The sequence below is a fragment of the Actinomadura madurae genome (assembly GCF_047130825.1).
Taxonomy (GTDB): Bacteria; Actinomycetota; Actinomycetes; order Streptosporangiales; family Streptosporangiaceae; genus Spirillospora; species Spirillospora madurae.
Genome location: NZ_CP083237.1, coordinates 566,026 through 622,423, shown reverse-complemented (window position 1 = coordinate 622,423; position 56,398 = coordinate 566,026). Strand labels below are relative to the sequence as shown.

The window sequence follows — 56,398 nt, the reverse complement described above, 5'->3', positions numbered from 1 at the left end:
CCGCCCTGCGGGTCGCGGGCGATCACGAGGATCGAGTCGTCGCCGGCGACGGTGCCGAGGATCGCCGGCCACTCGGCGTGGTCGATCGCCGAGGCGAGGTACTGGGCGGCGCCGGGCGGGGTCCGCACCATGACCAGATTGGCCGACGCCTCGGCCGAGACGAGCAGTTCGGCGGCGAGCCGGGAGAGCCGTCCGGTGAAGGTCTCGGCGGCGCCGGTGCGGGCCCGCCGGATCCGCTCGCCGCCCTCGCCGGGGACGGCGTAGATCAGGCTGCCGTCGTCGGCGCGCAGCTTGACCGCGCCGATCTCGACCAGGTCGCGGGACAGCGTGGCCTGGGTGACCTCGACGCCCGCGTCGCCGAGCAGCTTCGCCAGCTCGCCCTGGGAGTGGACGGGGTGCCGGGTCAGCAGCTCGATCACCCGGGCGTGCCGGGCGGCCTTGGTCATGGGGGTCGTCACCGGGCGCGCTCCAGCAGCCAGACGAGCAGCGCCTTCTGGGCGTGCAGCCGGTTCTCCGCCTCGTCCCACACCCTGCTCTGGGGGCCGTCCAGGACGGACGCGGCGATCTCCTTGCCGCGGTAGGCGGGCAGGCAGTGCAGCACGACCGCCTCCGGGGCGGCCAGTGCGAGCAGGACGTCGTCGACGGCGTACGGCTCGTACAGCGAGGTGTCCTTGCCCTGCTGGCCCATCGACACCCACGTGTCGGTGGCGAGGACGTCGGCGCCGGCGGCGGCGGCGCGGGCGTCGTCGGTGACGGTCACGGACCCGCCGGTGGCGCCGGCGATCTCGGTGGCGCGGGCCAGGACGGCGGGGTCGGGGGGCAGCGGCGCGGGGGCGGCGACGCGGACGTGCATCCCCGCGGTGGCGCAGCCGAGCAGGTAGGAGTGCGCCATGTTGTTGGCGCCGTCGCCGAAGTAGGCGAGGGTGACGCCGCGCAGGTCGCCCTTGGCCTCCCGGACGGTCTGCAGGTCGGCGAGGACCTGGCAGGGGTGGAACTCGTCGGTGAGGGCGTTGACCACCGGGACGGTGGTGCCGGCGGCCATCTCCTCGATGCGCTCCTGCCCGGCCGTCCGCCACACGATCGCGCTGACCTGCCGTTCGAGGACGCGCGCGGTGTCGGCGATGGTCTCGCCGCGGCCGAGCTGGCTCGTCCCGGCGTCCATCACGAGCGGGTTGCCGCCGAGTTCGGCGATGCCGACGGTGAACGAGATCCGCGTCCGGGTGGAGGGCTTGTCGAACAGCACGGCCACCGACCGGGGGCCCTCCAGCGGCCGATGCCCGAACCGGTCCTTCTTCACCTGCGCGGCGAGGTCGAGGACGTCGGCCTGCTCGGCGGGAGTCAGGTCGTCGTCGCGGAGGAAGTGCCTGGTCACGGTCAGTTCTCCTGCTCAGGGGAGGCAGCGTCGAGGATAGCGGGGAACGCGCCGGCGAACGACCGCGCCTGCTCGGCGGTGAGGATCAGCGGCGGGGCGAGGCGGACGGCGTCCGGCTGGAGCGCGTTGACCAGGAAGCCGGCGTCGCGCGCGGCGGCCTCGACGGCGGGCGCGTGCGGGCCGGTGAGGACCGCCGCCCGCCACAGCCCGCGGCCCCGCACGCCCGCGAGGAGCGGGTGGCCGATGGCGTCGAGCTCCGCAGCGAGGGTCTCCCCCACGGCGGCGGCGTGGGCGAGCAGGCCGTCCTTCTCGATGGTGGTGAGGACGGCGAGGGCCGCCGCCGCTGCCACCGGGTTGCCGCCGAAGGTGCTGCCGTGGTCGCCCTTGGCGAACAGGTCGCCGTTCGGCCCGAACGCGACGCACGCCCCGATCGGGAGCCCTCCGCCCAGGCCCTTGGCGAGGGTGAGGACGTCGGGCCTGGCGTTCTCGTGCTCGAACGCGAACCAGGTCCCCGTCCGGCCGATCGCGGACTGGATCTCGTCGGCGACGAACAGCGCGCCCGCCTCGTCGCAGACGCGGCGGGCGGCGGCGAAGTAGCCGTCCGGCGGCGGGACGACACCGGCCTCGCCCTGCGTGGGCTCCAGGAAGACCGCCGCGCAGTCCTCGTCCACCGCGTCCTCCAGGGCCGCGGCGTCGCCGTAGGGCACGAACCTGACGTCGATGCCGAACGGCCCGAACGGCTCCCGGATCGACGCCTTGCCCGTCAGGGACAGCGCGCCGAGGGAGCGGCCGTGGAACCCGTTCTCCGCCGCGACGAAGTACGACCGCCCGTTCGCCTTCCCGTACTTGATGGCGAGCTTCAGCGCGCACTCGTTGGCCTCGGTGCCGCTGTTGGCGAGGAACACCCGGCCGCCGCCGAGCAGGTCCCGCAGCCGCTCGGCGAGCAGCACCTCCGGCTCGTGCAGGAACAGGTTGGACGTGTGCGCCAGCGTCGCGACCTGCGACGACACCGCCGCCACGAGGGCAGGGTGGGCGTGCCCGAGCGAGTTGACCGCGATCCCGGCGATGAGGTCGAGATACTCGCGGCCCTCGGTGTCCCACACCCGGCAGCCCTCACCGCGCGCCAGCGCCACCGGCGGGACGCCGTAGTTCGGCATGAACGCCGCCTCGAACCGCTCCCTGAGATCGCTCATGCCTGTCTCCTGCGGGGGGACGACCCCCCGCACCCCCCGGTTCGCTCCGCTCATGCCGTCTCTGCCTCTGTTCCATGCTTCGCCGCAGCGGCACCCGGGAGGCTGGGCAGCACCATCGTTCCGATCCCTTCGTCGGTGAAGATCTCCAGAAGCAGCGAGTGCAGGACGCGGCCGTCCAGCACGTGGGCCTGCGGGACGCCGCCGCGCACGGCCGTCAGGCAGGCCTCCATCTTCGGCACCATCCCGGCCGACAGGCCCGGCAGCAGGACGGCCAGCTCGTCGGTGGTGAGCCGGTCGATCACGTCGTCGCTGTCGGGCCAGTCCGCGTAGAGGCCCTCGACGTCGGTGAGGACGACGAGCTTCTCCGCGTCCAGCGCGACGGCGAGCGCGGCGGCGGCCGTGTCGGCGTTGACGTTGTAGACCTCGCCGTCGTCGCCGCGCGCGATGCTGGAGATCACCGGGACGCGGCCGTCGTCCAGCAGCGAACGGACGGCGCCGACCTGCACCTCGACGATCTCGCCGACCTGGCCGATGTCGACGGCCTCGCCGTCCACGACCGCGTGCTTGCGCTCGGCGGTGAACAGGTTCGCGTCCTCGCCGGACATGCCGAGGGCGAACGGCCCGTGCCGGTTGATCAGCCCGACGACGTCCCGCTGCACCTGGCCGGTCAGCACCATCCGGACGACCTCCATGGCCTCCGGCGTGGTGACCCGCAGCCCGGCGGTGAACGTCGAGTCGATGCCGTTGCGGGCGAGCGCCTCGTTGATCTGCGGTCCGCCGCCGTGCACGATCACCGGCTTCAGCCCCGCGTAGCGCAGGAACACGACGTCCTCGGCGAACGAGTGCCGCAGCTCCTCGTCGGTCATCGCGTGCCCGCCGTACTTGATCACGACGGTCCTGCCGTGGAACCGCTCCAGCCACGGCAGCGCCTTGATCAGCGTCTCCGCCTTCGACATGACGCCGAGCCGGTTCTTGCGCATCTCGGCGCCGGGAGTGACCGCGCTCATGTGGAGTACGCCGAGTTCTCGTGGACGTAGTCGGCCGTGAGGTCGGTCGTCCAGACGGTCGCGCTGTGCGGGCCGGCGGACAGGTCGACGGTGATCGTCACGTCGCGGGGGCGCAGGTCGACCTTGTCGCGGTCGTCGCCGAACGAGCCGTCGCGGCACACCCACACGCCGTTGATCGCGACGTTCACCTGGTCGGGCTCGAAGACCGCGTCGGTGGTGCCGACCGCCGACAGCACCCGGCCCCAGTTCGGGTCCTCGCCGTGGATGGCGCACTTGAGCAGGTTGTTGCGGGCGATGGAGCGCCCGACGGTGACGGCGTCGTCCTCGGACGCGGCGCCGACGACCTCGATCGCGATGGCCTTGGACGCGCCCTCGGCGTCCACGAGCAGCTGCCGGGTGAGGTCGCCGCACACCTCGGTGAGCAGGGCGGTGAACTCCTCCTCGTCCGGGACGACCCCGGCGGCGCCCGAGGCGAGCAGCAGGACGGTGTCGTTGGTGGACATGCACCCGTCGGAGTCGAGCCGGTCGAGGGTGACGCCGGTGGCGGCGCGCAGCGCCCGGTCCAGCGCCGCCGCGGGCAGGTCGGCGTCGGTGGTGACGACGCACAGCATGGTCGCCAGGGACGGCGCGAGCATGCCCGCGCCCTTGGCCATCGCCCCGATCATGTAGCCGCCGGCGCCCTGCCGGAAGGCGATCTTCGCGACGGTGTCGGTGGTGCGGATCGCGTCGGCGGCGGCGAGCCCGCCGTCCCCGCGCGACAGCTCCGCGGCGGCCTTCTCGACGCCGGGCAGCAGCAGGTCCATGGGGAGCCGCTCGCCGATCAGCCCGGTGGAGCAGACCGCGATCTCGCCCGCCGAGTCCTCGATGACGCCGGCCGCCTTCTCGGCGGTGGCGTGGGTGTCCTGGAAGCCCGCGGAGCCGGTGCACGCGTTGGCGCCGCCCGCGTTCAGCACGACCGCGCGGACGCGGCCGCCCTTGAGCACCTGCTCCGACCACAGGACGGGCGCGGCCTTCACGCGGTTGCGGGTGAAGACGCCGGCGGCGGCGCGGGACGGCCCGTCGTTGACGACGAGGGCCAGGTCGCGGCTGCCGCTGTCCTTCAGCCCGGCGACGACGCCGGCGGCGCGGAAACCCCGGGGGGCGGTGACGCTCAAGGGGACACTCCGATCGTGGTCAGCCCGAGTTCTTCCGGGAGGCCGAGGGCGAGGTTGGCGCTCTGCACCGCGCCGCCCGCGGTGCCCTTGGTGAGGTTGTCGACGGCGGCGACCACGACGAGGCGGCCGGCCGCCTCGTCCAGGGCGGCCTGGACGAGGACGGTGTTCGCGCCGAGCGTCATGGACGTCGCGGGCCACCGCCCCTCCGGCAGGAGCCCGAGGAACGGCTCGTCCGCGTACGCCTCCTCGTACGCGGCGCGCAGCGCCGCGGCGGTGACGCCGGGCCGGGCCCTGGCGGTGCAGGTGGCGAGGATGCCGCGGCTCATCGGGGCGAGCGTCGGGGTGAAGGAGACCGTGACCGGCTCCCCCGCGACCGCGCCGAGGTTCTGGATCATCTCGGGCGTATGCCTATGCGTCCCGCCGGCGGCGTAGGCGGACACCGAGCCCATCACCTCGCTGCCCAGCAGGTGCGGTTTGAGGGCCCGTCCGGCGCCCGAGGTGCCGGACGCGGCGACCACGACGACGTCGGGTTCGGCGAGGCCGGCGGCGAACGCAGGGAAGAGCGCGAGCGACACCGCGGTCGGGTAGCAGCCGGGGACGGCGACGCGCCTGGTGGCGCGCAGCGCGTCCCGGTGGCCGGGCAGTTCGGGGAGGCCGTAGGGCCAGGTGCCGGCGTGGGGCGTCCCGTAGAACCGCTCCCAGGCGGCGGCGTCGGAGAGCCGGTGGTCGGCACCGCAGTCGACGACCAGCACGTCCGCGCCGAGCCGTTCGGCGATCGGACCGGACTGCCCGTGCGGCAGCGCCAGGAACACCACGTCGTGGCCGGAGAGCGCCTCCGGGGTGGTCTCCTCCAGGACGCGTCCGGCGAGGGATCGCAGGTGCGGCTGGTGCGCGCCCAGTTCGGTGCCCGCGTTGGAGCCCGCCGTCAGCGCGCCGATCTCGAACTCTGGATGTCCCGCCAGGATGCGCAGCAGCTCGCCGCCCGCGTAACCGCTGGCGCCGGCGACCGCCGTCCGGATTCCCATGTCCCCGCCCTTCATGCGTATCAAGCAAGAGTATGCATGAGGCTGGATGTCTATTCAACGACGGGGTCGCCTTTCCCGCCCGCTGAGACGAGCGCCACAGGGCCGATGCGAGGTAGTTAGAGGTCTAAAGATTTGCCCTCTAATCATCAGCCCTCTAACATCATCGGTCATGGAGAAATCCAGCATCGAGGACCTGAAGCTCTTCGGGCCCGTGGAGGAGTGGCCGATCGGACGGCTGTTCGGGGCCGCGGCCCGGATGTCCGGCCCCATCGTGTGGCGGATCATCGAGAGGCACGGCATCAGCCCCGCGGGGTTCTTCCTGCTGCGGCTGCTCGTCGTCGAGGACGGGCTGCGTCCCGGCGAGGTCGCCAAGCGCCTGCTCGTCACCCCGGCCACGGTCACCTCGGTGGTCGACACCCTGGAACGCAACGGGCACGTGCGCCGCGAACGCTCCTACCGCGACCGGCGCGGCGTGATGCTGCGCATCACCGACTCCGGCCGGCGGCTGCTGGCGGAGAAGTCCGCGCCCATCGGCCGGGATCTCGCCCGCCTCTACGACGTCGTCGACGAGGAGGACGAGGCGGCCGTCCGCAGGTTCCTGCTCAAGCTGATCGACAAGTTCGAGAACTACTCCCCCGACGAGGAAGAGAAGGAAGAGGGCGCGTGACAGAACCCCCGGAGGCCGCCGTCCGCACGGTCGGCCTCAAGAAGACCTACCCCGCGTCCGGTCCGCGCCCGGCGGTGCCCGCCGTGCAGGGCATCGACCTGGACGTCCCGCGCGGCGAGTTCTTCGGGCTGCTCGGCCCGAACGGCGCGGGCAAGTCGACCACCATCGGCATGCTCACCACGCTGGTCGTCCCGACCGGCGGCAGCGCGCACGTGACCGGCCTGGACGTGGTGAAGGACGCCGTCGAGATCAAGCGGCGCATCGGCGTGGTGTCGCAGAACAACACCCTCGACAGCGACCTGACCGTCGCCGAGAACCTGGAGTTCCGGGGCCGGTACTTCGGGCTGGGCGCGCGCGACGCCCGCGCGCGGGCCGCCGAGCTGCTGGAGCTGTTCGGGCTCACCGAGCAGCGCGGCGGCAACCCCTTCGAGATCTCCGGCGGGCAGGCCAAGCGCGTCATGATCTGCCGGGCCCTCATGCACGGGCCGGAGGTGCTGTTCCTGGACGAACCGACCGCCGGCCTCGACCCGCAGACCCGCACGAACCTGTGGGAGGTGCTGCGGGGCCTGCAGGCGGCCGGGCAGACCATCGTCCTCACCACCCACTACATGGAGGAGGCCGAGGCGCTCTGCGACCGGGTCGCGGTCGTCGACCACGGCAAGATCCTCGCCAGCGGCACCGTGGACCAGCTCAAGTCCAGCGCGGGCGCCGACACCGTCATCACCGTGACCTACGACTCCGCCGCCCCGGAGGAGATCAGGAAGCTCGGCGACCGGGAGGGCATCGGCCGGGTCGAGGTCACCGGCGGCCAGGTGCGCGTGTTCGCCGCCGAACCCGACGGCATCCTCGGCGAGCTCGTCACCATCGGGTCGGCCGCCGGCGTCGGCGTCACCGACGCCACGCAGCTGCGGCCCAGCCTGGAGACCGTCTTCCTCACCCTCACCGGAAGGGACTACCGAGAATGACCGCGACCGCCGCGCCCGCCGTCCTGGCCCCGCCGCCGCCGGCGCGGGCGACCCTGCCCCGCACCTTCGCCGCGATGATGGCGCGCGAGGCGCGGGTCATGCGCAAGAACTTCCTGTCGACGTTCGTCCGGGTGCTGGTGCAGCCGGTGATGTTCGTGTTCGTGTTCGCCTACGTGCTGCCCAAGCTCGGCGGCGGCGCCATGGCGGGCGGGCCGGGCGGGCCGACGTTCTCCACCATCCTGCTGCCCGGCCTCGTCGGCTCCTCGATCATCATGCAGGCGATGATGGCGGTGATCTTCCCGCTGATGATGGAGCTGAACTGGCAGAAGTCCATCACCGACCGGGCGCTCGCCCCGGTGCCCATCCCGCTGCTGGCCACCCAGAAGATCATCGCGGCGGCCGTGCAGGGGCTGATCGGCGGGCTGCTGGTGTTCCCCGCCGTGCTGTTCATCCACGCCGAGGGGCAGTCGCCCGAGGTGCACGTGAGCAACTGGCCGGTGCTGATCCTGGTGATGGTGGCCGGGTCGCTGCTGTCGGCGTCGGGCGGCCTGCTGCTCGGGACGCTGATGAACCCGCAGAAGGTCCAGGTGCTGTTCGCGATGGTGCTGCTGCCGATGACGATGCTCGGCTGCGTGTACTACCCGTGGTCGGCGCTGGAGAACATCCGCTGGCTGCAGATCGCCAGCCTGTTCAACCCGCTGGTGTACGTCAGCGAGGGGCTGCGCAGCGCGCTCACGCCGGACATCCCGCACATGCCGGTCTGGGCGTTCCTCGTGGCCATCGTCGGCGGGACGGTCCTGCTGACGTGGGCCGCGACCCGCACGTTCACCAAGCGCGTGCTGACCTGACGCCGGGCGCGGAGCGGGGCCCGGGGGTTTTGCCGCCCCCCGGGCCCCTGTGGTTACCGCCCATTTGGCACGCCGGCACATGGATGGACGCGGATCAGCCTGAAGCCCTCGCGCGTTGCCGTTACGCCATCGCCCCACGAGCGGAGCGAGCCGGACTCGAACCGGCATCTCAAGGGTGATCGTCCACGTCCGCGCGATCCGGCGATCGGCGGTGAATGCTGAGTCTGGAGCGAGAGTCTGAGTTTGAGCGGGCGGACTGCCTCTACCGGTTGGGCTACCCCGGCCTGGATGCCGGGGGCGGGATTCGAACCCGCACTGTCGCCGGCCCTGATCAGCTTCGGCTTCAGCTTCAGCTTGCGCTCCTCGCGCACCCTCCGCTCTATGGCGGAGGGATCCTGGTGACCTGTCCCCTGTCGACTTGTTCCTATTGAGTTGTCCCGTATCCACCGCGCCGGCGGATCAGGCGAAGAGGTATCCGAAGACCGCCTCGCCGACGCGCTGGTCCGTCACCTCGATGCCGTTGGCCTCCTCGCGCGCGAACTTGACCGCGTCCTGCAGCCGCTCGACGCGGCCGAGCAGCTCGTTGACGCGCCGCGCCGGGAGGGCGCCGGAGAACTTCACCGTCGTCCAGTGCCCGACGGCGACGTCCTCGTAGTACACCTCGACCTGGGCCGGGTGCTTCTCCGTCGCCTCCGCCTTGACGTGGTTGCGCGGGACCTTCCTGGTCTTCACGGTGCGGACGGCCTCCGTCCGCCACACGTCGGTGGAGGGGTCGAACGTCCACGTCTCCGCGGCGTCCAGCACCGGCAGCTTCTTGACGAAGGTGTGCAGGTCCTTCAGCTGCTTCTCCAGGAACAGCAGGTAGGAGACGGGCACGTCGCGCAGGAGGGTCGTGCCGTCCACCGTCACGTCGGCGCGGGCGGTGCAGTTCGCCCAGTCCTTCGTGGCGGTCACGTCGAACAGCCGCGTCAGCGAGGCCGTGACCTCGCGCAGGACGTCGTCCACCTTGGTCTGCACCCGGGTGGACTCCGGCGGCAGCTGCTCGCCGTCCTCGTCCTTCGGCTGGTAGGCCCGCGAGATGCCGGACAGCAGCGGAGCCTTCTGGACGGCGTGGTGCGCGGCGGTCAGGTCCTGGAAGGACTTGCTCTTGACGCCCTTCTCCACCGCGATGATCTGGTTCAGCTTGGTCGGCACCCCGTCACTCCCCTCGTGTCGACCATGACCGTAACAGCGGCGGATACGGAGATCACCGCATTTTTCCGCACTCGGACGCTCTGCGGCTCACTCCATCGGCTCGATCTCGGTCAGGCCGGTCGCGCGGTCCATCCGGAGCCAGCGGGTGAGGCCGAGCGTGCGCAGGAACGGCACATCGTGGCTGACCACGATCAGCGCGCCCTCGTAGGCGGCGAGGGCCTGGCCGAGCTGCGCGGCGCTGGCCATGTCGAGGTTGTTCGTCGGCTCGTCCAGCAGGAGGAGCCGCGGGGCGGGCTCGGCGAGCAGCAGCGACGCCAGCACGGCGCGGAAACGCTCGCCGCCCGACAGCGTCCCGGCGAGCTGGTCGGCCCGCGCGCCGCGGAACAGGAACCGCGCGAGCCCCGCCCTGACCTCGGGCGGCGACGCCGAGGGCGCCTGCGCGCGGACGTTGCCGGCGACGCTGAGCCCCTCGTCCAGGACGTCGAGCCGCTGCGGCAGGTACCGGACGCCGTCCACGCCGATCTTGACGGCCACCCCCTCCGGGACGCGGTCGCCGGTGAGCGCCCGCAGGAGTGTGGTCTTGCCGGACCCGTTCGGGCCGACCAGCGCGATCCGCTCCGGACCCCGGACGATCAGCTCGGTCAGCGTGCCGGGCTCCGGCTCGGGCGCGGCGAGCCCGGTCACGGTCATGACCGTCCGCCCGGCCGGGACGCGGGTGGCGGGCAGCTCGACGCGGATCTCGGCGTCCTCGCGGACCGCCCCTTCCGCCTCGGTGAGCCTCGTCCGGGCGTCGGCGAGCCGCTCCTCGTGCATGATGCGGTGCTTGCCGGCCGACTCCTGCGCGGCCCGCTTGCGCGCCCCCATGACGATCTTCGGCTCGCGCTTGCTCTCCTGCATCTTCTTGCCGTACCGCCGGCGGCGGGCCAGCTTGACGTGCGCCTCCTCCAGCTCGCGCTTCTGGCGGCGCAGGTCGGTCTCGGCCGCCCTGACCGTGCGTTCCGCGGCCTCCTTCTCGACGGCGAGCAGGTCCTCATAGGCGGACAGGTTGCCGCCGAACGTCCGGATCTCACCGTCCCGCAGGTCGGCGATCTCGTCGACGCGGTCGAGCAGCTCGCGGTCGTGGCTGACGACCACGAGCACGCCCGTCCAGGACGCGACCGCGTCGTAGAGGCGATGCCGCGCGTCCAGATCGAGGTTGTTGGTCGGCTCGTCGAGCAGGAGGACGTCGGGACGGGCGAGGAACCGGGCCGCGAGCCCGACCATCACCGCCTCGCCGCCCGACAGCGTCGGGACGGTCCGGTCCAGGTCGAGGTGGACGAGGCCGAGCCGGTCGAGCTCGGCGCGGGCGCGCTCCTCGACGTCCCAGTCGTCCCCCACGGCGGCGAAGTTCTCCTCGGTGGCCTCACCGCGTTCGATGGCGTGCAGCGCGGCGCGCGTCGCGGTGATGCCGAGCAGGTCCGAGACCGTGGCCGTGCCGTCGAGGACGAGGTTCTGCGGCAGGTAGCCGATCTCCCCCTCCACGGCGACACCGCCCGACCCGGGACGCAGCTCCCCAGCGATGATCTTCAGCAGGGTGGACTTGCCGGACCCGTTCACGCCGATCAGTCCCGTCCGGCCGGTGCCGAAGGCGGCGTCCAGGCCGTCCAGGACGACGGTGCCGTCCTCCCAGGCGAACGACAGGTCCGAGCACACGATCGCGAAAGACATAGGGGTGGCCTCCATGGTGGAAGAGAAGGTGCGGGACGCATGGAGACACCGCGGATCGCGCGACGCGCCGGCGGGGCATGAGAAAGCCCGGCGGGTTCGGAGTCCGTACTGAGGTCACGTGCGCGGGGCCGTCAGCGGCCACTGCGCGGTGTCGGACCTCAGATCCTCAACGGACTCCCCAGCCGGGCGGCAATGTGACCTGTCGAAGACTACCCCACGATTTATCGCAACACAAGTAGCGTTAAGAATCGCCATGCTGTGCGGATGAGAAACGTCAGCCCCGTCTTCGCCGGACGGGCCGCGGAGCTGCGCGAGTTACGCGCGGCGCACGCGCGGGCGTGCGCCGGCGAGCCCGCCGCCGTGCTCATCGGCGGTGAGGCCGGCGGCGGGAAGACGCGCCTGGTCACCGAGTTCACCCGCGACCTGCGCACGCTGACCGGCGGGTGCCTCGACCTCGGCGCCGCGAGCCTGCCGTACGCCCCGTTCAGCGCGATCCTGCGGCACCTCGGCCGGGACGCGATCACCTCGCTGATGCCCGCGGCCGCCCTGCCGGACCTGGCCCGCCTGATGCCCGCGCTGACCGCCGCCGCGCTTCCGCCGGACGACGGCACCGGCCAGATGCGCCTGTTCGAGCACGTCCTCACGCTGATCGAGCGGGCGGGCGCGGCCGAACCGGCCGTCCTGGTGGTGGAGGACGCGCACTGGGCCGACCGCTCCACCCGCGACCTGCTGACGTTCCTGTTCCGCAACCCGCCGCGCGCCCGGGTGCTGCCGGTGGTCACCTTCCGCCCCGAGGAGCCGGACGCGCGGCCGTGGTTCGCCGAGCTGGCCCGGCTCCCCCACGTCACCCGGCTGGACCTGCCGCCTCTCACGGCGGCCGAGGTGGGCGACCAGGTGCGCGGCATCCTCGGAGACGCCGACCCGGTCCTGGTGCGGCACGCCCACGCGCGCGCCGGCGGCAATCCCCTGTTCGTCGAGGCGCTCGCCGGTAACCCCGGCGACACGGTGCCGGGGTCCCTGCGCGACCTGCTGCTCGACCGCGTCCGGCGGCTGCCCGTCAGCGCCCGGACGGCGCTGAGCGCGGTGAGCGCCGCCGGTGACCGGGTCGGGCACGCGCTGCTGGCGGCGGTCACCGGCCAGGCCGACCCCGCCCTGAGCGAGGCGCTGCGGCAGGCCGTGGATCACGGTCTGCTCGTCCCGGACCGTGACGGGTACGCGTTCCGGCACGCGCTCATCCGCGAGGCCGTCCACGGGAACCTTCTCCCGGGCGAACGCTCCGCCCTCCACCGCCGGTATGCCGAGGTCATCGAGCGCTCCCCCGACCTCAGCGAGACGCCGGAGAGCGCACTGGCGGTCCACTGGCAGGGCTGCGGCGACCATGCGAAGGCCCTGGCCGCGGCGTGGCGGGCCGCCGGGGAGCGGCACGCGGCCACGGCCTACGCCGAAGTGCTGAGCATGCTGGAACGCGTCCTGGACCTGTGGGACCGCGTGCCGGAAGCGGCGTCCCTCACCGGCTGCACCCGCCACGAGGTCATGATGAACGCAGCCCAGGCCGCGGGAGCGGCGGGCGATCCGCACCGCGGCCTCCCGCTCGTCGAGCGGATGCTCCGCGAGTCCGGCCAGAGCGCCCCGGAGCTGCTCGCCCTCCGGGCGATGATGCGCGGGTTCCAGGAGAGCGGCGACGACGAGATGGCCGACCTCCGCGAAGCCGAGCGCCTCGCCACCGAGCCCGGGCCCGTCCGCGTCCGGGTCCTCGCCCAGCTGAGCGCCCGGCTGCTGGTGCGCGGGGAGGCCGTCGAGGCCGCGCGGCTCGGCCGGGAGGGGCTGGAACTGGCCCGCCGCCTAGGCCCGCCGGTGGAAGGCTCAGGTCTGGAGGTCACCGTCGCCGCCGCGGCGGCGCGGGACGGCGACGGCGACCTGACCGGGCTGGAGCGGCTCCGGCATCGGGACCTCGACCCGCCGGAGCGCATCCGGGCGCTCAACACGCTGATGCACTGCGCCATGAACGCGGGCCGCTCCGCCGACGCGCTGGCGCTCGCGGCCGAGGGCCTCGCCGCCGCGGAGCAGGCGGGGCTCACGCACAGCAGGGGCCTGCCGCTGGCCGCCAACCTGGTCGAGACGCTGTACCGGCTGGGCCGCTGGGACGAGGCCGCCGACACGCTCCAGCGGCACCTCGACCGCCATCACGCCCCGTCGTTCCGGCTCCAGATGATGATCTGGCGCATCGCGCTGCTCGCCGCACGGGGCGGCGGCCCGGAACCCGATCCGGAGGCCCTGGCCGTCCCGCCCGACGCCGGGTTCCCGCAGGCCGCGCTGCCCCTCGCACAGATGATCATCGAGTGGAGGCTGTCGGCGGACGACCGGGCGGCGGCACGTGCCACCGCCGAGGCCGCCCTGCGCCATCCGCGGCTGACCGTCCAGCCCTGCTACGCCTGGCCGCTGCTGGAGGCCGCCGCCCGCGCCGGAGGCCCGTCGCTCTCCCGGATCGCGGAGGTCGCCGGACGGCTGTCCGCCGTGACCCCGGTGGCCGAGGCGCACCGGGCGGCCGTGACCGCCCTGACCGGCGGCCCCGCCGCCTGGGACACGGTGATCGGCATCTGGGAGCGGCTGGAGCGGCCGTATCCGCTCGCCTCCGCCCTGTTCGACGCCGCCTGCGCCGACCTGGCGGACCGGGACCGGTCGAGCGCGAGGTCCCGGCTGGGCCGCGCCGCCGGGATCGCCGCCGCCCTCGGCGCCGCGCCGCTGGCCCGGCGGATCTCCGAACGCGCCCGCCGCGCCGGCCTCGCAGGACCGTCCGGCGGCCCGCTCACCGCCCGCGAGGCGGAGGTCGTCCGGCTGCTGGCGCGCGGACGGTCCAACCGGGAGATCGCCGAAGAGCTGGTCATCTCCCCCAAGACCGCCAGCGTCCACGTCTCCAACATCCTCGCCAAGCTCGGCGTCGCCTCCCGGGGCGAGGCCGCAGCCGCCGCCCGCGACCGCGGCCTGGTGTGAGATAAGGCGCCGCCTTATGGCTCCGCGCCCCTCCTTACGGTGACGGTCGAGGCACGGAAGCCGCCGTGCACACCTCCCGCCTGCGCCGCACCTACGAGCGCGGCCGCCGGGACCCCGTCGTCGCCCTGGGCGACCTGACCCTGACCGTCGGGCAGAACGAGACCCACGGCCTGCTCGGCCCGAACGGCGCGGGCAGGACCACCCTCATCAAGATCCTCTCCACCGTGCTGCTGCCGTCGGGCGGGTCCGCGCGGATCCTCGGCCACGACGTGGTCGCCGACACGGGCTCTGGGTCGCCGCGCTCGACCACGCCGGGCGCATCGTCCCCGAGGACCGCTGGGCCGGGCGGTTCTCCCCGATGATCGCGGCGCCCGTCCCACTGGGCCCGGTGGTGGCCGGACGGGTCGCGACGGTGGTGCTGGTGGGTGCCGCGGCGTTCGCGGAGTCGTGGACCGTGGCGGCGCTCGGATTCGGCAGGGTGGTGACGGTCGCCGACCCCGCGCTGCTCGCGCTCGCGGTCGCGGTCACCTGCCTGGCGACGGTGGGGACGGCGACGCCGCTGTCGGCGGCGCTCGTGGTGTCGCGCGCGGGAGGTTCTGCAGAACTCGCTTGGCTACCCGTTCTACACCCTCGGCGGGATCCTCGTCCCGGTCACAGCGCTGCCCGGCTGGCTGCATCCGCTCAACCATGCCGCGTTCCTGTCCTGGAGCGCGGACCTGCTGCGCGACGCCGTGCGCGGTGAGGCGCACGGCTGGGCCAGGCCGTTCACGGCGATCCCCGGGCTCGGCGCGGCGGCGATGGCGGCGGGGCTGTCGCTGACGCGCCGCTACGTGGACCGGGCCCGCCGGGAAGGGACGGTGGGCTTCGCATGAGGGACGTGCTCCGGATCGTCCGGGGATCGCTGGTACTGGGGTTTGCACCGGCTCGTGTCCGTCGGCCGCCGCGACGGGAGCCTGGACTACGCGGGCTGACAGGCGGCCGTGCCCCGGACCTGCGGGCAGGTCCGGGGCACGATCACATCGTCAGGCGCCGCGGAGGACGGCTCCGGTACGGCCGGACGCCGCGGCCACCGCGGCGTCGCGGGCCGCGGAGGCCTCCTCGGCGGTCAGCGTCCGGTCGGGGGCGCGGAACCGCAGCGAGTAGGCCAGGGACTTGCGGCCCTCGCCCACCTGCTCGCCGGTGTACACGTCGAACAGCCGGATCGCCTCCAGGAGGTCGCCGGCGCCGTCGCGGAGCGACGACTCGACCTCGGCGGCCGGGACCGCGGAGTCGACGACCAGCGCGACGTCCTGCACGGCGACCGGGTAGGACGACACGTGCGGCGCCACGACCTGCGCCGGCTCGCCCAGGCGGCGCAGCTCCAGCTCCATCGCGCACGTCCGGGCGGGCAGCCCGTAGGCCTTCGTGACGCGCGGGTGCAGCTCGCCGGCGTGCCCGACGAGCGTGTCGCCGGCGTAGAGCGCGGCGCAGCGGCCCGGGTGCCAGGGCGCGTGCTGGTCGGCCTTCACCGTCAGCTCGACGCCGACCTCGCGCGCCACCGTGCGGGCCGCCTCGATCGCGTCCGCCCACAGGGCCGGCCGGCCCTCGCCCCACCAGCCCGACGGCTCCCGGTCCCCGGACAGCACGACCGCGACCCGGTGCGGCTGGTCCGGGAGCGCCGCCTCCACGGTCGCGATCTCCTCGGCGGTGGGACCGCGGTCCACCGCGAGGATCGCCGCCCGCTCCGGCGCGTCCGGGCGCGGCCGGAACACCACGCCGAGCTCGAACAGGGCGGTGTCGGCGAAGCCGCGTCCCACGTTGAGCGCCAGCACCTTCAGCAGGCCCGGCAGCAGCGTGGTGCGCAGCAGCGGCTCCTCCTCCGACATCGGGTTCGCGAGCCGCAGCGTCCGCCTGCGCGCGTCGTCCGCCGGGAGCTGGAGGCCGTCGAGGTCCTTCTCGCCGACGAACGGGAAGGCCAGCGCCTCCACGTACCCGGCGCCGGCGAGCGCCCGGCCGACGCGGCGGCGCAGCCGCTGCTGGACGGTCAGGCCCTTGCCCGCCGCCGGGCGCGGTGCGCGGACCGGGATGTCCTCGTAGCCCTCCAGCCGGATGACCTCCTCGGCGAGGTCGTTGGGCGCGGTCAGGTCGGGACGCCAGGACGGCGGCGTCACCGTCAGCACGTCGCCGCCGGTCACCGCGCAGCCGACCTGCTCGAGGCGGCGGACGACCGCGTCCCGCCCGTAGGCCACGCCCGCGACCCGGTCGGGGTGCCCGGCGGGCATCGTCACCGTGACCGGCTCGACCGGCGCCTCGGCGTGCGTGACGCCGGGCACGATCTCCGCGCCGCCGAGCTCGGCGAGCATCCGCACGGCCCGGTAGGACGCGTACAGCGGCAGCTCGCGGTCGACGCCGCGCTCGAACCGGTGGGACGCCTCGCTGTGCAGCCGGTGGCGGCGGCTCATCCGGGCGGTGCCCATGGCGTCGAAGTGCGCGGCCTCGATGACCATGTCGGACGACCGCTCGTCGATCTCGGTGGCCAGCCCGCCCATCGTGCCGGCCATCGAGATCGGCCCCGACTCGTCGGTGATGAGGATGTCGTCGGGGTCGAGGGTCCGCTCGACGTGGTCGAGCGTCTCCAGCTTCTCCCCCGGAGCGGCCCGCCGGACCACGATCGGGCCGGTGAGCTTGCCCCGGTCGAACGCGTGCAGCGGCTGGCCCAGCTCCAGCATCAGGTAGTTGGTGACGTCGACCGCGAGCGACACCGGCCGCATCCCGGCGCGGTGCAGGCGGACCCGCATCCACATGGGGGTCTGCGCGTCCGGGTCGAAACCGCGCACCTCGCGCAGCACGAACCGGTCGCACGCGGACGGGTCGCCGATGCTCGCCGGATACGCCTCCCCACCGTCCTCCGGCCCCCGCGGCAGGTCCACGTCCGCCGGGTCCTTGAACGGCACGCCGTAGGCGGTGGCGGCCTCCCGGGCGATGCCGCGGATCGACAGGGCGTAGCCGCGGTCGGGGGTGACGGCGATGTCCAGGACGTCGTCGCGCAGCCCGAGCAGCTCGATCGCGTCCGTGCCGACCGGGGTGCTCGGCGGCAGCACCAGGATGCCGCTGTGGTCGTCGCCGATGCCGAGCTCGGTCACCGAGCAGATCATGCCCTCGGACACGTGGCCGTAGGTCTTGCGGGCGCCGATCTCGAAGCCGCCCGGCAGCACACCGCCCGGCAGGACGACCACCACGCGGTCGCCGACGGCGAAGTTGGTCGCGCCGCACACGATGTTCTGCGGCTCGCCGGTGCCGTTGGCCTCGCCGACGTCCACCCGGCAGTAGCGGATCGGCTTCTTGAAGCCCGTCAGCTCCTCGATCGCCAGGACCTCGCCGACCACGAGCGGGCCGGCGATGTCGGCGCCGGCCTGCTCGACGGTCTCGACTTCCAGGCCCGCCGCGATCAGCTCGGCGGCCAGCGCGCGGCCCGTGACGCCGGCCGGCAGCTCGGCGTACTCGCGCAGCCAGGAAAGCGGGGCGCGCATCAGATCTCCATCCCGAACGGGAGGGTGAACCGGACGTCGCCCTCCACCATGTCGTACATGTCCTCCACGCCGTGGCGGAACATCAGCGTCCGCTCGACGCCCAGGCCGAACGCCCAGCCGCTGTAGCGGTCCGGGTCGACGCCGCAGGCCACCAGCACCCGCGGGTTCACCATTCCGCAGCCGCCGAGCTCGATCCAGCCCTCCGAGCTGCAGGTGCGGCACGGCTCGGCGCCCGGCTCCGCCGACGCGCCCCGGCACACGAAGCACTGCATGTCGACCTCGGCCGACGGCTCGGTGAACGGGAAGAACGACGGCCGGAACCGCGTCTTCAGGCCCTCGCCGAACATCCCGGCGACGAAGGCGCCGATGCCGCCGCGCAGGTCGGCCATCGTCAGGCCCTCGTCGACCGCCAGCCCCTCCAGCTGGTGGAAGACGGGGGCGTGCGTGGCGTCCAGCTCGTCGGTGCGGAAGGTGCGCCCGGGCGCCACCACGTACACCGGCAGCGGCCTCGACAGCAGCGACCTGATCTGCATCGGCGAGGTGTGCGTGCGCATCACCAGGCCGGAGCCCTCCGACTCGACGAAGAACGTGTCCTGCATCGTGCGGGCCGGGTGGTCGGGCAGGAAGTTGAGCGCGTCGAAGTTGTACCACTCCGCCTCGACCTCGGGACCCTCGGAGACCTCGAAGCCCATCGCGACGAAGACGTCGGCCATCCGCTCCTGCATCGTGGTCAGCGGATGCCGGGCGCCGCGCGGGGCGCGGTCCCACGGCAGGGTGACGTCTACGGTCTCCTCGACGAGGACGCGGCGGTCGCGCTCCTCCTCCAGCTCGGCCTGGCGCTCCTTGAGCGCCGCGGACACCGCCCCGCGGGCGGCGCCGATGCGCTTGCCCGCGTCGGCGCGGGCCGCGGGCGGCAGCGCGCCGATCTCGCGGTTGGCGAGGGCCAGCGGGGAACGGTCGCCGGCGTGCGCCAGGCGGACCTGCTTCAGCGCGTCGAGGTCGGGCGCCGCGGCGATGGCCGCGAGCGCCTCGTCACGGGCCCGCTCCAGCTCTTCGGGCTGCAGCGCGGACACCTCGACGGGGTCATAGGACTTGTTGGGTGCAGACATGGTGGTGTGATCGACTCCGGTCGGCGTGGGACGCCCGCAGTCTAGTCCGCGGGCGATGAAGATCCGGAAAGCGTGCGCGTGACGCGCTGGCCCGGTCGGGGATCCGCCGGCCGGTGTGCTCCGGCGCGTGCGCCGGGCTCAGCCGGCGTAGTCGGGGGCCCCCGCGGGCACGGTAAATCGGAACTCGGCGCCGCCGCCGGGCGCCCGCCGCACCGAGATCACGCCGCCGTGCGCCTCGACGAGGCCCTTGACGATGTAGAGCCCGAGGCCGGTGCCGCCGCGGCGGTTGCCGCCGGGGCCTCGCCAGAACTGCCGGAAGACGCGCTGGGCGGCCTCGGGCGGGATGCCCTCGCCCTCGTCGCGCACCGACACGGCGGCTCCCTCCTTGTGCGCGTCCGGCTCCACCACAATGGTGACAGTACCCGCTCCGTGCCGCACGGCGTTTTCCACGAGGTTGCCGATGATCTGGTCCATCTTGTCCGGGTCGAGCCACATCTCGGGCAGCTCGCCGCGCGACTCGAACCGGAAGCGGTCCTCCGGCTCGCCGGCCGCGACCCGGCCCGCGATCACCTTGCGGACCTCCTCGGGCAGGTCGACGACCTGGCGGTGCATCTCCAGCCGGCCCGCCTCGATGCGGGACACGTCCAGCAGCTCGGTGATCAGCCGGGTGACCCGGTCGGCGTCGGCGTTGACGGTCTCCAGCATCACCCGCTTCTGGTCGTCGTTGAAGCGGTGCCATTTGGCCAGCAGCGTCGCGGTGAACCCCTTGACGCTCGTCAGCGGGGAGCGCAGCTCGTGGGCGACGGTGGAGACGAGGTCGGCGCGGTCGCGTTCCTGGCGGGCGCGGTGCAGGGCGTCGCGCAGGCACACCGTGAACCGTTCCACACGGCCGTCCCGGTCGCGCCGGTACGCGGCCGTGACCAGCACCTCCGCGCCGCCGGCCAGGAACAGCGAGCGCTCGGGGTGGCGCGTCCGGGTGCACAGGCCGTCGTAGGGGGCCAGGTACTTCCACCAGTCGCGGCCCTCGGCGTCGTGCAGCGGCAGGACGTCGCGGAAGTCGCGGCCCAGGGCGGACGCCGCCGGGACGCCGGTGATGCGCACCGCGGCGGCGTTGAACACCGTCACGCGGGCGTCCCGGCCGGCGACCATCAGCCCATCGGGCAGGTCGTCCGCCGCACCCCACTCGGGCCCCGGCCCGGACCCCTGCTCGGGTACGCGCGCGGCCACGAGAGGGGGTTCCTCTCCGCCCACAGCGGCCTCCACAACACCGATGAGAACGCGGCCTGTCGAAAAGAGACTCTAGCCGGAGTCGGTCACCTTGCGGGACCCGGAAACCGCCCCGCGGCAAGGGTTCTGTGGCCCTCGGGCGGGGTGCCGCCCACTCCGGAGGGCGGTCTCACCTGGGCGTCCGCGGCCTACCGCGAGGTGGTCGGGGAATCCTCGGCGGCGAGCGCCGTCTCGATGTCGCGGTGGATCGCGAACAGCCGGTGCAGCCCGGTGATGCGCAGCAGCCGCAGCTGCGCGGGCCGGACCCCGGCGAGGACGATCTCACCGCCGCCCGCCGCGATCTGGTTGTGCGCGGCGACCAGCGCGCCGAGCCCGGCCGCGTCGCAGAAGGGGACGGCGGCGAAGTCGGCCACCAGCCGGCGCCGGCCCGTCCCCCGCATGTCGCCGTGCACCTGGACGAGCCCGTCGCGCAGCGGACCGGCCGTGCGCAGGTCGATCTCTCCCGCGACCGCGACGACGACCGTGTCGCCGCGAACCTGGGCGATCTCGATCCGCAGCCCGCCGGTCGGGGCGGGCGCGCCCGGGACGGCGGGCGCCCGGACCGCGCCGAGCCGGCATCGCACCTCCGGTGCCCGCCGGCCCGCCCTCCGGGCCCGCCCGGTCTCCTCGATCATCACGCCCCCAACTCCGTGCGGCATCGTCGCCGCGCTGGTCAACCCACTGATCAACACGGTAGGCACGGGACAGGGACGGCGTGATCCCTCGCCGGTCCCGGATTCCCCTCCTACCCGCGGACGAGTCCCCCGCGGCGGCGGGCCCCCACCCTCCGTCCGCGTGCAGCCCCATCCTCCCAGCTCACCGGCCGGGAAACGGCGCCCTTGGCGACCGCTTGCGGCCATTCGATCACGGAATGCATCGAACCTCCGCGACCGTTCGCCCGTGCGGCGCCCGCGTCTCCTGCGCGCCGCGCCCGCCTTCCCTACGCGCTGCGCTGGGCGCGGGCCGACGCGTAGAGGCATACGGCCGCGGCCGTCGCCAGGTTCAGGCTCTCGGCGCGCCCGTGGATCGGCACGCGGACGGCCTCGTCCACGTGCCGCAGGATCTCGTCCGGGAGCCCCCACGCCTCGTTGCCGAACACCCAGGCGGTGGGGCGGGCGAGCAGGCCGTCGTCGATCGCCTCGTCCAGGGTGCGGCCGCCCGCCCCGTCGGCGGCGAGGACGGTGAGGCCCGCGCTCCTCAGCTCGGGGATCAGCGCGTCGAACCGCGGGCCGACGACGACCGGCAGGTGGAACAGGCTGCCCGCCGAGGCGCGGACGCACTTGCCGTTGTAGGGGTCGACGGACGCGTCGGTGAACACGACCGTCTCCGAGCCCGCCGCGTCGGCGGTGCGCAGCACCGTCCCGGCGTTGCCCGGGTCGCGGACGTGCGCGAGCACGGTCACCAGCCGGGGCGCGGCCTCCAGCGCCTTCTCCAGCGGGACGTCCACGAACTCGCAGACCGCCAGCAGCCCCTGCGGGGTGACCGTCTGGGCCAGCTCCGCCATGACCTCGCCGCTGACGCGCAGCACCGGCGCGCCGGCCCGCTCGGCGGCGAGCACCAGCTCGGGGTGGCGGGCCTCCGCCTCGGCCGTGGTGAACAGCTCGGCGAGCCCGCCGGGGATCTCCAGCGCCTCCCGCACCGCCTGCGGCCCCTCGGCGAGGAACCGGTTCTCGCGGCGCCGGAAGGCGCGCTTGGCGAGCCGGCGAGCGGCCTTCACCCGCGGTGATCGGAGGGAGGTCAGCTCGCGGCCCGCCATGTCGCTCTGTTCGCCCGATGTCCGGCCACCCGGATCAGGCGGCCTCCGAGCCCTCGGCCGGAAGCGCGTCCTTGGCGACCTTGACCAGGGCGGCGAACGCCGGGGCGTCGTTGACGGCCAGCTCGGCGAGCATGCGCCGGTCGACCTCGACCTCGGCGGCCTTCAGGCCCTGGATGAACCGGTTGTAGGTGATGCCGTTGGCGCGGGCCGCGGCGTTGATCCGCTGGATCCACAGCCGGCGGAACTGGCCCTTGCGGTCCTTGCGGTCCCGGAACGCGTAGGTCATCGAGTGGAGCTGCTGCTCCTTGGCCTTGCGGTACAGGCGCGAACGCTGACCGCGGTAGCCGCTCGACCGCTCCAGGACGACCCGACGCTTCTTGGCGGCGTTGACCGCCCGCTTCACGCGTGCCACGTGCTGAACTCCTTCGTGGGGGCCGGGGCCGCACGGGCCTCGGCCGGTCGCTGATGTGCCTGGTCGAGTGCTACTTGCGCAGCAGCTTCTTGATGTTCTTGGCGTCGGCGTCGGCCACCACGGCCGGTCCGTCGAGGCGCCGGGTCCGCTTCGAGGGCTTGTGCTCGAGCAGGTGGTTGCGGTTGGCGCGGCGGCGCATCACCTTGCCGGAGCCGGTCAGCTTGAAGCGCTTCTTGGCACCGCTGTGGGTCTTGGTCTTCGGCATGGTCGCCGTCGTCTCCCTCTTTCCCGGCCTCCGTGCGGACCAGCACGGAGGCATACCTGATCGGCACATCACACGTGGTACGCGGACGCGCCGGGTCAGGCTTCAATGTACGTGCGCCGCGACCCCGCCGATCCGCGAGGTCGCGGTGTCGGGGCCGCCGCGGGGGCGGATCCCCGGACGGAACGTCAGGCGGTCTCGGTCTCCTGCCCGCGTGCCGTCTTCTTCTTGTGCGGACCGATCACCATGATCATATTCCGGCCGTCCTGCTTGGGCCGCGACTCGACGAAGCCGAGTTCCTCGACGTCGTCGGCGAGCCGCTGCAGCAGCCGGTACCCGAGTTCGGGACGGGACTGCTCACGACCACGGAACATGATCGTGACCTTCACCTTGTCCCCGGCCTTGAGGAACCGCACCACGTGACCCTTCTTGGTCTCGTAGTCGTGCGGGTCGATCTTCGGGCGGAGCTTGATCTCCTTGATGACCGTGTGCGCCTGGTTCTTCCGCGCCTCACGCGCCTTCATCGCGGACTCGTACTTGAACTTGCCGTAGTCCATGAGCCTCGCGACGGGCGGACGCGCGGTGGGCGCCACCTCGACGAGGTCGAGATCCGACTCACGCGCGATTTCAAGGGCCTTGGCGATGGGCACGATGCCCACCTGTTCGCCGTTCGGGCCGACGAGCCGGACCTCGGGCACGCGAATGCGGTCGTTGATACGCGGTTCGGCGCTGATGGGACCTCCTTGGGGCCGTTCTCAAGTTCGTTGGACCGGTCGTACCCCAAGGCTTCCACGAGAAAAGCCCCGCACGACTCGCGCACGGGGCCACCTTCGGTCTCCCAGGACGGCCGGACCATCCGGGGACGACGGCGGGGCGGGCACCGAGCGCCCGCTCGCCGGACCGAGAACCCACCGGCTTCGAGCCGGTCAGGTGGGAGGCGGCCTCCGCTTGCGCGCCCGGCACGCGCCACCATCTGATCGCGCGCACAGGGCCGGTCGGCCACCAAGACTACCACCTGGCGGGACCTGATGCGCCATAGCGAATCACCCGTGCGGGGGCGGTGCGCCGCACAGGGAGCATGCGTGGGATACGCCGCTTCTCGTAACGGCCCGGAACGCCCGGTGATTCCCGAACCCGGCGGCGGGGCGCGCCGGGTGACGGTGTTCTGGCGCGGCCGGCCTCTCGGCGTCCCGGGCGCCGGCTTGTTACGGTGGAGCGGAGACGGCCCGGTGGGGCCGGCACCAGGGAGGTAGTCCCCGCGATGCCCTCGGTCGAGGCCGGCGCCGCCGGCCCCCTCACCGCCTTGTCACCGATCGCGCTGCAGTTCGCCCAGAAGGCCTTCATCGTGTCCGGCCGGCGGCTGCTGATGGTCCGCAAGTCGGCGGCCGACCCGTTCCATCCCGGCCGCTGGGAGGTGCCCGGCGGGCGGCTGGAGGCCGAGGCCGACCTCGACCTCGACGACCACGTCCGCCGCGAGGTGTGGGAGGAGGTCGGCCTCAAGATCGATCCGGGGCCGCCGTTCCACCTGTGGCAGTGGTTCATGCCGGGCACCGGTCCGGGCGGCGGGCAGATCCGGGTGGTGGCCGTCGCGCGGCGCTGCCGGCCGGTCACGCTGGACGCCACGCTGGAGAACCAGGACGGCGGAGACCACCTGGACGGGTGCGCCTGGGTGCCGCTGGACGAGGTCGGCGGCTACGACCTCATCCCGAGCCTGCGCCCGGTCATGCGGGCCTTCCTGAGCCCGGCGGGCTGACCCGGCCCATGCTCCCGTCCCGGTCGCCCGCCGAGTGGCCGGGTCTCGGCGGGGCCGCGGAACGGCGCTTCCGTCTCTTCGTGATCGGCGACGCCGGGATCGAGGTACGCGCGTCACTCCCGGACGTCCGGTTCGCCGATTTGCGCGCCGACCGGCTCTGCTACGCCCCGGCCCGGGCCATGGTCGCCGGGACGGCGGTGAACCTGGCCCGGTGCGCGACGGAGTACTTCCGCGAGGTGGGGGTGCTGGCGAAGGTCGGCGACGACGGCTACACGGCGGTGATCCGCGAGGAGCTGCGCCGGCTCGGCGCGGACGACCACCTGCGCGTCGAGCGCGGCGTCCCGAACGGGGTGTCGGTGATGCTGCGGGACCGCCCCCGCGGCGGCGGGGCCGGTGTGCGGCTGCTGGTCGTCCAGGACGAGCCGCCGGGGCGGCGCCTCGCTCCCGCCGACGTGCGCGCGGCCGCGGCCGGGATCGAGGGCGCCGACGTGCTGGCGCTGGACGGGTACGCGCTGCTGTCCCCGGTCTCCCGGGAGGCGCTGCACGAGGCGGTGCGCGTGGCCCGCGCGGCGGGCACGCGGGTCGTGTTCGATCTCGTGCCGCACGACGTCGACGGGCGGCTCCCCGCGTCCGTCGTGCAGCCGATGCTGGAGTCGGCGGACCTCGTCATCTCGGAGGCGCACACGCTCGCGCGGCTGCTGGGGTGTCCGGCGCCGTCCGGCGGACGAGAACTCAGGGCGCTGCTGCCGGTGGTCGACGAGGCCGTGCGGGGCCGTCCGCTGTGGCTGCTGCGGTTCGGCCCGTCGTCCTTGGAACGCGTGCTCGCCCACCGGCGGGGACAGTCGCCGATGGAGTACCCGACCGGCTACACCAGCGGTGTGGAGCGCGCGGGGTTCGGTGACCGGATGGCGGCGTGCGAGCTCTACTGGTGGCTTTCGGGCGGCTGACCCCCGTCCGGCAGGGCGGCCGTCGCGCCGCGCATCGCCGCGAGAGTCCGCAGGAAACGGCGCCTGCTGTCGGGCAGACCGAACGTCTCCTGCCAGCGCCACGCCGTCCGCTCGCCGGGAGCCGTCACGGCCCAGCGCAGGAACTGGCTTCGCACACCGTCGCCCGGATGGACGGTCGCGATCTCGTTCTCCTCGACCAGCAGGTAGGACCGGCCGGTGCGGAAGCAGGCCCGCAGGGTCGCGTGATCGACCGGCGTTCCGGGACGCCCCTCCCGCTCCACCACCGCCCGCACGCCCGGTGTCCCGGGCATGAGGTGCCAGTGCGCGTGGTCGATGCAGGCGCCGCCGCCCTGCGAGGTCGCCGGGCCGTGCTCGAACAGGAGCAGCTCGCCGCTGCCGTACGCCTCGCGGTAAAGGCGGGCGACGCGGTCCCGCCACCGCAGTGCGCGTCCCCACATCTCGGGGCCGAAGTCGCCCGCGCACTGGTGGTGGTCCCGGGTCACCAGGAGCACGTGCCCGTCTGCCAGCGGCGCCACGTCCGGGATCAGGAGGAAGTCGCGGTCGGCCGCGATGACGCCCGTCTCGCCGGGCAGCCCGGCCATCGCGTTGAACCGGAACCGCAGCGGCGGGCACAGGACGCACTCGTGACCGGCCTCCTCCCCCACCGCCGGCTCGGCCACGCCTCCTCCAGCTCACGGACCCGCTGACCTCGTCCTCCAGCGTTCCCGGCGCCCCGCGGCGAAGAACCCGCGGGGTACAAAGCGTGGCCCCGCGGGAACACCTTCAACGAAGGCACCATCGTGAACCAGACACCTCCGCTCCCCGCACCGGCGCGCGGCGCCGACGCCCCCGTCATCGACATGGCCGTGCTCGCGACCAGGCTGAACGAGTCGCTCGACGTCCTGCGCGACACCTACGCGCCCGCGCTCGGCACCGGCGGGGGCTGGTACCACGAGCTGGCCCGGCCGGAACCCGGCACCACCGCGACCGCGCTCGGCCTGCTGGCGTTCGTGGAGACGGGGCGCACGTTCGAGTACTTCGACGAGGGGCTGGCGTTCCTCGCCGACCGGCAGACCACCTCCGCCGATCCGCTGCGGGACGGCGGCTGGGCCACCAAGACGAGCCTCGGCATCCCGGTGGTCGAGGCGACCGGCTGGATCGCGCGGTTCCTGGCCCGCGCCCGCTGCGACCTGCGCGACGACGCCCCCGACCTCAAGCGCGCCTACCACTGGCTGCGGCACAACCAGAACCCGGACGGCGGATGGGGCTCGCTGCGCGGCTGCCCGTCCCGCGTGTGGCTGACCTGCCTGGCGCTGCGCGCGCTCAGCCAGCTCAACCCCTACGACCCCGCGGTGGACCGGGGCGTGGAGTGGCTGACGGCCGACCGGACCGCGCACCGCCCCGCGTGGGGGCCGACGCAGGCGTCCCGTCCCACCGTCACGCACACGGCGTTCGCGCTGGTGACGCTCGCCGAGGCGCGCCCCGGGCTGCGCACCGAGCGGCTGCTGGACGCCTACGACTGGCTGCTCGGCCACCTCGATCCGGACGACGACCACACGTGGATCGAGACCTACGACGTCTCGCCGCACGGGACCGGGTCCGAGCCTGTGTGGCGGCTCGCCCTGTGGCACTACGGGCTGCCGATCGCGCTCACCGCGCTGCTGCGCGACGCGCGGGGCCCGCACGGCCCGGTCGTCGCCCGCGCCTTCCGGACGCTCGTGCGCGGAGAGATCGCCGACCCGCGCTGGAACGGCTACCCCGGCAGCGGGCGGACGTCGCTGTGGACGCTGTGGTGGCGCCTGGAGACCCTGATCGCGCTGTCCCGGCTCCCGCTCGCCGGGAACGCCGACGTCCTGCACTGGCTGCCGGACGCGACGGTCGTGCAGCGCTCCCACGCGAGGGAGCGCGCGCTGGCCGACCTCCTGCCGCGGCGGCGGCTCATCGACCCGGTCGGGCTCGTCCGGCGGCACTGGGCGGCGTGCCTGCTGAGCCTGGTGTGCGCGGGCAGCCTGCTGGGCGTCGGCGCGGGCCTTTGGGGATGGAAGGACTTCTGGCTGAGCGTGATCCTGCCCATCATCCTCACCAGCATCGACGAGTCGGTGAAGCGGCGCCGCACCCAGCGGGCCCCGCCCCCGCCCTGACCGGCGCCCCGCCTCGGGCCTGAGCTCCGGCCCGGCCGGAGCTCAGGACCGGCGGGCCAGCTCGGCCTCGCCCGCGGCGCGCATCGCGGCGACCGGCACGTCGTCGCGGCCGGTCATCAGCTCCACCTGCCGGACGGCCTGGTGCAGCAGCATCGCGAAACCGCCGACCACGGTCCCGCCGGCCCGCTCCACCGCCGCCGCGAGCGCCGTGGGCCACGGCGCGTACACCACGTCGAACAGGGCGGCGGCGGACGCGGCCACCGGCTCGGCGAACGCGTCGGCGGCGCGTCCGGGAAGCGTCGACACCACCAGCTCCGCCGGGAGGTGCGCGGGCACCCGGTCGAGCGGCACGACCCGGACCGCCAGCCCGGACCGCTCCCCCGCCTCGGCGGCGCCGGCGGCGCGCTCCGGCGTCCGCGCCGCGAGCACCGCCTCGCGCGTCCCGAGCCCGGCGAGCGCCGCGAGCGCGGACGCCGCGGTGGCGCCGCCGCCCAGCACCAGCGCCGACGAGGGCGCCTTCACGCCCGCCTCGGCCAGCGCCGCCTCGATCCCGTACACGTCGGTGTTGTCGCCGTGCCGGCGCCCGTCCCGCAGGACGATGGTGTTCGCGCCGCCGACGTTCACCGCCAGGTCCGTCACCGTGTCCACCAGGCTCAGCGCGACGCGTTTGAGCGGCATCGTCAGCGACAGGCCGGCCCATTCCGGGCCGAGCCCGTCCAGCAGCGCGGCCAGACCGTCCTCGCCGCATTCGAAGGCGTCGTAGGACCACGCGTCCAGCCCCATCGCCGCGTACGCCGCCCGGTGCAGCACCGGCGACAGCGAATGCGCGATCGGTGATCCGAGGACCGCCGCGCGGCGGCGGGCCGTCTCCTCCGTCACTGGCCCGGGTGCGCTCTCTGCCAGGCCCGGAACTCCTTCTCGATCGCCTGCCGCTCCGGCTCCGTCGTGGCGAACTTGGTGATCTTGTTCGTCGGGTCGGTGGCGATGAAGTACAGCCACGTCCCGTCCTTCGGCGCGAGCGCCGCCTCGATCGCGTCCGGCCCGGGGTTGGCGATCGGGCCGGGAGGGAGCCCCTTGTTCGTGTAGGTGTTGTAGGGCGAGTCGACTTTGAGGTCCTCGTTGGTCACGGTGAGGGTGCGCTTGTTGAGCGCGTACAGGACCGTGGTGTCGAACTGCAGCGGCATGCCCCTCGCCACCCGGTTGTAGATCACCCGGGAGATCTTGGGCAGGTCGCTCGGCTTGCCGCCCTCCGCCTGGATCAGGCTGGCGAGCGTGATGACGGTCGCGGGGCTCATCTTCGCCTCGCGCGCCTTGCCGACGAGGTCGACGCTCGACGCCTCCTGGTTGAACCGCCCCACCATCTGCTTGAGGATCTGCGCGGCCGTGCCGTTCGGGTCCAGGTCGTAGCGGCCCGGGTACAGGTACCCCTCCACCTTGCCCTTCGCGTACGCGGGCAGCCCGAGCCCCTGCGGCTTCTTCGCGGCGGCCTGGAACTCCTTGACGGAGATGCCGGTCTTCTTCGCCAGCAGCTCGAAGACCTCTATGGCGCGCCGGCCCTCGGGGATCGTGATCTGGTTCCCGGCCCGCGACTTCGGATCGAGGAGCAGCGCCATCGCGGCGGACGACGACATCCTCAGCCGCATCTGGTAGAAGCCCGGCTGGATGCTGGAGGCCTTCGTCTCCTTGTTGTACGCCTTCACGAACGCGCGGGAGCTCTTCACCACGCGGTGCTCCTCCAGCGTCGCGCCGATCACCGAGCCGCTCGCGCCGTCCTTGATCTGGACGGTGACGTTCCCGGCGCCCTGGCCGTCGTAGTCCGGCGGATGCCACTTGTTGTCGAGCCAGGCGTAGCCGAGGACGCCGCCGGTGCCGAAGACCGCCACCAGGAACGCCATGGCGAACAGGGCGGCGGCCCGGCCGTTGCGCCGGCGCCGCTTCTGCTTCTTGCGGACGCGCCGCTGCTCCCGCCTGCCGGGCCGTTCGCCGGGCGGCGGCCCGTCGCCGTACGGATCCGAGAACAGGTCCAAATCGTTCATGAGCTCCCCCGGACGATCTCTCCTGGGGGGCGTCCCGTCAACCGCTCCGCGTCGAGCGCGGCCTGCAGCAGGACCGCCGCGGCGGCCTGGTCGACGACCTTGCGCCGGGCCTGGCCGTGCACTCCGCCGGCGCGCAGCCCGCTTTCGGCGGTCACCGTGGTGAGCCGCTCGTCGTGCAGCCGGACCGCCTCCGGGGGGAGCCGGTCGGCGAGCCGGGCGGCGAACCGGCGCGCGGCCTGCGCCGCCGGTCCCTCCCGTCCCGACAGCGACGTGGGGAGGCCGACGACGACCTCGATCGCCTCGTGCTCGGCGACGAGCTCCACCAACCGGTCGATGTCGCCCTTGCCGCTCTTCACGGTCTCCAGCGGGGAGGCGAGGATGCCCCCCGGATCGCAGCGGGCGACCCCCACCCGCACGCTCCCGACATCGACGCCCAGCCGCACGCCCTGCCTCACGACCCCGCCCCCGTCCGGCGCGGCCGCGCACCCATGCCCCGTCGTGCCGGCCTCACGCGGCCCCTACGGCTCGTTCGACGGCGGCGAGGGCGTCCTCGACGGCGCCCGGGTCGGCGCCGCCTCCCTGCGCCAGGTCGTCCTTGCCGCCGCCGCCTCCGCCGAGGGCCTTGGCCGCGAGGCCGACGAGCGCGCCCGCCTTGAGGCCGCGGTCGCGGGCTCCCTCGGTGACGGCGACGACCACGACGGGACGATCCTTCGGCACGCCGGCGACCATCACGACCGCGGGCCTGGCCATGAGCCGCCCGCGGACGTCGACGGCGAGCCTGCGCAGGTCGTCGGCGCCGGTGCCGTCCGGGGCGCGGTGGCTCGCGAACGCGATGCCGTTCACGTCCTTCGCGGCGTCGGCCAGGGACCCGGCGATCGCGAGGACCTGCTGGGCGCGGAGCTTGTCCAGCTCCTTCTCCGCGTCGCGGAGCCGCCCGACGACCCCGGAGATGCGCTCGGGCAGCTCCTCCTTGCGCGCCTTCATCTGCTCGGCGAGCTGCGCGACGAGCACGCTCTCGCGGGCCAGGAACCGGAACGCGTCGATGCCGACGAGCGCCTCCACGCGGCGGACCCCGGCGCCGATGGACGACTCGCCCAGCACCTTGATCAGGCCGAGCTGCCCGGACCGGGCGACATGGGTGCCGCCGCACAGCTCGCGGGAGTAGTCGCCGACCTCGACCACGCGGACCTCGTCGCCGTACTTCTCGCCGAACAGCGCGAGCGCGCCCATCGCGCGGGCCTCGTCGATCGAGGTGTGGAAGGCGCGGACGTCCAGGTCGCCGATCAGCACCTCGTTGACCTCGTCCTCGACGTCCCGGAGCACGCTCTGCGGGACGGCGCCGGACGCGGTGAAGTCGAACCGGAACCGGCCCGGGGAGTTCTCCGAGCCGGCCTGCGCGGCGGACTCGCCGAGCGCCCGGCGGAACCCGGCGTGCACCAGGTGGGTCGCGGTGTGCGAGCGGGAGATCGCGCGGCGCCGCTCGACGTCGACCTCGGCGTAGGCGGTGTCGCCGGCCTGCGCCTCGCCGCTGCGGACGCGCCCGCGGTGCACGATGAGCCCGGCGAGCGGCGCCTGCACGTCCGTCACCTCGATGACGGCGCCGTTGCCGAGCCTGATCAGGCCGTGGTCGGCGAGCTGGCCGCCGCCCTCGGCGTAGAACGGGGTGCGGTCGAGGACGACCTCGACCTCGGTGCCCTCCCCGGCCGCGGGCGCGTTGGCGCCGTTGACCAGCAGCCCGACGAGGCGGGCGTCGCCGGCGAGGCTGCCGTAGCCGGTGAAGTCGACGCTGCCGCCGGCGCCGGTGAGCAGCTCGTCCAGGACGGACACGTCGAGGTTGCCGGTCTTCTTGTCGCGGGCGTCCTTCTTGGCGCGGTCCCGCTGCTCCTTCATGAGCCGGCGGAAGCCCTCCTCGTCCACCTGGAGGCCCTGCTCGGACGCCATCTCCAGGGTGAGGTCGATCGGGAAGCCGTAGGTGTCGTGCAGCTTGAACGCCTGCTCGCCGGCCAGGGTCGCGCCGCCGCTCCGCCTGGTCTCCTCCACCGCGGTGTCGAAGATCGCGGTGCCGGTCCGGAGCGTCTGGAGGAAGGAGTCCTCCTCGGCGTCGATGACGGTGTGGATGTTCGCGGCGGTGCGCACCAGCTCCGGGTACTGCTCGCCCATCGCCTGGACCGCGACCGCGGTGAGCTCGTGCATGAGCCCGGCGTCCTGGCCGCCGAGCAGGCGCAGGTTGCGGATGGAGCGGCGCAGGATGCGGCGTAGCACGTAGCCGCGGCCCTCGTTGCCGGGACGGATGCCGTCCGCGACCATCATCGTCCCGCTGCGGACGTGGTCGGCGACGACGCGCAGCGACACGTCCGCGCGGTGGTCGCGGCCGTAGGAGGTTCCGGTCAGGTCCGCGGCGCGGTCGAGGACGCGCCACAGGGTGTCGGTCTCGTAGATGTTGTCGACGCCCTGCAGGATCGCCGCCATGCGCTCCAGGCCCATGCCGGTGTCGATGTTCTTGGCGGGCAGGTCGCCGAGGATCGGGAAGTCGGTCTTGCTCTCCCCCGGGCCCCGCTCGTACTGCATGAAGACGAGGTTCCAGACCTCCAGGTAGCGGTCCTCGTCGGCGACCGGGCCGCCCTCGCGGCCGTACTCGGGGCCGCGGTCGTAGTAGATCTCCGAGCAGGGCCCGCACGGCCCGGGGACGCCCATCGACCAGAAGTTGTCCTCCATGCCGCGCCGCTGGATGCGGTCGAGGGGGACGCCGACCTTGTCGTGCCAGATGTCCTGGGCCTCGTCGTCGTCGGTGAAGACGGTGACCCACAGCTTGTCCTCGGGGAACCCGAAGCCGCCGTCCTGCCGGGGGCGGGTCAGCAGCTCCCAGGCGAACGGGATCGCCTGCTCCTTGAAGTAGTCGCCGATGGAGAAGTTGCCCAGCATCTGGAAGAACGTGGCGTGCCGGGTGGTCTTGCCGACCTCCTCGATGTCCGGCGTCCGCACGCACTTCTGCGCGCTGGTCATCCGCGGGGACGGCGGGGTGCGCTGGCCGAGGAAGTACGGCTTGAACGGGACCATGCCGGCGTTGACCAGCAGCAGGGTCGGGTCCTCGGCGACCAGGCTCGCCGAGGGCACCACCGTGTGCCCGCGCTCCTCGAAGAATCCGAGGAAGCGGCGTGCGACCTCTGCCGACTCCATATCAGTGGCCATCCTTGTCGTTTTCGATGATCGTGTATCGCGCCTTGAGCACCCGGCGGGGCCGGGGACCCTCGGCGTCCGGCGGTTCCTGGTCCATGCGGACGGCCTCGCGCAGCTCCTCTTCACGGGCACGCATCTCGGTACGGACGTCCGCGGCGAAATGCCTCAACCGCTCGCCGGCGCCCTGCCCGGTCGACACGGCCCGCGCCGCGACGCCCTCCGGGGACCAGGTGCGCGCGAACCGCTCGACGCGCCGCTTGACGCGGTGCGAGACGTAGACGCCGGCGCCCGCTCCGACCGAGAGCCAGAACAGCCGCTTCATCTGCGTCCCCTACCCGAGGACCGGGCCCGCAGCTCCGGTTTGCCGGAGTGGGTCCGGCCGTCGCCGTCGCGGCTGCCGAGGGCCTTGCGGACTCCGTAGGAGAACGCGGCGGCCTTCACCAGCGGCCCGCCGACCACCGAGGTCATCACGGTGGTGACGGCCGAGACGTTCTGGGTGACGCCGGCGACCTGCTTGGTGATGACGTCGGTGCGGCCGAGCTGCTCGTTCGCGCGCTGCACGGTCCGGGTCATGTCGTCCAGCAGCGGGCCGGCCTGGTCGCCGATGTCGTGGACGACCTTGCTGGCCTCGCCGAGGAGGCGGGAGAGCTTCAGCAGGGTGAGCGCGATGAACGAGACGAGCACCGCCCAGAACACGGCCACGATGAGACCTGCGACCTGTCCACCAGTAAGCATCAGGGCTTTCCGTTCGCGTGAGTCCGGCCCGGGGCCGGGCATGGCTTGACAGACCTTACCGTTACGCCACGCCACATGGCGGGAGCACCGGCCGGTGGAGATCCATCTTCACCGGTCCGCGGCGCCGCGCAGCACGGACCGGATCCGCGCGAGCACCTCGGTGAACCGGGACTCGGCTCCGTGCCTGGTCGGGCGATAGTACTCCCGACCGTCCACGGTGTCGGGGGCGTACTGCTGCTTCACCACGCCGCCCGGGTGGTCGTGGGCGTACTTGTAGCCCGCCCCGTGCCCTATCTTCGCGGCGCCCTTGTAGTGCGCGTCGCGCAGGTGCCCGGGGACCGGGCCCGCGAGGCCCTGGCGGACGTCGCCGAGCGCCCCGTCCACCGCCATGACCACCGCGTTGGACTTGGGCGCCAGGGACAGGTGGATCACCGCCTGGGCCAGGTTGATGCGGGCCTCGGGCAGCCCGACGAACTCCACGGCCTGCGCGGCGGCGACGGCCGTCTGCAGCGCCGTGGGGTCGGCCATGCCGACGTCCTCGCTGGCGTGCACGATCAGCCGCCGGGCGATGAACCGGGCGTCCTCGCCGGCCTCGATCATGCGGGCGAGGTAGTGCAGTGCCGCGTCCACGTCGCTGCCGCGGATGCTCTTGATGAACGCGCTGATGACGTCGTAGTGCTGGTCGCCCTCGCGGTCGTAGCGGACGGCCGCCCGGTCGACGGCCTTCTCCAGCACGTCGGCGTCGATCGCGCCGCCGTCCTCGACGACGAGCGACGCGGCCTCCAGGTAGGTGAGGGCGCGGCGGGCGTCGCCGCCGGCCAGCCGGATCAGGTGGTCCTCGGCGGCGGGGTCGAGGGTGACGGCGCCGCCCAGGCCGCGTTCGTCGGCGAGCGCGCGGCGGACCACCTCGCGCAGGTCGTCCTCGCCGAGCGGCTCCAGGGTCAGCAGCAGCGACCGCGACAGCAGCGGGCTGATGACGGAGAAGAACGGGTTCTCGGTGGTGGCGCCGATGAAGGAGACCCAGCGGTTCTCCACGGCGGGGAGCAGGGCGTCCTGCTGGGCCTTGTTGAAGCGGTGCACCTCGTCGACGAACAGGACCGTCTGCCGCCCGGTCATGCCGAGCTCGCGCCGCGCCAGGTCGATCTCGGCGCGGACGCGCTTGACGCCGTCGCTGACGGCGGAGATCTCCACGAACCGGCGGGACGTGACGTGGCTGACGACGGTGGCGAGGGTGGTCTTGCCCGTGCCCGGCGGCCCCCACAGCACGAGCGACATGGGCACGTCGCGGTCGACGAGTTGGCGGATCGGCGTGCCGGGGCCGAGCAGGTGGCTCTGGCCGACGACCTCGTCCAGCCCGCGGGGACGCATCCGGACGGCGAGCGGCTGCGCCGCGCCGCCCGCGGCCGGCACGTCCGGGGCCGCCGGCCGCGCCGTCCCGCCGGTCTCCGGGGCGTCGAAAAGGCCCTCCGGCTCGCCCGATTCCGCCATGCTGGTCACGCTCCGACACTATCTCGCGGCACGGACATTCCCGGACGGGAACCCGGGGCCGGGGTCCGGCGTTGGAACAGCCCGGAAGGCGCGTTCTGGAGCGTGACGGTGTCAGGTTCGACCCCACGTGGGCGCCACGGGCTGGCCGGTCTGCTCGTGGCGCTGTTCGTCGTGGGCGGGCTGATCTTCAGCTACGGGCTGGGGCACGGGGCTCCGGCGCGCGTGTGCACCCAGCACGCGGTCAGCGTCCCCGTCGGCGCCGTTTCCGCCGGCGGCGACCACGCGCAGCAGGGGGAAGGGGCCGGGCCGTCCAGCGGCTTCCACGGCCTCGCGGGCGCGGTGCTGACCAGCCCGGACAAGCCCCCCGCGCCCGTGCCGACGGAGGCCTGCCTCTGCCTGGCCGTGCTCCTGTCCCTCCTGCTCCTCGGGCTGGCCGGCGGGTTCCGCCGGCCGCTCTCGCGTCTGCCGGCGCGCGCCGGCTGGGCGCTCGCGCCGCCGCCCGGTGCCCCGGCCGCGGCCGCGTGCGCCCCCGCCCTCCAGGTCCTCCGGCTGTGACGGACCGGCCGTAAGGCCGCCCGCGCCGCCGTGTCGCCCTTCGCGCGATACGGCGCTGCCCTCGTGTCCGTATCCGCAGCACCACTGAGAGGACCGCTCTCATGTCCAAGAGCGCCCGCATCAAGAACGCACGCAACAACGGCAACGCACGCGCGAAGAACTCCCCTAAGAAGAACGCCCCCAGGAAGAACGCGTTGACGCAGCGCGAGGTCCCCTGGGGCAGCATCGCCTTCTTCGGTGTGATCGGCCTGGTGGCCGTCCTCGCCATCGGGTACGCGTTCATGCAGACCAGGACGTCGTCCGCCGACTCCGTGTCCATCTCCGGCCTGGTCACCAAGGACGGCCTGAGCAGCGACCACGTCGCCGGCACCGTCGCGTACGACACCGACCCGCCCATGGGCGGGAACCACAACCCCGTCTGGCAGAACTGCGACGGCCGCGTCTACGACGCGCCGCTGCAGAACGAGAACGCCGTCCATTCCCTGGAGCACGGCGCCGTGTGGATCACCTACCGCCCCGGTCTGGCGCCCGACCAGCTGGAGGTGCTCCGCAGCAAGGTCACCGGCACCGACTACACGCTGCTGAGCCCGTACCCGTCCCAGGACTCTCCCGTCACGCTCACCGCCTGGGGCAGGCAGCTCAAGCTCCAGAACGCCACCGACCCCCGCGTCGACGCGTTCCTGCGCGCCTTCGTGAAGGGCCCCCAGACGCCCGAGCCGGGCGCGGCCTGCGACGGCGCCAAGGACACCGCGTGACCGGGAGCGCCCCGGCTCCGCGAGGACGGCGGGTCACCGTCGTCCTCGCGGCGCTCGTCCTGCTCGCCGGCGCCGTCCTGGTGGCGATGGCCGTCGCGCGCTCCGGCCGTCCCGGAACCGACGGCCCGGAGGCCGGGTTCGCCCGCGACATGGGCGCCCACCACGCCCAGGCGGTGCGGATGTCGTTCATCGTCAGGGACCGGACGGACGACGCGGAGGTCAGGCTGCTCGCCTACGACATCATCAACACCCAGTCCGCCCAGATCGGCATGATGACGGCATGGCTGGATGAATGGGGCCTGCCGCAGGCGGAGCCGTCCGGCCGGATGCGCTGGATGTCCGGGCACGGCGGCCACCGGGGTGGCGGGGAGGCCGCGATGCCGGGCATGGCGACGCGCGCGCAGCTCGCCGACCTGGAAAGGGCGTCCGGCCGCGCCGCCGAGGTGCTGTACCTGCGGCTGATGATCGCGCACCATCGGGGCGGCGTCGCCATGGCGCGGGCGGTGCTCGCCCGCACCGGCCACGACCGGGTCCGCCGGCTGGCCGGGACGATGGTGACAGGACAGGAGGCGGAGATCAGGCAGATGAACACCCTGCTCCGCGCCCGCGGCGCCGCCGCGGCGTGATCCCGGACAGGCGACCTTCGCGATAGCGCTTGACAGCGGGGTCGGATCGCGGGTCACTGACCACCATGGCTCACAACCTCAGCGGCTACCATCGGGCCCTCGACCTCTTCGAGGGCCTGGTGGCCGGCGTCCCCCGCGACGGGTGGGACACGCCGTCGCCCTGCGAGGGGTGGACCGCCCGGGACGTCGCCGGCCACGTGGCCGGCGGGCAGTACCTGATCCGGGCGCTGGCCGCCGGCGGACCCGAGCCCGACATCGCCCGCGACCCCGCCAGGTTCGTCGCGGGCGACGTGCTGATGAGCTGGCGGACGGCCCGCAAGGAGTGCGCCGCGGCCCTCACCCCGGACGCTCTGGGCGCGCTGATCCCGTTCGGCGCGCTGGGCGAGCTCCCCCTGGGCGACTATCTGGAGGGCTACCTCCTGGAACCGCTGGTGCACGCCTGGGACCTGGCCGTGGCCACCGGCCAGCCGTCCCGCCTCGACCCCGACCTCGTCCACCACGCGTTCGCCACCGCCCAGGTCCTCGCCGCGCCGCTGCGCGCCGCGGGTCGCCTGGCCCCGCCCCTCCGGGCCCCCCGGGGCGCGGACGAGCAGACCCGGATGCTCGCCTTCCTCGGCAGGTGCTGACCAGGGGCCGCCCCTGGGAGGTCAGGAGAACTCGGCGAGGGTGCGTTCGGCTTCCTCCAGCCAGGCGCGGCGGGCGGTGAGGGCCTCCTCGGCCTCCCGGACGTCCCTGTCGCGGCCCGCCTCACGGGCCTTGCCGAGGCGCTTCTCCAGCTGCTCGATGGAGCTGCGCAGCTGCCCGACGGTGGCCTCGGCGCGGGCGCGGGCCTCGGGGTTGGTGCGGCGCCACTCGTTCTCCTCGGCGGAGCGGACGGCCTCCTCGATCTTGCGGAGCCGGCCTTCGAGGCGGTCGCGCTGGTCGCGGGGGACCATGCCGGCGGCCTCCCACCGCTCCTGGATCGCGCGCAGCGCCTGCCGGGCCTGCCGGACGTCCCGGACGGGCAGCAGCCGCTCGGCCTCGGCGAGGATCTTCTCCTTCTCCTCGGCGTGCTCGCGGAACTCGGCGTCGCGCTCGGCGAACGCGGCGCTGCGGGCCTGGAAGAAGGTGTCCTGAGCGCCCTTGAAGCGGGCCCACAGGTCCTCCTCGGCGTCGCGGGAGGCGCGCCCGGCCATCTTCCAGCGGCGCATGAGGTCGCGGTAGGCGGCGGCCGTCTCGCCCCAGTCGGTGGAGCCGGACATCGACTCGGCCTCGGCGACCAGGCGCTCCTTTTCCCTGCGGGCCTCCTCGCGCTGGTCGTCGAGGGTGGCGAAGTAGACCTTGCGGCGCTTCGTGAAGGCATTGCGGGCGGCCGACAGCCGCTTCCACAGGGCGGTCTCGGTGGGGCGGTCGATGCGGTCGGCCGCCTTCCACTCCTCGACCAGCTGGCGGAGGCGCTCGCCGCCGTTCTTCCAGTGCGTCTCCTCGACGGCGATGCGCTCGGCCTCGGCGACGATCCGCTCCTTGACCTCGCGGGCCTCGTGGCGGTGCTGCTCGCGCTGGGCCTTGACCTGCTCGCGGCGCCGCCCCACGTCCTCGGTGAGGGCGTCCAGGCGGCGGGTCAGCGCGTCGAGGTCGCCGACGGCGTGCGCGTCGGCGACGGCCTCGCGGAGCCGGTCGATGCTCTGCTGGGCCTGGGCGGGCTGCAGGTCGGTGGTGCGGACCCGCTGTTCGAGCAGGCCGATCTCGGTGACGAGCGCGTCGTACTTGCGCTTGAAGTAGGCCAGGGCCTCCTCAGGCGCACCGGCCTGCCAGGACCCGACGACGCGCTCGCCGCCGGCCGTCCTGACGTACACGGTGCCGTCCTCGTCCACCCGGCCCCAGGGATCGGTCGCGCTGGACACCCTTGCCTCCTGAATCGCGGGCCCGGACGGCTCTCACCTTCCGGACCCTCCACACCTTAGTATCCCGTTCGCCTATTTCCCGGCGATCGTGACGTCCTGGATCTCTACCTTCTTCTTCGGCTTACCGTCGCCCTTCGGGTCCGAACCCGCCTTGGCGACCTTCTGCAGCACGTCCAGCCCCTTCGTGATCTTCCCGAAGACGGTGTAGTCCGGCTGGAGCTGCGAGTCCTTGTAGACCATGAAGAACTGGCTGCCGTTGGAGTCGGGAAGCTGGCTGTGCGCCATCGCGAGCGTTCCCTCGGTGTACATGGCGCCATTGGTGTTCTCGTTGGCGTACTGGTAGCCCGGACCGCCCGTTCCCTTCGCGGTCGGGTCGCCGCACTGCAGGACGTTCAGGCCGCCGCTCGTGAGCCGGTGGCACGAGGTCTTGTCAAAGAAGTTCTTCTGCGCCAGATACGTGAAGGAATTGACCGTGCACGGCGCCTTGTCGCCGTAAAGCTGCATCTCCACGTCGCCCTGATTGGTCTTCACGGTCGCCTGGACGACGCCCTTGTGCGCGGGCGTCGCCGGCGGGGTGCCGAGCCCCTTGGGCGCGCCCTCCCCCGGCGCCTCCTTGTAGGTGCACGCGGGCTCGGCGGCCGTGGACTCGTCGTCCTTGCCGGTGAACACCATGAAGGCGACCCCGCCGACGACGATGACCGCCACCCCGGCGGCCGCGCTGATGATCTTGAGTCGGCGCGCCCTCGCCGCCTCCTGCGCCCGCCGCTGTTGCTGGCGCTCGTAGCGTTGCCGCGCGAGCTGCTTCTTGCGGTCTCTCCCCGCCACGTGCCTCGCCTCTCCGGTGTGATCAGGTGAACGTGCAGCGCATAGTAGCGGTACCGGGGAGTAAAAGCGTCTCGACGTTCAGGGAGCGCTTTCCCGCCGCCCCGCCGCGACCGTGCGCCGGCCGGACCGGCCCGCGGGACCCCTGGCCCGACACGGCGACCGCGCTATCTCGTTCGCGGTGGCCGCGGCGGCGCCGGTACCCTCGGACAGGCCCAACCGAGATGGTTCTAAGGAAGGACGACCGTGCTCGTCGCCGGGTTCCCCGCCGGATCGTTCGCCGCGAACTGCTATGTCGTGGCACCCGCCGCGGGTGAGGAATGCGTGATCATCGACCCCGGCCAGGACGCCGAGGACGGGATCGAGGAGATCCTGCGCGAGCACCGGCTGAAGCCGGTCGCGGTGCTGCTCACGCACGGCCACATCGACCACGTGTGGTCGGTGGCCCCGGTGTGCGGCGCCAAGGACGTCCCCGCCTACGTCCATCCGGACGACCGCGACCTGCTCACCGACCCGGCCAAGGGCCTGTCGCTCGGCGCCGGGCAGCAGCTGTTCGGCGGCCTGGAGCTGTCGGAGCCGGACGACGTGAAGGAGCTGGCGGACGGGGCCGTGCTGGAGCTGGCGGGCCTGAGCTTCACCGTCGACCACGCACCGGGCCATACGCCGGGGTCGGTGACCTTCCGGACGCCGAAGACGCAGCAGGTCCCCGACGTGATGTTCACGGGCGACCTGCTGTTCGCCGGCTCCATCGGACGCACCGACCTGCCGGGCGGATCGTACGAGGAGATCCTCGCGAGCCTGGGCCGGGTGTGCCTGACCATGCCCGACGAGACGGCCGTCCTGCCCGGCCACGGCGAGCAGACCACAATCGGCCGTGAGCGGGCCACCAATCCGTTTCTCGCAGAGCTGACGCCTGCGGACGGACCCAACAAGGGATTCTGACCTAAAAGACCATGAGTTCGAACTTCAGGGCCCCCAAGGGGGTCAGTGAATACGTCCCGCCGCGCGCGGACCTCTTCTACGCCATCCGGGAGGCGTTCGCCGAGCAGGCGAGGCTGGCCGGATACGGCTATCTGGAACTGGCCGTGTTCGAGGACACCAACCTGTTCCGGCGCGGCGTCGGCGAGTCCACCGACGTGGTCTCCAAGGAGATGTACACGTTCGAGGACCGGGGCGGCCGGTCGCTGACGCTGCGGCCCGAGTTCACCGCCTCGGTGCTGCGGTCCGTCTTGGAGAACAACCTGCACAAGGGCGCCCTCCCGGTGAAGGTGTGGACGACCGGGGCGGCGTTCCGCGCCGAGCGCCCGCAGCAGGGCCGCTACCGCCAGTTCTACCAGCTCGACCTGGAGGCGATCGGCAGCGAGGACCCGCAGGTCGACGCCGAGACGATCGCGATCGCGTGGAACTGGTACCGGTCCCTCGGGCTGACGCGGGTGCGGCTGCTGCTGAACTCGCTGGGCTGCAAGGAGTGCCGTCCCGCCTACCGGGCCCTGCTGCAGGAGTTCCTGCGCGGCCTGGACCTGGACGACGACACCCGCGCCCGCGTCGAGATCAACCCGCTGCGGGTGCTGGACGACAAGCGCCCCAAGGTGCGCGAGCAGCTCGTCGGCGCCCCCCTGATGGCCGACCACCTGTGCCCGGCGTGCAAGGCGCACCACGACCGGGTCCGCGAGCTGCTCGCGGACCTCGGCATCGCCTGGGAGGACACGCCCACCCTCGTCCGCGGCCTGGACTACTACACCCGCACGACCTACGAGTTCGACCACCCGCTGCTCGGCGCCCAGTCCGGCATCGGCGGCGGCGGCCGGTACGACGGCCTGTCGGAGGACATCGGCGGCCCGCCGCTGCCCGGCATCGGGTTCGGGCTCGGCCTGGACCGCACGATCCTGGCCCTGGACGCCGAGTCGCAGGAGAACGGGGGCGTCGCGTTCGCCGCCAAGCCGCGCTGCGAGGCGTTCGGCGTCGCGCTCGGCGACGCCGCGGAACGGCGCATGTTCGGGCTCGTCGCCGGCCTGCGCCGCGCCGGGATCGCCGCCGACATGGCGTTCGGCGGCAAGAGGCTGAAGGGCGCCATGAAGGACGCGGACCGCTCGGGCGCCCGCTACGCCGTGATCCTCGGGGAGCGAGATATCGCGGACGGCGTCGCCCAGGTCAAGGACCTGGCCGAGGGCGAGCAGACCGCCGTCCCGCTCACCGACCTCATCACGACGTTGAAGGAAAGGCTCTCCAAATGATCCGCACCCACGAGGCGGGCACGCTCCGCAAGGAGCACGCCGGGCAGCAGGTCACGCTGGCCGGCTGGGTCGGCCGCCGACGCGACCACGGCGGCGTCACGTTCATCGACCTGCGGGACGCGTCCGGCACCGCGCAGGTCGTCTTCCGGGAGGAGGACGCGGCGCACGACCTGCGCTCGGAGTTCTGCGTCAGGGTCGTCGGCGAGGTCCGCGTCCGGCCGGAGGGCAACGAGAACCCCGAGCTGCCCACCGGCGACATCGAGGTCGCCGCCGCCGAGATCGAGGTGCTGTCGGACGCGGCGCCGCTGCCGTTCCCCATCGAGGGCGACGTCAACGTCAACGAGGAGATCCGGCTCAAGTACCGGTACCTCGACCTGCGCCGCGAGGGCGTCGCGCGGGCGATCAAGGTCCGCTCGGAGGCGTCGTTCCTGACGCACGAGGTGATGCGCGAGCACGGCTTCGTCAACGTCGAGACGCCCACCCTCACCCGGTCCACGCCGGAGGGCGCCCGCGACTTCCTCGTCCCCGTCCGGCTGAAGCCCGGCCACTGGTACGCCCTGCCGCAGTCCCCGCAGCTGTTCAAGCAGCTGCTGATGGTCGGCGGGCTGGAGCGCTACTACCAGATCGCCCGCTGCTACCGGGACGAGGACTTCCGCGCCGACCGGCAGCCGGAGTTCACGCAGATCGACATCGAGATGTCGTTCGCCGGCCAGGACGACGTCCTGAACGTCGGCGAGGACCTGGTGGCGCGGCTGTGGCAGGAGCTCGCCGGGTATGAGATCCCCCGCCCGATCCCCCACATCACCTACGCCGAGGCGATGGCCAGGTACGGCTCCGACAAGCCCGACCTGCGGTTCGGCACCGAGCTGACCGACATGACCGAGTACTTCTCCGGCACGTCGTTCCGCGTGTTCCAGGCCCCGTACGTCGGCGCGGTGGTCATGCCCGGCGGCGCGTCCCAGACCCGCAGGGAGCTGGACGGCTGGCAGGACTGGGCGAAGGCCCGCGGCGCCCGCGGCCTCGCCTACGTGCTCGTCCAGGAGGACGGGACGCTCGGCGGCCCGGTGGCCAAGAACCTGTCGGACGCCGAGAAGGAGGGCCTCGCCGCGAAGACCGGCGCGGCCCCGGGCGACGCGGTGTTCTTCGGCGCGGGCAAGCGGCACGCCACGCAGGAGCTGCTCGGCGCGGCCCGGCTGGAGATCGGCCGCCGCCGCGGCCTGATCGACGAGTCGGCGTGGAAGTTCGTGTGGGTCGTGGACGCGCCGATCTTCGAGCCGGTCGAGAACGACAAGGGCGAGCAGATCGGCTGGACGTCCGTCCACCACCCGTTCACGGCGCCGAAGCCGGAGTTCGCCGACACCTTCCAGGACGACCCGGGCGGCGCCCTCGCCGACGCCTACGACCTCGTCCTGAACGGCAACGAGATCGGCGGCGGCTCCATCCGTATCCACCGCGCGGAGATGCAGCAGCGCGTGTTCGACGTGCTCGGCCTGTCGAAGGAGGAGGCCGAGTCGAAGTTCGGGTTCCTGCTGGAGGCGTTCAAGTTCGGCCCGCCCCCGCACGGCGGCATCGCGTTCGGCTGGGACCGCGTCGTCATGCTGCTCGCCGGGCAGGAGTCGATCCGCGACGTGATCGCGTTCCCGAAGGCGGCCTCCGGCTACGACCCGCTGACCGCGGCGCCGACCCCGATCACCGCGCAGCAGCGCACCGAGGCCGGCGTCGACGTGGTCCCCGAGGACGAGCCCGCCGGCACCTGACCGGAGCGCGAGGAGAGCGGCCGCCGGCTCCGGCGGCCGCTTTTCTACTGGGTGGCGCCGCTGGTCACCCGGTAGACGTCGTAGACGCCGTCGATCGACCGGACCGCCTTCAGGACGTGGCCGAGATGCTTCGGGTCGCCCATCTCGAAGGTGAAGCGGCTGACGGCGACGCGGTCGCGGGTGGTGGTGACCGACGCCGACAGGATGTTCACGTGCTGGTCCGACAGGACGCGCGTCACGTCCGACAGCAGCCGCGGCCGGTCGAGCGCCTCGACCTGGATGGCGACGAGGAAGACCGAGTCCTCGCCCGGGGACCACTTGACGTCGATCAGCCGGTCCGGCTGCGACTTGAGGCTGGCGACGTTGGCGCAGTCGGTGCGGTGCACGGACACGCCGTGGCCGCGGGTCACGAACCCGACGATGCCGTCTCCCGGCACCGGGGTGCAGCAGCGCGACAGCCGGACCCACACGTCGGGATCGTCGGCGACGACGACGCCCGGGTCGCCGGCGGGCCGGCCGCGCTTGCGGCGGGTCGGCAGCGCGATCTCGGCGAGATCCTCCTCGGCGCTCTCCACGCCGCCGAGGGCGTCCACCAGCCGCTGGACGACGTGCTGCGCCGACACCTGGCTCTCGCCGACGGCCGCGTACAGCGACGACACGTCCGGGTAGCGCATGTCGCGGGCGAGGGCGAGCAGCGCCTCGCCCGACATCATCCGCTGGAGCGGCATGTTCTGCTTGCGCATCGCGCGGGCGATGGCGTCCTTGCCGGACTCGATCGCGGTGTCGCGGCGCTCCTTGGAGAACCAGTGCTTGATCTTGTTGCGGGCGCGGGCGCTCTTGACGAAGCCGAGCCAGTCGCGGCTCGGGCCGGCGTCCTGCGACTTGGAGGTGAAGACCTCGACGGTGTCGCCGTTGTCGAGGGTCGATTCGAGGGGGACGAGGCGCCCGTTGACGCGGGCGCCGATACATCGGTGCCCGACCTCGGTGTGGATCGCGTACGCGAAGTCGACGGGGGTCGCGCCCTGCGGCAGGGCGATCACGTCGCCCTTCGGGGTGAACACGAACACCTCGGAGACCGACAGGTCGAAGCGCAGCGACTCCAGGAACTCGGCCGGGTCGGCGGTCTCCTTCTGCCAGTCGAGGAGCTGGCGGAGCCACTGCATGTCACCGGCCTTGCGGCCGCCGACCGTCTCCTCCTTGTACTTCCAGTGCGCGGCGACGCCGTACTCGGCCCGGCGGTGCATCCCCCAGGTGCGGATCTGCAGCTCGACGGGCTTGCCCTCGGGACCGATCACCGTCGTGTGCAGCGACTGGTACATGTTGAACTTCGGCATCGCGATGTAGTCCTTGAACCGGCCGGGGACCGGGTTCCACCGCGCGTGGATCGAGCCGAGGGCGGCGTAGCAGTCGCGGACGCTGTCGACGAGGACCCGGATGCCGACCAGGTCGTAGATGTCGTCGAAGGAGACGTCCCGCGCGATCATCTTCTGGTAGATCGAGTAGTAGTGCTTCGGGCGCCCGGTGACGGTGGCCTTGATCCGCGCCTCGCGCAGGTCGGTCGAGACGTTCTCGATGACCTCCTGCAGGTACACGTCGCGGCGCGGGGCGCGCTCGGACACCAGCCGCGCGATCTCGTCGAACCGCTTGGGGTACATCGTGGCGAACGCGAGGTCCTCCAGCTCCCACTTCAGCGTGTTCATCCCGAGGCGGTGCGCGAGCGGCGCGAACACCTCCAGGGTCTCGCGGGCCTTCTTCTCCTGCTTGTGCCGCGGCATGTAGCGCAGCGTGCGCATGTTGTGCAGCCGGTCGCCGAGCTTGATCACCAGGACGCGGATGTCGCGGGATATCGCCACGACCATCTTGCGGACGGTCTCGGCCTCGGCGGCCTCCCCGTACTTGACCTTGTCCAGCTTGGTGACGCCGTCGACGAGCGCGGCGATCTCGTCGCCGAAGTCGGCGCTCAGCTGGTCGAGGGTGTAGGGGGTGTCCTCGACGGTGTCGTGCAGCAGCGCCGCGCACAGCGTCTCGGTGTTCATGCCGAGCTCGGCGAGGATGGTGGCGACCGCGAGGGGGTGCGTGATGTACGGGTCGCCGCTCTTGCGCTTCTGGTGGCGGTGGTAGTGCGCGGCCACGTCGTAGGCGCGCTCGATCAGCCGGAGGTCCGCCTTCGGATGCGTGTTGCGGACCGTCTTGATCAGTGGTTCCAGTACCGGGTTCATAGCGGGGCCGCGCTGGGCGCCCAACCTGGCGAGCCTACGGCGCACCCGGGCGGCGGACGGCGGAATCGTGGCCGGCGTGGGCCTGGACGGGACGGCGGTCTCGGACGCGTCGTCGGCGTCCGCGGGAGTTCCTGCGGCTTCGGCGGGGGGAGGGTCGGTCCGGGGGGCCTGGGCGGGAGGAGCGGGGGTCTTGGACTCGGTCGCGGGCGGGGCGCTCGGCGGGCTCGCCGCGGCGGCCCGTTCGCCGGCTTCGGGCGGCCGGTCATCGCGCGGTGGCGCGCGCCGTTCGTCCGCGGCCGCCTTCACCGCGTCGGTCGATACCACCTCACCGGGCACTCAGCCTCCCTGATCGCTTGGACGCCGTGTGCTGCCCGCCCCGCGGGTCGCGCCCGTCCCCACCGGACCCCTGATGGCGCCAGTGTATCCGGCACCTATTTCGTACTAGACCGTAACCAGGGAATGGACGTCCAGATTCCCCAGTTTGTCGCGCCCGTGCAGGAACGACAGTTCGAGGAGGACCGACAGCCCGACGACGTCGCCGCCGCCGCGGCGGACGAGGTCGGCGGCAGCCCCGGCCGTCCCTCCGGTGGCCAGGACGTCGTCGACGATCAGCACACGGTCGCCGGGGTCGAGCGCGTCGAGGTGCATCTCGATCGTCTCGGTCCCGTACTCGAGATCATAGGTCTCACCGTCCGTCGCCGCGGGCAGTTTCCCCTTCTTGCGCACCGGCACGAAGCCGGCGCCGAAGTGGTAGGCGACGGGGGCGGCGAGGATGAACCCGCGCGCCTCGATCCCGACGATCTTGTCGATGGTGCCGCGGCCGTGGTGGTTGACGACCGCGTCGACCACCCCGGCGAACGCGACATGGTCGGCCAGCAGGGGCGTGATGTCCTTGAAGACCACTCCCGGCTTGGGGTAGTCGGGGATGTCGCGGATCCGCTCCTGGATCAGCTTGCCGAGGTCCACGTCCGAGTGTCTCCCGCCTACTTGCCGCCGCGGCGCTGCTGCCGGGTGCCGCGTTTCGGTTGCTGCCGCGTCCCGGTCTGCACGACCTTCCGCACGGTGACGGTGCTCCGGACGTCCGGGGCCGCGTCGGCGTCACCGGACGGCGCGCCGTCCGGTGTGTCCTCCGGCGCGTCGTCGGACGCGTCGCCGGCCCCGCGGGCGCCGGTCTTCACCTTCAGCGTCTTGGCCTGCCGCTTGGCGCTCTGCTCCCGCCGGGCGATGTTCTCCCGGATCTGCTTGAACTTCGGCTCGCGCTCCTTGAACTGGACGAGCAGCGGGGTCGCCACGCAGATCGAGGAGTACGTACCGACGATCATGCCGACGAACAGGGCGAGCGACAGGTCCTTGAGCGTGCCCGCGCCGAACAGCGTCGTGCCGATGAACAGGATCGCGCCGACCGGCAGGATCGCGACCAGCGAGGTGTTCAGGGACCGGACCAGGGTGCTGCTGAGCGCCTGGTTGGCGGCCTCGCTGTAGGTCGTCTTGGAGGTCGCGGTGAGCGGTTTGGTGACCTCCTTGATCATGTCGAAGACGACGACCGCGTCGTACAGCGAGTAGCCGAGGATGGTCAGGAAGCCGAGCAGCGTGGCCGGGGTGACCTCGAAGCCGGACCAGGCGTAGACGCCCGCCGTGATCACCAGGTCGTGGACGAGCGCGACGACCGCGGCCACGGCCATCCGCCACTCGAACGCCACCGACAGGTAGCCGATGATCAAGATCATGAAGACGAGCAGCGCCTGCCACGCCTTCTTCTGGATCTGGCCGCCCCACGAGGCGCCGACGACCTGGGTGCTGACCTTGTCCGCCGAGACGTTCAGCTCCTCGGCGACGGTCGACTTGACCTTGGTGACCTCCGTGGAGGAGAGGCTCTCGGTCGTCACCCGCCAGTCGCCGCCCGCCTTCTGCACGATGATCTGGTGGACGCCGCCCTCGGCGACGGCACCGCGCACCTGCTCGATCGAGGCGCTCGGCGCCTTGAACGTGAAGACGGAGCCGCCCTTGAACTCCACGCCGAAGTTGAGACCCTGGACGAGCAGGCCGGCGATCGAGAGCGCCAGCAGCAGCCCGGAGATCGAGTACCAGACCTTCGGCCGGCCGACGATGTCGGCGCTGATCTCGCCCCGGTAGATCCGGGAGATGACCGCACGCGATCCCATGCTCAGGCCTCCTGGCTCGTCTTGCGGGCGGTCGCGGCGGACGTGCCCTGCCCGGCCTTGTGCAGGCGGGTCGGGTCGAGCCCGGACAGCGGATGCCCCCGCCCGAAGAACTTCGTCCGCGACAGCAGCGCGACCAGCGGCTTGGTGAAGAAGAACACCACCACGACGTCGATGAGCGTGGTGAGGCCCATCGCGAACGCGAACCCGGCCACGCCGCCGACCGCGAGGAAGTACAGCACCAGCGCGGCGAGGAAGGTGACGGCGTCGGCGACGAGGATGGTGCGCCGCGCCCGTTTCCAGGCGTTCTCGACCGACGAGCGCAGCTTGCGGCCGGCTCTCAGCTCGTCCCGCAGCCGCTCGAAGTAGACGATGAACGAGTCCGCGGTGATGCCGATGGAGACGATCAGGCCGATGATGTGCGGCAGCGAGAGCCGGAAGCCCATCCCCTCACCGAGGATCACCACCGACAGGTAGGTGACGGCCGACGCCACGACCAGGCTGGACACCGCGACCAGGCCGAGGCCCCGGTAGTAGAACATGCAGTACAGCACCACCAGGCCGAGGCCGATCGCGCCCGCGATCAGGCCGCCGGTCAGCTGGTCGGAGCCCAGCGTGGACGACACCTCGTCGATGGAGCTCTGCGTGAACTCCAGCGGCAGCGCACCGTACTTGAGCACGTTGGCGAGGTCGGTGGCGTACTGCTGATCGAAGCTGTCGGGCGGGCCGTCGATGCTGGCGGTGCCGCCGGTGATCGGGCCCTCCCGGATCGAGGGCGCCGAGACGACCTGGCCGTCCAGGATGATCGCGACCTGCGCCCGCGGGGAGGACGGGTCCTGCTGGTAGGCCGCGGACGCGTCGGTGGTGACCGCCCCGAACTGGCGGGCGCCCTTGCCGTCGAACTTCAGCGAGACCGACCAGCTGGCCTGGCCCTGCGAGGCGTCCGGCGGCATCGCGGCGGCCTCGTCGACGTTCTCGCCCAGCACCCGGACCGGACCGAGGATGTACTTGGCGACCTGGTCGCTCTCCTCGTCCTGGTCGCAGGCGGCGACGAACTTGCGGTTCGGGTCGTTGGCGCCGGGGGCGCGCCGGTCGCCGCCGTAGCAGTCGAGCGCCTCGAACTGCTTGATGACGGCCTTGTCCGTCACGCCGGGGTAGTCCTGCGCGGGGGGCGCCGGCTGCCCGGACGGCTGGCCAAGCGGCGACGACGCCGACGGCGAGGGCGACGGGATCCCCGTGCCGGACGGGGAGGGGGTCGGGGCGGTCAGGGCGCCCGACAGGGCCCGGCCGCGCGGCGTGGACGACGGCGACCCGGACGGGGAGGCCGACGCGGACGGCGACGGGCTCTTGCCCTCGTCCTTCCCGCCCTGGCCCTTCGTGGACGGGCTCGCGGACGGCGACGGCGCGCCCCCGGCGGACGGGCGCCCGTCGGCCACCGCGAACACCTGGCGGAACTGCAGCTTCGCCGTCGTGCCGATCAGGTTGACGACACGGCCCTGCCCCTCACCGGGGACGTTCACCACGATGTTGTTGCTGCCCTGCTTGGTGACCTCGGCGTCGGACACCCCCAGGCCGTTGACGCGCTGCGTCATGATCTTGACGGCCTGGTCCATCTGCTCGGCCGGGGGGTTCTTGCCGTTCGACGTCTTGGCCGTGAGGGTCACGGTCGTCCCGCCGGCGAGGTCGAGACCGAGTTTCGGGGTCTTCTGCCCCTGCCAGACCGCGAGTCCCGCCAGGACCGCCATGACCGCGAACAGCGCGAGGAGCGTGCGCCCCGGCTTGGGAGCGTTGTTGGGCGGAGCCACTTGTCGTCGTACTTCCCGTCTTTGTCGTCGCCGTGGGGAGGGTCAGGCGGTCTTGTCCGCCTTGACCTTCGCCTTCCCCTTCGGCTTGGACTCGGGCTCGCCGTCCTCGTCCTCGGTCTCCGCCGCCTCGTCGGCCGCGCCGTCCTTGGACAGGTCGACCTCGGACCCGTCCTTGTCCAGGTCGACGCCCTCGCCGTCCTCGTCCCGGTCGTCGTCCTCCTCGTCGAGCTCGTCGTCGAGGTCCTCGGGCTCCTCGTCCTTGAGGACCTGCATGACGGCCTGCTTGACGAAGCGGACCTCCACGCCGTCGGCGATCTCCAGCACGAGGCCGTCGTCGTCGACCTCCACCACGGTGGCGCGGATGCCGCTGGTCGTCAGGACGCGGGCCCCCGGCTCCATGGCGTTCTGCATCTGCATCTGCTCTTTCCGGCGCTTGCTCTGCGGCCGGATCAGCAGAAAGTAGAAGACCAGGGGAACGGCGAGGAGGAGGAGCAGGTTGAATGCCCCGCTGCCGCCCGCGCTCTCCGCGAGAATCATTTCGCTGCCCATTACCGGGGCGTCCTTCCGATGTCGATTGCCCAGCCTGTGACCGGACCGGTCACGTTCACGGGACCGCCGGCTGGAGACGGTGAACCAAGTCCCGGAGTCTAGAGAGTACGCCAGACACCGGCAACGACGTGACGATCGGCGACGCCGGGAAGTTCCCAACCCGTTACCGGATGATCACTATTCCGGCGCACCGGTGTCCTCTCCCAGGTCGAACAGCGTACCCGCCATCGGAGCCGTGGGCGGCTGGGCGAGGCCCAGGTGCGCCCACGCGGCGGGCGTCGCGATCCGCCCGCGCGGCGTCCTGGCGAGCAGCCCCTGCCGGACGAGGAACGGCTCCGCGACGACCTCCACGGTCTCGGGCTCCTCCCCCACCGACACGGCCAGCGTCGACAGGCCCACCGGCCCGCCGCCGAACTTGCGCATCAGCGACTCCAGGACGGCACGGTCGAGCCGGTCCAGGCCCCGCTCGTCCACCTCGTACAACGCGAGGGCCGCGCGCGCCGATTCCCACGTGATCACCCCGTCGGCGCGGACCTCGGCGTAGTCGCGGACGCGGCGCAGCAGCCGGTTGGCGATGCGCGGCGTGCCGCGGGAGCGGCCGGCGACCTCGGCCGCGGCGTCGCCGTCGATCTCCACGTCCAGCAGCCGCGCCGACCGGTGGACGATGACCTCCAGCTCGGCGGGCTCGTAGAAGTCCATGTGCGCGACGAAGCCGAACCGGTCGCGCAGCGGGCCGGGCAGCATCCCCGCCCGGGTGGTGGCCCCCACCAGTGTGAACGGCGCGATGTCCAGGGGGATCGCGGTCGCGCCCGGCCCCTTGCCGACCACGACGTCGACGCGGAAGTCCTCCATGGCCATGTAGAGCATCTCCTCGGCGGGCCGCGCCAGCCGGTGGATCTCGTCCAGGAAGAGGACCTCGCCCTCGGCGAGCGTGGACAGCACGGCCGCGAGGTCGCCGGCGCGCTCGATCGCCGGACCGGAGGAGATCCGCAGCGGCTGCCCCAGCTCCGCCGCGATGATCATGGCGAGGGTGGTCTTGCCGAGCCCCGGCCCGCCGGACAGCAGCACGTGGTCGGGCGTCCGGCCCCGCCGCAGCGCGCTGTGCAGCACGAGCGACAGCTGCTCGCGCACCCGCTCCTGCCCGACGAAGTCGGCCAGCTTCTTCGGCCGCAGCGCGGCCTCGATCACCTGCTCCTCGGCCCCCACGGCATCAGCCGAGACAAGCCGCTCCGCATCCTCGCTCATCCCTGTTCCCTGTGGGGGGCGACCCCCCACACCCCCCGGTTCGCTACCGCTCATCCCTGTTCCCTGTGGGGGGCGACCCCCCACACCCCCCGGTTCGCTACCGCTCATCACTTGCTCAACTTCTTAAGCGCCGACTTGAGCAGGGCGGCGACGGGCGGCGTGGGGCCGCCGTCCAGGTCGGCGGCGACGGCGTCCACGGCGGCGTCGGCGTCCTTGGCGGACCAGCCGAGGTTGACCAGGCCCATCTGGACCTGGTCGCGCCACGGCTCGGCGCGGGCGGGCGCGCGCAGGTCGCCGGCGTCGTCGCCGCTGGGACCGCCGAGGCGGTCCTTCAGTTCCAGGACGATGCGCTGCGCGCCCTTCTTGCCGATGCCCGGCACCTTGGTGAGGGCGGTCATGTCGTCGGTGGCCACGGCGCGGCGCAGCGCGTTCGGCGTGTGCACGGCCAGCATCGCCAGGGCGAGGCGCGGCCCGACGCCGCTGGCGGTCTGCAGGAGCTCGAACACGGTGCGCTCGTCGTCGTCGGCGAACCCGAACAGGGTGAGGGAGTCCTCCCGGACGACCAGCGAGGTCGGCACCTTCGCCTCGTCGCCGACCCGCAGGCCGGCCAGGGTGGCGGGGGTGCACTGCACCGACAGGCCGACGCCGTGCACGTCGATCACCGCCCCGTCGGGGCCCGCGGCGGCCACCCGGCCGCTGACGAACGCGATCACTGGACGCTTCCTCCTCTGCCTCGGGCGGCGAGCCGCTCCCGTTCGGCCCTGGCCGCCTCCTCGATCCGCGACCGCCGGGCCTGGGCGAGGCGCTGCTGCGCTCCCCCGCGCCACAGGTGGCAGATGGCCAGCGCGAGCGCGTCGGCCGCGTCCGCGGGCTTCGGCGCCGTCTCCAGCGACAGCAGCCGGGTCACCATGGCGGTCACCTGCGCCTTGTCGGCGCGGCCGTTCCCGGTGACGGCGGCCTTGGCCTCGCTCGGGGTGTGCAGCGCGACGGGCAGGCCGCGCCGGGCCGCCGCCAGCATGGCGATGCCGGCGGCCTGCGCCGTCCCCATGACGGTCCGGACGTTGTGCTGGGAGAACACGCGCTCGACGGCGACGGCGTCGGGCCGCAGCTCGTCCATGAGCGCCTCGATGCCCGCCTCGATGCCCAGCAGGCGCCGGGCGTGGTCCTCGTCGGGCGCGGTCCGCACGACCGACACGCGCACCAGGTGCAGCCGCCTCCCGGGAGCGCCCTCGACGACCCCCACCCCGCACCGGGTGAGCCCGGGGTCCACCCCCATCACCCGCACGGCCACTCCTTCGATCACCTGTTCGGCCGGACAACGCTATCAATCGGCGTCGCCGGTCAGAAGTAGTCCAGGGAGAACGGCGTGGCCGCGAACGCGGAGGAGAGTTCCTCCGCGCGCTCGCCGTGCAGGAGCCCGGAGCGGCGCAGGGTGGAGACGGGGATGCCCGCATACAGCGCGGACAGGCCGCGAGGGTCGACGCGTACGGCGGCGGGTGGCTCGGACGAGCGTTCGAGGCGCCCCTCGCCGTTCGCGATCTTCAGGCGCCAGTGGCCCGAGTTGGCGGGGCGCTGCGGGTCGTCGATCGTGAGGGGGACGTCGGCGGTGACGCCCGGCGGGTAGCCGCGCGCCGCGATCGCCGCCGGCGCGTCCACCACGCGCAGCATCCACTGGTGCCGGTGGACGGTCTCGAGCTCGCGTTCGCGGAGCAGCCACAGCACCGGGTCCGTGGGCGAGACGCAGGCCCGGACGGTCTTGGCCGTGGACGACCCGGACCCGACCATCGCCCATAGCGCCCTCAGCGTGCTCTCAGAGGACGCGACGAGCCGGCTGACCTCCAGCCCGGAGTTGCCCTCGGCCCAGCGGTAGGAGAGGAAACCGTCCTCGGCCAGGTAGGAGTAGGCGTCGCGGTCGTCAAGAAGGCCGCGCCACTTGGGTTCCGTCCAGCTCACCGGGCCGCAGTCGCGGGCGGACTCGTGCGCTCGGCCGATGACCGCGGCGACCTCGGCGGCGTCCCCCGGCCCCGCCCTGCGCACCGGGACCGGCTCGGCGGTGACCGTGCGCAGCGCGTCGGCGGGGATCTCGATGTGGTGCTGAGCGCCCGCGTGCTCCCAGCCGAGCGAGCGGTAGAGCCGTGTCGTCGCGGGATAGAGCACGGCCAGCGGGTGGCCGAACGCGGCGCAGCGCTCCAGCAGGTGGGTCATCAACCGGCGGCCGAGGCCGCGGCCGCGCTCCTCCGGCGCGACCGTGATCGCGCCGACCCCCGCCATGGACACGGCCCGGCCGTGCCACCACTGGCTCATCTCCAGCAGCACGCCCGCGGCCACGATGCGGCCGCCGTCGAATCCGGCGAACTGCCGTCCCGCCTCCGCCGACGGCAGCGCCGCCCGGACGCTCCGCGTCCACGCCGCGTCCGGCATCGGCCCGAAGGCGCGGGACCGGATGTCGCGGACGGCGTCCATCTCGTCCGGCGCCAGCGCGCGTATCTCCATGGTCCAGAACGGTAGGCCATGCCTGAGACACCGAGCCCAGGACACCGAACGCCGCCGTCCCGGGGCGGGCGGCGGCGTTCGCGCGGCGTGCGGCGAGGTCAGGCGTCGATGGAGGCCATGACCTCGTCGGACACGTCGAAGTTGGCGTAGACGTCCTGGACGTCGTCGGAGTCCTCCAGGGCGTCCAGGAGGCGGAAGACCTTCTTGGCGTTGTCCTCGTCGAGCGGGACGGTGACGCTCGGCAGGAACTTGCTCTCCGCCGACTCGTAGTCGATCCCGGCGTCCACCAGGGCGGTGCGGACCGCGAGCAGGTCGCCGGCCTCGCTGACGACCTCGAAGTTCTCGTCGTCGAGGTCGTTGACCTCTTCGGCGCCGGCGTCCAGCACGGCCATCATCACGTCGTCCTCGCTGGTGCCCGTCTTGGGGACGATCACGACGCCCTTGCGGGCGAACATGTAGGACACCGAGCCCGGGTCGGCGAGGGAGCCGCCGTTGCGGGTGAGGGCGACGCGGACCTCGGACGCGGCCCGGTTGCGGTTGTCGGTCAGGCACTCGATGAGGACGGCCACACCGCCGGGGGCATAGCCCTCGTAGGTAATGGTCTGCCAGTCCGCGCCGCCGGCCTCCTCACCGGCGCCCCGTTTGCGGGCGCGCTCGATGTTGTCGTTGGGGACGGAGTTCTTCTTCGCCTTGTAGATGGCGTCGTAGAGGGTGGGGTTCGCGTCGGGGTCGCCGCCGCCGGTGCGGGCGGCCACCTCGATGTTCTTGATCAGCTTGGCGAAGAGCTTGCCCCGCTTGGCGTCGAGGGCCGCCTTCTTGTGCTTGGTCGTCGCCCACTTGGAATGGCCGGACATCTGTCAATCCTCCTCTGTGGTCCGGCGCACCAGATCGGCGAAGTAGTGGTGCACGCGGAAGTCGCCTGTCAACTCCGGATGGAACGCGGTCGCCATGAGGCGCCCCTGGCGGACGGCGACGATCCTACCGGCGTTCGGGCCGCTCTCCGCGCGTCCGAGGACCTCGACGGCCCCGCCGACGGACTCCACCCAGGGTGCGCGGATGAAAACCGCGTGGTACGGCGTGTCTCCCATTCCGGTCAGCGGCACCTCGGCCTCGAAGGAGTCGACCTGCCGGCCGAACGCGTTGCGCCGCACGGTCATGTCGATCCCGCCGACGGTCTCCTGGCCCGCCGCGCCGTCCCGGATCCGGTCCGCCAGCATGATCATGCCGGCGCAGGAGCCGTACGCGGGCATCCCGGCCTCGATCCGCTTGCGCAGCGGGTCGAGCAGGTCGAACGAGCGCGCCAGTCGCCACATCGTGGTGGACTCCCCGCCGGGCAGGACCAGCCCGTCGACCTCCTCCAGCTCGCCGGGGCGGCGCACAGCGAGCGCGCGCGCTCCGGCCGCCTCCAGCGCGTGCGCGTGCTCGCGCACGTCGCCCTGGAGGGCGAGGACACCGATCGTGGGCACAGCTGTCACGTGGAAACCTTCCGGGGTGCGGGGTCATCTCAACCCTAGACCTCTAACAACCCGCACGACCTGGCGGCTCTTCCCCGGTGCGGGGGCGGCCCCTCGCCGATCAGGCGTGCTTGAAGCGGCGCACCGGGAGTTCGAGCGGGAGGAAGCCGTCCTTGCCCCGGTCGGCGATGCCACGTCCGAACATGTGCGCCTCGGCGAGCGCGAGGCCGAACTCCTCGGGGTCGAACGGCAGCGGGACGTCCGGGGCGCCCGCGTCGATGGCGCGCCAGAACGGCCGCTCGGCGGGCAGCCGCTCGCCCTGGTCGACGACGACGCCGTCCTCGGCCGTGACGAACACGTCGCGGCGCAGCTCGCCGGACTCGTACCAGCGGAACCAGCAGCCGCGGATGACGTTGTGCAGGACGAGCACGCCGCAGCAGGAGCCGGGCAGCGCGGCGGCGGCGGTGTCGGCGATCCGGCGGGCGTCGTCGTCGAGGCAGAACAGCCGCCGGTCGCACAGCAGCAGCGCGCGCTCGAACGCGCCGACGAACAGCTCGTCCTCGTACGGCCACAGCGCGAAGTCCAGGACCGTGTCGCCGGTCTCGGTGAGGGTGGCCGCGGGATAGAGGCCGCGCGCGATCGTCGCGGCGGCGTCCGGATCGGGCACCAGGCCCGGCCGGAACACCTCGGTGGGTTCACCCGCGCTCGCGCACGCCAGCGCGACCGACCAAGCCATGCTCTCCCCTCCCGCGGCCGGGCACCGCCCGCACCGGCCGCGCCGCCAGCGTAAACCCTGGCAGGGGCCGCTGTGGAGAGGGGCACCCACCTGACCGCCCGGTCACGCGGACCGGGCGGCGCGCGCCTCGCGGGCGCCTGCTCAGCGGCGCCTGCTCAGCGGCCCCTGATCAGCGGCAGGGCGTCACCAGCCGCGGCCGGCGAACTTCTGGTCCTCGCCGAGGGAGGCGGCGTTGATGCCGACCATCGCCTCGCCGAGCCCGCGGGACACCTTGGCGATCACGTCGGGGTCGTCGTGGAAGGTGGTGGCCTTCACGATGGCCTCGGCGCGCTGGGCCGGGTTGCCGGACTTGAAGATGCCGGAGCCGACGAAGACGCCCTCCGCGCCGAGCT

55 protein-coding genes (2 of these 55 running past the window's edge) are annotated in these 56,398 nt (G+C 72.9%); 16 read left to right on the top strand and 39 right to left on the bottom strand.

What is annotated here, in order from left to right:
* The 6 genes in view from K8Z49_RS02890 to argC are tightly spaced (at most 50 nt apart) and all read right to left on the bottom strand, a layout consistent with a single transcriptional unit that may run on beyond the window.
* Window positions 1–446: the 5' portion of an arginine repressor gene (locus K8Z49_RS02890; protein ID WP_021596134.1), read on the bottom strand. Its footprint begins 58 nt before the window's first position; the window shows 446 of its 504 coding nt (coding positions 1–446); the start codon lies at window positions 444–446; the stop codon falls past the left edge of the window.
* An 8-nt stretch (window positions 447–454) separates the two neighbouring features.
* Window positions 455–1,372: an ornithine carbamoyltransferase gene (gene argF / locus K8Z49_RS02885; RefSeq protein ID WP_412517549.1), complete on the bottom strand. Its 918-nt coding sequence runs from the start codon at window positions 1,370–1,372 to the stop codon at window positions 455–457.
* 2 nt (window positions 1,373–1,374) lie between these two features.
* On the bottom strand, window positions 1,375–2,565 hold the full coding sequence (locus K8Z49_RS02880; RefSeq protein ID WP_075024401.1) for an acetylornithine transaminase: 1,191 nt from the start codon (window positions 2,563–2,565) through the stop codon (window positions 1,375–1,377).
* A 50-nt stretch (window positions 2,566–2,615) separates the two neighbouring features.
* Window positions 2,616–3,545 (bottom strand): acetylglutamate kinase, encoded by a 930-nt coding sequence (gene argB / locus K8Z49_RS02875; RefSeq protein WP_024936533.1) that lies wholly within the window; start codon window positions 3,543–3,545, stop codon window positions 2,616–2,618.
* 23 nt (window positions 3,546–3,568) lie between these two features.
* Window positions 3,569–4,726 carry a bifunctional glutamate N-acetyltransferase/amino-acid acetyltransferase ArgJ gene (gene argJ / locus K8Z49_RS02870; protein ID WP_021596138.1) on the bottom strand — a complete coding sequence of 386 codons (1,158 nt, stop codon included), beginning with the start codon at window positions 4,724–4,726 and terminating at the stop codon, window positions 3,569–3,571.
* The gene (gene argC, locus K8Z49_RS02865; protein WP_021596139.1) at window positions 4,723–5,751 is read right to left on the bottom strand and encodes an N-acetyl-gamma-glutamyl-phosphate reductase; all 1,029 of its coding nucleotides are present in this window, start codon (window positions 5,749–5,751) and stop codon (window positions 4,723–4,725) included. Before argC ends, argJ begins: the two co-directional genes overlap by 4 nt.
* 169 nt (window positions 5,752–5,920) lie before the next feature.
* Between argC and K8Z49_RS02860 the strand changes: the two genes are divergently transcribed.
* Genes K8Z49_RS02860 through K8Z49_RS02850 form a run of 3 tightly spaced genes read left to right on the top strand, consistent with a single transcriptional unit; the run spans window position 5,921 to window position 8,231 of the window.
* Window positions 5,921–6,418, top strand: coding sequence for a MarR family winged helix-turn-helix transcriptional regulator (locus K8Z49_RS02860; protein ID WP_021596140.1), 498 nt, complete (start codon window positions 5,921–5,923; stop codon window positions 6,416–6,418).
* Entirely contained in the window at window positions 6,415–7,383 is a 969-nt protein-coding gene (locus K8Z49_RS02855; protein WP_075024403.1) for an ABC transporter ATP-binding protein, read from the top strand. The genes K8Z49_RS02860 and K8Z49_RS02855 overlap by 4 nt, the downstream gene beginning before the upstream one ends.
* Window positions 7,380–8,231 (top strand): ABC transporter permease, encoded by an 852-nt coding sequence (locus tag K8Z49_RS02850; RefSeq protein WP_021596142.1) that lies wholly within the window; start codon window positions 7,380–7,382, stop codon window positions 8,229–8,231. The genes K8Z49_RS02855 and K8Z49_RS02850 overlap by 4 nt, the downstream gene beginning before the upstream one ends.
* Before the next feature lie 459 nt (window positions 8,232–8,690).
* On the opposite strand, the gene K8Z49_RS02845 is transcribed toward K8Z49_RS02850, so the two are convergent.
* Together K8Z49_RS02845 and K8Z49_RS02840 are read right to left on the bottom strand one after the other, a co-directional pair.
* Window positions 8,691–9,425, bottom strand: coding sequence for a hypothetical protein (locus K8Z49_RS02845; RefSeq protein ID WP_021596143.1), 735 nt, complete (start codon window positions 9,423–9,425; stop codon window positions 8,691–8,693).
* A gap of 87 nt (window positions 9,426–9,512) precedes the next feature.
* A complete protein-coding gene (locus tag K8Z49_RS02840; protein WP_412517548.1) occupies window positions 9,513–11,132 on the bottom strand; it encodes an ABC-F family ATP-binding cassette domain-containing protein in 1,620 nt (539 codons plus the stop codon).
* Window positions 11,133–11,396: 264 nt separating this feature from the next.
* Between K8Z49_RS02840 and K8Z49_RS02835 the strand changes: the two genes are divergently transcribed.
* The 3 genes from K8Z49_RS02835 to K8Z49_RS02825 all read left to right on the top strand — a co-directional run bounded on the left by K8Z49_RS02835 (window position 11,397) and on the right by K8Z49_RS02825 (window position 14,995).
* Complete coding sequence (locus K8Z49_RS02835; RefSeq protein ID WP_412517547.1) at window positions 11,397–14,123, top strand: ATP-binding protein; 2,727 nt, start codon at window positions 11,397–11,399, stop codon at window positions 14,121–14,123.
* Window positions 14,124–14,188: 65 nt separating this feature from the next.
* Complete coding sequence (locus tag K8Z49_RS02830) at window positions 14,189–14,485, top strand: ATP-binding cassette domain-containing protein (protein WP_412517546.1); 297 nt, start codon at window positions 14,189–14,191, stop codon at window positions 14,483–14,485.
* Between the two features lie 369 nt (window positions 14,486–14,854).
* Entirely contained in the window at window positions 14,855–14,995 is a 141-nt protein-coding gene (locus K8Z49_RS02825; RefSeq protein ID WP_021597472.1) for a hypothetical protein, read from the top strand.
* 150 nt (window positions 14,996–15,145) lie between these two features.
* On the opposite strand, the gene pheT is transcribed toward K8Z49_RS02825, so the two are convergent.
* The 8 genes from pheT to infC form a co-directional block, all read right to left on the bottom strand.
* Complete coding sequence (gene pheT / locus K8Z49_RS02820) at window positions 15,146–17,632, bottom strand: phenylalanine--tRNA ligase subunit beta (protein WP_412517545.1); 2,487 nt, start codon at window positions 17,630–17,632, stop codon at window positions 15,146–15,148.
* Window positions 17,632–18,741 (bottom strand): phenylalanine--tRNA ligase subunit alpha, encoded by a 1,110-nt coding sequence (pheS, locus tag K8Z49_RS02815; protein ID WP_024936531.1) that lies wholly within the window; start codon window positions 18,739–18,741, stop codon window positions 17,632–17,634. Before pheS ends, pheT begins: the two co-directional genes overlap by 1 nt.
* A 138-nt stretch (window positions 18,742–18,879) precedes the next feature.
* A complete protein-coding gene (locus tag K8Z49_RS02810) occupies window positions 18,880–19,968 on the bottom strand; it encodes an ATP-binding protein (protein WP_412517544.1) in 1,089 nt (362 codons plus the stop codon).
* A gap of 188 nt (window positions 19,969–20,156) precedes the next feature.
* Window positions 20,157–20,642 carry an STAS domain-containing protein gene (locus tag K8Z49_RS02805; RefSeq protein ID WP_021597476.1) on the bottom strand — a complete coding sequence of 162 codons (486 nt, stop codon included), beginning with the start codon at window positions 20,640–20,642 and terminating at the stop codon, window positions 20,157–20,159.
* Window positions 20,643–20,947: 305 nt separating this feature from the next.
* Window positions 20,948–21,763 carry a TrmH family RNA methyltransferase gene (locus tag K8Z49_RS02800; protein WP_021597477.1) on the bottom strand — a complete coding sequence of 272 codons (816 nt, stop codon included), beginning with the start codon at window positions 21,761–21,763 and terminating at the stop codon, window positions 20,948–20,950.
* Between the two features lie 34 nt (window positions 21,764–21,797).
* A complete protein-coding gene (gene rplT, locus K8Z49_RS02795) occupies window positions 21,798–22,175 on the bottom strand; it encodes a 50S ribosomal protein L20 (RefSeq protein WP_021597478.1) in 378 nt (125 codons plus the stop codon).
* A gap of 70 nt (window positions 22,176–22,245) precedes the next feature.
* Window positions 22,246–22,440, bottom strand: coding sequence for a 50S ribosomal protein L35 (gene rpmI, locus K8Z49_RS02790; RefSeq protein WP_021597479.1), 195 nt, complete (start codon window positions 22,438–22,440; stop codon window positions 22,246–22,248).
* A gap of 185 nt (window positions 22,441–22,625) precedes the next feature.
* Window positions 22,626–23,171, bottom strand: coding sequence for a translation initiation factor IF-3 (infC, locus tag K8Z49_RS02785; protein ID WP_081842914.1), 546 nt, complete (start codon window positions 23,169–23,171; stop codon window positions 22,626–22,628).
* 527 nt (window positions 23,172–23,698) lie between these two features.
* On the opposite strand from infC, the gene K8Z49_RS02780 reads away from it, so the two are divergent.
* Both K8Z49_RS02780 and K8Z49_RS02775 read left to right on the top strand, forming a co-directional pair.
* Window positions 23,699–24,190 carry an NUDIX domain-containing protein gene (locus K8Z49_RS02780; protein WP_021597481.1) on the top strand — a complete coding sequence of 164 codons (492 nt, stop codon included), beginning with the start codon at window positions 23,699–23,701 and terminating at the stop codon, window positions 24,188–24,190.
* Window positions 24,191–24,270: 80 nt separating this feature from the next.
* Entirely contained in the window at window positions 24,271–25,137 is an 867-nt protein-coding gene (locus tag K8Z49_RS02775; RefSeq protein WP_177287904.1) for a carbohydrate kinase family protein, read from the top strand.
* Here the strand turns inward: K8Z49_RS02775 and K8Z49_RS02770 are convergent.
* Window positions 25,113–25,817 (bottom strand): HIT family protein, encoded by a 705-nt coding sequence (locus K8Z49_RS02770; protein WP_412517543.1) that lies wholly within the window; start codon window positions 25,815–25,817, stop codon window positions 25,113–25,115. The two genes, K8Z49_RS02775 and K8Z49_RS02770, sit on opposite strands and share 25 nt — an antisense overlap.
* Window positions 25,818–25,937: 120 nt before the next feature.
* Between K8Z49_RS02770 and K8Z49_RS02765 the strand changes: the two genes are divergently transcribed.
* Window positions 25,938–27,278, top strand: coding sequence for a prenyltransferase/squalene oxidase repeat-containing protein (locus K8Z49_RS02765; protein ID WP_412517542.1), 1,341 nt, complete (start codon window positions 25,938–25,940; stop codon window positions 27,276–27,278).
* Window positions 27,279–27,320: 42 nt separating this feature from the next.
* Here K8Z49_RS02765 and K8Z49_RS02760 read toward each other — a convergent pair whose 3' ends face one another.
* The 7 genes from K8Z49_RS02760 to K8Z49_RS02730 form a co-directional block, all read right to left on the bottom strand.
* On the bottom strand, window positions 27,321–28,157 hold the full coding sequence (locus tag K8Z49_RS02760) for a shikimate dehydrogenase (protein ID WP_412517541.1): 837 nt from the start codon (window positions 28,155–28,157) through the stop codon (window positions 27,321–27,323).
* Window positions 28,154–29,314, bottom strand: a complete 1,161-nt coding sequence (gene mltG, locus K8Z49_RS02755) for an endolytic transglycosylase MltG (protein ID WP_024935462.1) — start codon at window positions 29,312–29,314, stop codon at window positions 28,154–28,156. Before mltG ends, K8Z49_RS02760 begins: the two co-directional genes overlap by 4 nt.
* Window positions 29,311–29,769: a Holliday junction resolvase RuvX gene (ruvX, locus tag K8Z49_RS02750; RefSeq protein ID WP_075024412.1), complete on the bottom strand. Its 459-nt coding sequence runs from the start codon at window positions 29,767–29,769 to the stop codon at window positions 29,311–29,313. The genes mltG and ruvX overlap by 4 nt, the downstream gene beginning before the upstream one ends.
* 52 nt (window positions 29,770–29,821) lie before the next feature.
* Window positions 29,822–32,491, bottom strand: coding sequence for an alanine--tRNA ligase (alaS, locus tag K8Z49_RS02745; RefSeq protein ID WP_021599234.1), 2,670 nt, complete (start codon window positions 32,489–32,491; stop codon window positions 29,822–29,824).
* 1 nt (window position 32,492) lies between these two features.
* Window positions 32,493–32,813 carry a hypothetical protein gene (locus K8Z49_RS02740; RefSeq protein ID WP_021599233.1) on the bottom strand — a complete coding sequence of 107 codons (321 nt, stop codon included), beginning with the start codon at window positions 32,811–32,813 and terminating at the stop codon, window positions 32,493–32,495.
* Complete coding sequence (locus K8Z49_RS02735; RefSeq protein WP_024935464.1) at window positions 32,810–33,226, bottom strand: DUF948 domain-containing protein; 417 nt, start codon at window positions 33,224–33,226, stop codon at window positions 32,810–32,812. Before K8Z49_RS02735 ends, K8Z49_RS02740 begins: the two co-directional genes overlap by 4 nt.
* Before the next feature lie 108 nt (window positions 33,227–33,334).
* Window positions 33,335–34,594 carry a replication-associated recombination protein A gene (locus K8Z49_RS02730; RefSeq protein ID WP_412520979.1) on the bottom strand — a complete coding sequence of 420 codons (1,260 nt, stop codon included), beginning with the start codon at window positions 34,592–34,594 and terminating at the stop codon, window positions 33,335–33,337.
* A 228-nt stretch (window positions 34,595–34,822) separates the two neighbouring features.
* On the opposite strand from K8Z49_RS02730, the gene K8Z49_RS02725 reads away from it, so the two are divergent.
* The 4 genes from K8Z49_RS02725 (at window position 34,823) to K8Z49_RS02710 (ending at window position 37,276) form a co-directional block, all read left to right on the top strand.
* Entirely contained in the window at window positions 34,823–35,269 is a 447-nt protein-coding gene (locus K8Z49_RS02725; protein WP_143118809.1) for a hypothetical protein, read from the top strand.
* Window positions 35,270–35,370: 101 nt separating this feature from the next.
* On the top strand, window positions 35,371–36,024 hold the full coding sequence (locus K8Z49_RS02720) for a DUF3105 domain-containing protein (protein ID WP_024935467.1): 654 nt from the start codon (window positions 35,371–35,373) through the stop codon (window positions 36,022–36,024).
* Window positions 36,021–36,650: a DUF305 domain-containing protein gene (locus K8Z49_RS02715; RefSeq protein ID WP_021593391.1), complete on the top strand. Its 630-nt coding sequence runs from the start codon at window positions 36,021–36,023 to the stop codon at window positions 36,648–36,650. Before K8Z49_RS02720 ends, K8Z49_RS02715 begins: the two co-directional genes overlap by 4 nt.
* A 65-nt stretch (window positions 36,651–36,715) precedes the next feature.
* Complete coding sequence (locus K8Z49_RS02710; protein WP_021593390.1) at window positions 36,716–37,276, top strand: TIGR03086 family metal-binding protein; 561 nt, start codon at window positions 36,716–36,718, stop codon at window positions 37,274–37,276.
* A 21-nt stretch (window positions 37,277–37,297) separates the two neighbouring features.
* On the opposite strand, the gene K8Z49_RS02705 is transcribed toward K8Z49_RS02710, so the two are convergent.
* Together K8Z49_RS02705 and K8Z49_RS02700 are read right to left on the bottom strand one after the other, a co-directional pair.
* A complete protein-coding gene (locus K8Z49_RS02705) occupies window positions 37,298–38,533 on the bottom strand; it encodes a DUF349 domain-containing protein (protein ID WP_021593389.1) in 1,236 nt (411 codons plus the stop codon).
* A gap of 72 nt (window positions 38,534–38,605) precedes the next feature.
* Window positions 38,606–39,358 (bottom strand): peptidylprolyl isomerase, encoded by a 753-nt coding sequence (locus tag K8Z49_RS02700; RefSeq protein WP_075024414.1) that lies wholly within the window; start codon window positions 39,356–39,358, stop codon window positions 38,606–38,608.
* 243 nt (window positions 39,359–39,601) lie between these two features.
* Here K8Z49_RS02700 and K8Z49_RS02695 point away from each other — a divergent pair, with 243 nt between their 5' ends.
* Genes K8Z49_RS02695 through aspS form a run of 3 tightly spaced genes read left to right on the top strand, consistent with a single transcriptional unit; the run spans window position 39,602 to window position 43,346 of the window.
* Window positions 39,602–40,297 carry an MBL fold metallo-hydrolase gene (locus K8Z49_RS02695; protein ID WP_111831463.1) on the top strand — a complete coding sequence of 232 codons (696 nt, stop codon included), beginning with the start codon at window positions 39,602–39,604 and terminating at the stop codon, window positions 40,295–40,297.
* 11 nt (window positions 40,298–40,308) lie between these two features.
* Window positions 40,309–41,589: a histidine--tRNA ligase gene (hisS, locus tag K8Z49_RS02690; RefSeq protein ID WP_021593386.1), complete on the top strand. Its 1,281-nt coding sequence runs from the start codon at window positions 40,309–40,311 to the stop codon at window positions 41,587–41,589.
* Window positions 41,586–43,346 (top strand): aspartate--tRNA ligase, encoded by a 1,761-nt coding sequence (gene aspS, locus K8Z49_RS02685; RefSeq protein WP_021593385.1) that lies wholly within the window; start codon window positions 41,586–41,588, stop codon window positions 43,344–43,346. The genes hisS and aspS overlap by 4 nt, the downstream gene beginning before the upstream one ends.
* A 44-nt stretch (window positions 43,347–43,390) precedes the next feature.
* Here the strand turns inward: aspS and K8Z49_RS02680 are convergent, their stop codons facing one another.
* The 13 genes from K8Z49_RS02680 to pdxS all read right to left on the bottom strand — a co-directional run.
* Window positions 43,391–45,565 carry a RelA/SpoT family protein gene (locus tag K8Z49_RS02680; protein WP_412520977.1) on the bottom strand — a complete coding sequence of 725 codons (2,175 nt, stop codon included), beginning with the start codon at window positions 45,563–45,565 and terminating at the stop codon, window positions 43,391–43,393.
* A gap of 441 nt (window positions 45,566–46,006) precedes the next feature.
* Complete coding sequence (locus K8Z49_RS02675; RefSeq protein ID WP_412517540.1) at window positions 46,007–46,531, bottom strand: adenine phosphoribosyltransferase; 525 nt, start codon at window positions 46,529–46,531, stop codon at window positions 46,007–46,009.
* A gap of 17 nt (window positions 46,532–46,548) precedes the next feature.
* Entirely contained in the window at window positions 46,549–47,727 is a 1,179-nt protein-coding gene (gene secF, locus K8Z49_RS02670) for a protein translocase subunit SecF (RefSeq protein ID WP_021593382.1), read from the bottom strand.
* 2 nt (window positions 47,728–47,729) lie between these two features.
* Entirely contained in the window at window positions 47,730–49,529 is a 1,800-nt protein-coding gene (gene secD, locus K8Z49_RS02665) for a protein translocase subunit SecD (RefSeq protein WP_412517539.1), read from the bottom strand.
* A 42-nt stretch (window positions 49,530–49,571) separates the two neighbouring features.
* The gene (gene yajC / locus K8Z49_RS02660; protein ID WP_021593380.1) at window positions 49,572–50,078 is read right to left on the bottom strand and encodes a preprotein translocase subunit YajC; all 507 of its coding nucleotides are present in this window, start codon (window positions 50,076–50,078) and stop codon (window positions 49,572–49,574) included.
* 177 nt (window positions 50,079–50,255) lie between these two features.
* The gene (gene ruvB, locus K8Z49_RS02655) at window positions 50,256–51,323 is read right to left on the bottom strand and encodes a Holliday junction branch migration DNA helicase RuvB (RefSeq protein WP_024935470.1); all 1,068 of its coding nucleotides are present in this window, start codon (window positions 51,321–51,323) and stop codon (window positions 50,256–50,258) included.
* Window positions 51,324–51,430: 107 nt separating this feature from the next.
* A complete protein-coding gene (gene ruvA / locus K8Z49_RS02650; protein WP_021593378.1) occupies window positions 51,431–52,036 on the bottom strand; it encodes a Holliday junction branch migration protein RuvA in 606 nt (201 codons plus the stop codon).
* Window positions 52,033–52,608, bottom strand: coding sequence for a crossover junction endodeoxyribonuclease RuvC (gene ruvC / locus K8Z49_RS02645; RefSeq protein ID WP_021593377.1), 576 nt, complete (start codon window positions 52,606–52,608; stop codon window positions 52,033–52,035). Before ruvC ends, ruvA begins: the two co-directional genes overlap by 4 nt.
* Window positions 52,609–52,664: 56 nt before the next feature.
* A complete protein-coding gene (eis, locus tag K8Z49_RS02640; protein WP_075024417.1) occupies window positions 52,665–53,816 on the bottom strand; it encodes a GNAT family N-acetyltransferase in 1,152 nt (383 codons plus the stop codon).
* A gap of 98 nt (window positions 53,817–53,914) precedes the next feature.
* Window positions 53,915–54,670 carry a YebC/PmpR family DNA-binding transcriptional regulator gene (locus K8Z49_RS02635; protein WP_021593375.1) on the bottom strand — a complete coding sequence of 252 codons (756 nt, stop codon included), beginning with the start codon at window positions 54,668–54,670 and terminating at the stop codon, window positions 53,915–53,917.
* Window positions 54,671–54,673: 3 nt separating this feature from the next.
* Window positions 54,674–55,291: a pyridoxal 5'-phosphate synthase glutaminase subunit PdxT gene (gene pdxT / locus K8Z49_RS02630; RefSeq protein WP_412517538.1), complete on the bottom strand. Its 618-nt coding sequence runs from the start codon at window positions 55,289–55,291 to the stop codon at window positions 54,674–54,676.
* A 100-nt stretch (window positions 55,292–55,391) separates the two neighbouring features.
* Window positions 55,392–56,006 (bottom strand): DUF6928 family protein, encoded by a 615-nt coding sequence (locus K8Z49_RS02625; protein ID WP_021593373.1) that lies wholly within the window; start codon window positions 56,004–56,006, stop codon window positions 55,392–55,394.
* A 183-nt stretch (window positions 56,007–56,189) separates the two neighbouring features.
* A protein-coding gene (gene pdxS / locus K8Z49_RS02620) for a pyridoxal 5'-phosphate synthase lyase subunit PdxS (RefSeq protein ID WP_021593372.1) crosses the window boundary here: on the bottom strand, window positions 56,190–56,398 show its 3' end. The gene runs 715 nt beyond the window's last position; 209 of the gene's 924 nt are visible here — the last part of the coding sequence; its start codon lies off the right edge, out of view; its stop codon occupies window positions 56,190–56,192.

Bases quoted from the DNA above. Each gene is read 5' to 3' on its own strand.
- K8Z49_RS02880 (WP_075024401.1), bottom strand. From the start codon at position 2,565: ATGAGCGATCTCAGGGAGCGGTTCGAGGCGGCGTTCATGCCGAACTAC.
- argB (WP_024936533.1), bottom strand. From the start codon at position 3,545: ATGCGCAAGAACCGGCTCGGCGTCATGTCGAAGGCGGAGACGCTGATC.
- argC (WP_021596139.1), bottom strand. From the start codon at position 5,751: ATGGGAATCCGGACGGCGGTCGCCGGCGCCAGCGGTTACGCGGGCGGC.
- K8Z49_RS02860 (WP_021596140.1), top strand. From the start codon at position 5,921: ATGGAGAAATCCAGCATCGAGGACCTGAAGCTCTTCGGGCCCGTGGAG.
- K8Z49_RS02850 (WP_021596142.1), top strand. From the start codon at position 7,380: ATGACCGCGACCGCCGCGCCCGCCGTCCTGGCCCCGCCGCCGCCGGCG.
- K8Z49_RS02840 (WP_412517548.1), bottom strand. From the start codon at position 11,132: ATGTCTTTCGCGATCGTGTGCTCGGACCTGTCGTTCGCCTGGGAGGAC.
- K8Z49_RS02835 (WP_412517547.1), top strand. From the start codon at position 11,397: ATGAGAAACGTCAGCCCCGTCTTCGCCGGACGGGCCGCGGAGCTGCGC.
- pheT (WP_412517545.1), bottom strand. From the start codon at position 17,632: ATGCGCGCCCCGCTTTCCTGGCTGCGCGAGTACGCCGAGCTGCCGGCC.
- pheS (WP_024936531.1), bottom strand. From the start codon at position 18,741: ATGTCTGCACCCAACAAGTCCTATGACCCCGTCGAGGTGTCCGCGCTG.
- K8Z49_RS02805 (WP_021597476.1), bottom strand. From the start codon at position 20,642: ATGATCGAGGAGACCGGGCGGGCCCGGAGGGCGGGCCGGCGGGCACCG.
- K8Z49_RS02800 (WP_021597477.1), bottom strand. From the start codon at position 21,763: ATGGCGGGCCGCGAGCTGACCTCCCTCCGATCACCGCGGGTGAAGGCC.
- rpmI (WP_021597479.1), bottom strand. From the start codon at position 22,440: ATGCCGAAGACCAAGACCCACAGCGGTGCCAAGAAGCGCTTCAAGCTG.
- K8Z49_RS02780 (WP_021597481.1), top strand. From the start codon at position 23,699: ATGCCCTCGGTCGAGGCCGGCGCCGCCGGCCCCCTCACCGCCTTGTCA.
- mltG (WP_024935462.1), bottom strand. From the start codon at position 29,314: ATGAACGATTTGGACCTGTTCTCGGATCCGTACGGCGACGGGCCGCCG.
- alaS (WP_021599234.1), bottom strand. From the start codon at position 32,491: ATGGAGTCGGCAGAGGTCGCACGCCGCTTCCTCGGATTCTTCGAGGAG.
- K8Z49_RS02740 (WP_021599233.1), bottom strand. From the start codon at position 32,813: ATGAAGCGGCTGTTCTGGCTCTCGGTCGGAGCGGGCGCCGGCGTCTAC.
- K8Z49_RS02735 (WP_024935464.1), bottom strand. From the start codon at position 33,226: ATGCTTACTGGTGGACAGGTCGCAGGTCTCATCGTGGCCGTGTTCTGG.
- K8Z49_RS02730 (WP_412520979.1), bottom strand. From the start codon at position 34,594: ATGCGTCCCCGCGGGCTGGACGAGGTCGTCGGCCAGAGCCACCTGCTC.
- K8Z49_RS02720 (WP_024935467.1), top strand. From the start codon at position 35,371: ATGTCCAAGAGCGCCCGCATCAAGAACGCACGCAACAACGGCAACGCA.
- K8Z49_RS02710 (WP_021593390.1), top strand. From the start codon at position 36,716: ATGGCTCACAACCTCAGCGGCTACCATCGGGCCCTCGACCTCTTCGAG.
- hisS (WP_021593386.1), top strand. From the start codon at position 40,309: ATGAGTTCGAACTTCAGGGCCCCCAAGGGGGTCAGTGAATACGTCCCG.
- aspS (WP_021593385.1), top strand. From the start codon at position 41,586: ATGATCCGCACCCACGAGGCGGGCACGCTCCGCAAGGAGCACGCCGGG.
- K8Z49_RS02680 (WP_412520977.1), bottom strand. From the start codon at position 45,565: ATGAACCCGGTACTGGAACCACTGATCAAGACGGTCCGCAACACGCAT.
- secF (WP_021593382.1), bottom strand. From the start codon at position 47,727: ATGGGATCGCGTGCGGTCATCTCCCGGATCTACCGGGGCGAGATCAGC.
- yajC (WP_021593380.1), bottom strand. From the start codon at position 50,078: ATGGGCAGCGAAATGATTCTCGCGGAGAGCGCGGGCGGCAGCGGGGCA.
- ruvB (WP_024935470.1), bottom strand. From the start codon at position 51,323: ATGAGCGAGGATGCGGAGCGGCTTGTCTCGGCTGATGCCGTGGGGGCC.
- eis (WP_075024417.1), bottom strand. From the start codon at position 53,816: ATGGAGATACGCGCGCTGGCGCCGGACGAGATGGACGCCGTCCGCGAC.
- K8Z49_RS02635 (WP_021593375.1), bottom strand. From the start codon at position 54,670: ATGTCCGGCCATTCCAAGTGGGCGACGACCAAGCACAAGAAGGCGGCC.
- K8Z49_RS02625 (WP_021593373.1), bottom strand. From the start codon at position 56,006: ATGGCTTGGTCGGTCGCGCTGGCGTGCGCGAGCGCGGGTGAACCCACC.